The sequence below is a fragment of the Sphingomonas sediminicola genome (genome assembly GCF_049991885.1).
Taxonomy (GTDB): Bacteria; Pseudomonadota; Alphaproteobacteria; order Sphingomonadales; family Sphingomonadaceae; genus Sphingomicrobium; species Sphingomicrobium sediminicola.
In genome coordinates this window covers 1,943,338-1,996,668 of the sequence record NZ_CP178916.1, presented here as the reverse complement: position 1 = coordinate 1,996,668, position 53,331 = coordinate 1,943,338, and the positions used below count along the sequence as shown (strand labels likewise).

The 53,331-nt window shown below is 63.8% G+C and carries 63 protein-coding genes (2 of these 63 cut by a window edge); 49 read left to right on the top strand and 14 right to left on the bottom strand.

Annotated elements, in window-relative coordinates; all coding sequences use genetic code 11:
• Positions 1–690: the start of a PAS domain-containing protein gene (locus ACMC5O_RS10415; RefSeq protein ID WP_187708844.1), read on the bottom strand. Its footprint begins 1,671 nt before the window's first position; 690 of the gene's 2,361 nt are visible here — the first part of the coding sequence; the start codon lies at positions 688–690; its stop codon lies beyond the left edge, outside the window.
• A 158-nt stretch (positions 691–848) separates the two neighbouring features.
• Between ACMC5O_RS10415 and ACMC5O_RS10410 the strand changes: the two genes are divergently transcribed.
• The 16 genes from ACMC5O_RS10410 to ACMC5O_RS10335 all read left to right on the top strand — a co-directional run bounded on the left by ACMC5O_RS10410 (position 849) and on the right by ACMC5O_RS10335 (position 13,222).
• Positions 849–1,991 (top strand): acyl-CoA dehydrogenase family protein, encoded by a 1,143-nt coding sequence (locus ACMC5O_RS10410; RefSeq protein WP_187708845.1) that lies wholly within the window; start codon positions 849–851, stop codon positions 1,989–1,991.
• On the top strand, positions 1,988–3,046 hold the full coding sequence (locus ACMC5O_RS10405) for an enoyl-CoA hydratase/isomerase family protein (protein WP_426692815.1): 1,059 nt from the start codon (positions 1,988–1,990) through the stop codon (positions 3,044–3,046). Before ACMC5O_RS10410 ends, ACMC5O_RS10405 begins: the two co-directional genes overlap by 4 nt.
• Positions 3,043–3,819: an enoyl-CoA hydratase gene (locus ACMC5O_RS10400; RefSeq protein ID WP_187708846.1), complete on the top strand. Its 777-nt coding sequence runs from the start codon at positions 3,043–3,045 to the stop codon at positions 3,817–3,819. Before ACMC5O_RS10405 ends, ACMC5O_RS10400 begins: the two co-directional genes overlap by 4 nt.
• Positions 3,820–3,821: 2 nt before the next feature.
• Positions 3,822–4,724: a 3-hydroxyisobutyrate dehydrogenase gene (mmsB, locus tag ACMC5O_RS10395; RefSeq protein ID WP_187708847.1), complete on the top strand. Its 903-nt coding sequence runs from the start codon at positions 3,822–3,824 to the stop codon at positions 4,722–4,724.
• Between the two features lie 8 nt (positions 4,725–4,732).
• Positions 4,733–5,281, top strand: a complete 549-nt coding sequence (locus ACMC5O_RS10390) for a c-type cytochrome (RefSeq protein WP_187708848.1) — start codon at positions 4,733–4,735, stop codon at positions 5,279–5,281.
• Between the two features lie 14 nt (positions 5,282–5,295).
• A complete protein-coding gene (locus ACMC5O_RS10385) occupies positions 5,296–5,943 on the top strand; it encodes a cytochrome b/b6 domain-containing protein (RefSeq protein ID WP_426692814.1) in 648 nt (215 codons plus the stop codon).
• 31 nt (positions 5,944–5,974) lie between these two features.
• Positions 5,975–6,547, top strand: coding sequence for a NifU family protein (locus tag ACMC5O_RS10380; RefSeq protein WP_187708851.1), 573 nt, complete (start codon positions 5,975–5,977; stop codon positions 6,545–6,547).
• A gap of 55 nt (positions 6,548–6,602) precedes the next feature.
• A complete protein-coding gene (gene tsaB / locus ACMC5O_RS10375; RefSeq protein ID WP_426692813.1) occupies positions 6,603–7,229 on the top strand; it encodes a tRNA (adenosine(37)-N6)-threonylcarbamoyltransferase complex dimerization subunit type 1 TsaB in 627 nt (208 codons plus the stop codon).
• On the top strand, positions 7,226–7,711 hold the full coding sequence (locus tag ACMC5O_RS10370; protein WP_187708852.1) for a GNAT family N-acetyltransferase: 486 nt from the start codon (positions 7,226–7,228) through the stop codon (positions 7,709–7,711). The genes tsaB and ACMC5O_RS10370 overlap by 4 nt, the downstream gene beginning before the upstream one ends.
• Positions 7,712–7,831: 120 nt before the next feature.
• Positions 7,832–8,263 (top strand): MucR family transcriptional regulator, encoded by a 432-nt coding sequence (locus tag ACMC5O_RS10365; RefSeq protein ID WP_187708853.1) that lies wholly within the window; start codon positions 7,832–7,834, stop codon positions 8,261–8,263.
• A 70-nt stretch (positions 8,264–8,333) separates the two neighbouring features.
• Entirely contained in the window at positions 8,334–8,756 is a 423-nt protein-coding gene (locus ACMC5O_RS10360) for a Fur family transcriptional regulator (RefSeq protein ID WP_187708854.1), read from the top strand.
• Complete coding sequence (locus ACMC5O_RS10355) at positions 8,650–9,516, top strand: lysophospholipid acyltransferase family protein (protein WP_426692812.1); 867 nt, start codon at positions 8,650–8,652, stop codon at positions 9,514–9,516. Before ACMC5O_RS10360 ends, ACMC5O_RS10355 begins: the two co-directional genes overlap by 107 nt.
• Complete coding sequence (gene miaB, locus ACMC5O_RS10350) at positions 9,513–10,826, top strand: tRNA (N6-isopentenyl adenosine(37)-C2)-methylthiotransferase MiaB (protein WP_187708856.1); 1,314 nt, start codon at positions 9,513–9,515, stop codon at positions 10,824–10,826. Before ACMC5O_RS10355 ends, miaB begins: the two co-directional genes overlap by 4 nt.
• A complete protein-coding gene (locus ACMC5O_RS10345; RefSeq protein ID WP_426692811.1) occupies positions 10,826–11,827 on the top strand; it encodes a PhoH family protein in 1,002 nt (333 codons plus the stop codon). The genes miaB and ACMC5O_RS10345 overlap by 1 nt, the downstream gene beginning before the upstream one ends.
• Before the next feature lie 7 nt (positions 11,828–11,834).
• A complete protein-coding gene (ybeY, locus tag ACMC5O_RS10340; RefSeq protein ID WP_187708857.1) occupies positions 11,835–12,341 on the top strand; it encodes an rRNA maturation RNase YbeY in 507 nt (168 codons plus the stop codon).
• Positions 12,341–13,222, top strand: a complete 882-nt coding sequence (locus ACMC5O_RS10335; RefSeq protein ID WP_426692810.1) for a hemolysin family protein — start codon at positions 12,341–12,343, stop codon at positions 13,220–13,222. Before ybeY ends, ACMC5O_RS10335 begins: the two co-directional genes overlap by 1 nt.
• Here ACMC5O_RS10335 and ACMC5O_RS10330 read toward each other — a convergent pair.
• Positions 13,219–13,641 (bottom strand): VOC family protein, encoded by a 423-nt coding sequence (locus ACMC5O_RS10330; protein ID WP_187708859.1) that lies wholly within the window; start codon positions 13,639–13,641, stop codon positions 13,219–13,221. The genes ACMC5O_RS10335 and ACMC5O_RS10330 overlap by 4 nt on opposite strands.
• A gap of 74 nt (positions 13,642–13,715) precedes the next feature.
• Between ACMC5O_RS10330 and lnt the strand changes: the two genes are divergently transcribed.
• Together lnt and metK are read left to right on the top strand one after the other, a co-directional pair.
• A complete protein-coding gene (gene lnt / locus ACMC5O_RS10325; protein ID WP_426692809.1) occupies positions 13,716–15,242 on the top strand; it encodes an apolipoprotein N-acyltransferase in 1,527 nt (508 codons plus the stop codon).
• A gap of 62 nt (positions 15,243–15,304) precedes the next feature.
• Positions 15,305–16,534: a methionine adenosyltransferase gene (gene metK / locus ACMC5O_RS10320; RefSeq protein ID WP_187708860.1), complete on the top strand. Its 1,230-nt coding sequence runs from the start codon at positions 15,305–15,307 to the stop codon at positions 16,532–16,534.
• Here metK and ACMC5O_RS10315 read toward each other — a convergent pair.
• Positions 16,531–16,881 (bottom strand): hypothetical protein, encoded by a 351-nt coding sequence (locus ACMC5O_RS10315; RefSeq protein ID WP_187708861.1) that lies wholly within the window; start codon positions 16,879–16,881, stop codon positions 16,531–16,533. The genes metK and ACMC5O_RS10315 overlap by 4 nt on opposite strands.
• A gap of 57 nt (positions 16,882–16,938) precedes the next feature.
• Between ACMC5O_RS10315 and trmB the strand changes: the two genes are divergently transcribed.
• From trmB to ACMC5O_RS10300, 3 genes are read left to right on the top strand one after another with little or no spacing between them, the layout of a single operon-like run.
• Positions 16,939–17,646 (top strand): tRNA (guanosine(46)-N7)-methyltransferase TrmB, encoded by a 708-nt coding sequence (gene trmB, locus ACMC5O_RS10310; RefSeq protein ID WP_187708862.1) that lies wholly within the window; start codon positions 16,939–16,941, stop codon positions 17,644–17,646.
• 18 nt (positions 17,647–17,664) lie between these two features.
• Positions 17,665–18,696 (top strand): cysteine synthase A, encoded by a 1,032-nt coding sequence (locus tag ACMC5O_RS10305; RefSeq protein ID WP_426692808.1) that lies wholly within the window; start codon positions 17,665–17,667, stop codon positions 18,694–18,696.
• A gap of 40 nt (positions 18,697–18,736) precedes the next feature.
• Positions 18,737–19,441, top strand: a complete 705-nt coding sequence (locus tag ACMC5O_RS10300) for a peroxiredoxin (protein WP_187708863.1) — start codon at positions 18,737–18,739, stop codon at positions 19,439–19,441.
• A 4-nt stretch (positions 19,442–19,445) separates the two neighbouring features.
• Here ACMC5O_RS10300 and ACMC5O_RS10295 read toward each other — a convergent pair whose 3' ends face one another.
• Positions 19,446–20,549, bottom strand: a complete 1,104-nt coding sequence (locus ACMC5O_RS10295; RefSeq protein WP_426693526.1) for a PQQ-dependent sugar dehydrogenase — start codon at positions 20,547–20,549, stop codon at positions 19,446–19,448.
• A 136-nt stretch (positions 20,550–20,685) separates the two neighbouring features.
• Between ACMC5O_RS10295 and ACMC5O_RS10290 the strand changes: the two genes are divergently transcribed.
• From ACMC5O_RS10290 to pnp, 18 genes are all read left to right on the top strand, one after another.
• Entirely contained in the window at positions 20,686–21,282 is a 597-nt protein-coding gene (locus ACMC5O_RS10290; protein WP_426692807.1) for an RNA polymerase sigma factor, read from the top strand.
• A 10-nt stretch (positions 21,283–21,292) separates the two neighbouring features.
• Positions 21,293–21,925, top strand: a complete 633-nt coding sequence (locus tag ACMC5O_RS10285) for a zf-HC2 domain-containing protein (protein ID WP_187708864.1) — start codon at positions 21,293–21,295, stop codon at positions 21,923–21,925.
• Complete coding sequence (locus ACMC5O_RS10280) at positions 21,922–23,172, top strand: S8 family peptidase (RefSeq protein WP_187708865.1); 1,251 nt, start codon at positions 21,922–21,924, stop codon at positions 23,170–23,172. Before ACMC5O_RS10285 ends, ACMC5O_RS10280 begins: the two co-directional genes overlap by 4 nt.
• Positions 23,069–23,881 (top strand): TorF family putative porin, encoded by an 813-nt coding sequence (locus tag ACMC5O_RS10275; protein ID WP_426692806.1) that lies wholly within the window; start codon positions 23,069–23,071, stop codon positions 23,879–23,881. The genes ACMC5O_RS10280 and ACMC5O_RS10275 overlap by 104 nt, the downstream gene beginning before the upstream one ends.
• Before the next feature lie 125 nt (positions 23,882–24,006).
• On the top strand, positions 24,007–24,324 hold the full coding sequence (locus ACMC5O_RS10270) for a hypothetical protein (RefSeq protein ID WP_187708867.1): 318 nt from the start codon (positions 24,007–24,009) through the stop codon (positions 24,322–24,324).
• A gap of 105 nt (positions 24,325–24,429) precedes the next feature.
• On the top strand, positions 24,430–25,476 hold the full coding sequence (locus tag ACMC5O_RS10265; RefSeq protein WP_187708868.1) for a type III polyketide synthase: 1,047 nt from the start codon (positions 24,430–24,432) through the stop codon (positions 25,474–25,476).
• A complete protein-coding gene (locus tag ACMC5O_RS10260) occupies positions 25,476–25,979 on the top strand; it encodes an isoprenylcysteine carboxyl methyltransferase family protein (RefSeq protein ID WP_187708869.1) in 504 nt (167 codons plus the stop codon). The genes ACMC5O_RS10265 and ACMC5O_RS10260 overlap by 1 nt, the downstream gene beginning before the upstream one ends.
• A gap of 101 nt (positions 25,980–26,080) precedes the next feature.
• Positions 26,081–26,626, top strand: a complete 546-nt coding sequence (rimP, locus tag ACMC5O_RS10255) for a ribosome maturation protein RimP (protein WP_426692805.1) — start codon at positions 26,081–26,083, stop codon at positions 26,624–26,626.
• A 3-nt stretch (positions 26,627–26,629) separates the two neighbouring features.
• Entirely contained in the window at positions 26,630–28,255 is a 1,626-nt protein-coding gene (gene nusA / locus ACMC5O_RS10250; protein ID WP_426692804.1) for a transcription termination factor NusA, read from the top strand.
• Positions 28,236–28,952, top strand: a complete 717-nt coding sequence (locus ACMC5O_RS10245; protein WP_187708870.1) for a DUF448 domain-containing protein — start codon at positions 28,236–28,238, stop codon at positions 28,950–28,952. The genes nusA and ACMC5O_RS10245 overlap by 20 nt, the downstream gene beginning before the upstream one ends.
• Before the next feature lies 1 nt (position 28,953).
• Positions 28,954–31,470 (top strand): translation initiation factor IF-2, encoded by a 2,517-nt coding sequence (gene infB, locus ACMC5O_RS10240; RefSeq protein WP_426692803.1) that lies wholly within the window; start codon positions 28,954–28,956, stop codon positions 31,468–31,470.
• A 3-nt stretch (positions 31,471–31,473) separates the two neighbouring features.
• Positions 31,474–31,866: a 30S ribosome-binding factor RbfA gene (gene rbfA / locus ACMC5O_RS10235; RefSeq protein ID WP_187708871.1), complete on the top strand. Its 393-nt coding sequence runs from the start codon at positions 31,474–31,476 to the stop codon at positions 31,864–31,866.
• A complete protein-coding gene (locus ACMC5O_RS10230; RefSeq protein WP_187708872.1) occupies positions 31,863–32,399 on the top strand; it encodes a GNAT family N-acetyltransferase in 537 nt (178 codons plus the stop codon). Before rbfA ends, ACMC5O_RS10230 begins: the two co-directional genes overlap by 4 nt.
• On the top strand, positions 32,396–32,782 hold the full coding sequence (locus ACMC5O_RS10225; protein ID WP_426692802.1) for a hypothetical protein: 387 nt from the start codon (positions 32,396–32,398) through the stop codon (positions 32,780–32,782). Before ACMC5O_RS10230 ends, ACMC5O_RS10225 begins: the two co-directional genes overlap by 4 nt.
• A 3-nt stretch (positions 32,783–32,785) precedes the next feature.
• A complete protein-coding gene (locus tag ACMC5O_RS10220) occupies positions 32,786–33,406 on the top strand; it encodes a thymidine kinase (RefSeq protein ID WP_187708874.1) in 621 nt (206 codons plus the stop codon).
• Positions 33,406–34,287 carry a tRNA pseudouridine(55) synthase TruB gene (gene truB / locus ACMC5O_RS10215; protein ID WP_187709814.1) on the top strand — a complete coding sequence of 294 codons (882 nt, stop codon included), beginning with the start codon at positions 33,406–33,408 and terminating at the stop codon, positions 34,285–34,287. Before ACMC5O_RS10220 ends, truB begins: the two co-directional genes overlap by 1 nt.
• A 17-nt stretch (positions 34,288–34,304) precedes the next feature.
• The gene (rpsO, locus tag ACMC5O_RS10210; protein ID WP_187708875.1) at positions 34,305–34,574 is read left to right on the top strand and encodes a 30S ribosomal protein S15; all 270 of its coding nucleotides are present in this window, start codon (positions 34,305–34,307) and stop codon (positions 34,572–34,574) included.
• Between the two features lie 164 nt (positions 34,575–34,738).
• Entirely contained in the window at positions 34,739–37,123 is a 2,385-nt protein-coding gene (pnp, locus tag ACMC5O_RS10205; protein WP_187708876.1) for a polyribonucleotide nucleotidyltransferase, read from the top strand.
• Positions 37,124–37,272: 149 nt separating this feature from the next.
• On the opposite strand, the gene ACMC5O_RS10200 is transcribed toward pnp, so the two are convergent.
• The 5 genes from ACMC5O_RS10200 to ACMC5O_RS10180 form a co-directional block, all read right to left on the bottom strand.
• Positions 37,273–38,034 carry an isocitrate lyase/PEP mutase family protein gene (locus ACMC5O_RS10200; RefSeq protein WP_187708877.1) on the bottom strand — a complete coding sequence of 254 codons (762 nt, stop codon included), beginning with the start codon at positions 38,032–38,034 and terminating at the stop codon, positions 37,273–37,275.
• A 21-nt stretch (positions 38,035–38,055) separates the two neighbouring features.
• On the bottom strand, positions 38,056–38,436 hold the full coding sequence (locus tag ACMC5O_RS10195; protein WP_246444666.1) for a DoxX family protein: 381 nt from the start codon (positions 38,434–38,436) through the stop codon (positions 38,056–38,058).
• Positions 38,437–38,516: 80 nt separating this feature from the next.
• Positions 38,517–39,236 carry a DNA-binding domain-containing protein gene (locus tag ACMC5O_RS10190; protein ID WP_187708879.1) on the bottom strand — a complete coding sequence of 240 codons (720 nt, stop codon included), beginning with the start codon at positions 39,234–39,236 and terminating at the stop codon, positions 38,517–38,519.
• Positions 39,226–40,053, bottom strand: a complete 828-nt coding sequence (locus tag ACMC5O_RS10185) for a DUF692 domain-containing protein (RefSeq protein ID WP_426692801.1) — start codon at positions 40,051–40,053, stop codon at positions 39,226–39,228. The genes ACMC5O_RS10190 and ACMC5O_RS10185 overlap by 11 nt, the downstream gene beginning before the upstream one ends.
• Positions 40,054–40,057: 4 nt before the next feature.
• A complete protein-coding gene (locus tag ACMC5O_RS10180) occupies positions 40,058–40,336 on the bottom strand; it encodes a BufA1 family periplasmic bufferin-type metallophore (RefSeq protein WP_187709815.1) in 279 nt (92 codons plus the stop codon).
• On the opposite strand from ACMC5O_RS10180, the gene ACMC5O_RS10175 reads away from it, so the two are divergent.
• The 4 genes from ACMC5O_RS10175 (at position 40,335) to ACMC5O_RS10160 (ending at position 42,807) form a co-directional block, all read left to right on the top strand.
• Positions 40,335–40,544 carry a hypothetical protein gene (locus ACMC5O_RS10175; protein WP_222949878.1) on the top strand — a complete coding sequence of 70 codons (210 nt, stop codon included), beginning with the start codon at positions 40,335–40,337 and terminating at the stop codon, positions 40,542–40,544. The two genes, ACMC5O_RS10180 and ACMC5O_RS10175, sit on opposite strands and share 2 nt — an antisense overlap.
• Positions 40,545–40,565: 21 nt before the next feature.
• Positions 40,566–41,135, top strand: a complete 570-nt coding sequence (locus ACMC5O_RS10170) for a sigma-70 family RNA polymerase sigma factor (protein ID WP_246444318.1) — start codon at positions 40,566–40,568, stop codon at positions 41,133–41,135.
• Complete coding sequence (locus ACMC5O_RS10165) at positions 41,125–41,760, top strand: NrsF family protein (RefSeq protein ID WP_187708880.1); 636 nt, start codon at positions 41,125–41,127, stop codon at positions 41,758–41,760. The genes ACMC5O_RS10170 and ACMC5O_RS10165 overlap by 11 nt, the downstream gene beginning before the upstream one ends.
• 105 nt (positions 41,761–41,865) lie before the next feature.
• Complete coding sequence (locus ACMC5O_RS10160) at positions 41,866–42,807, top strand: LysR family transcriptional regulator (RefSeq protein WP_426692800.1); 942 nt, start codon at positions 41,866–41,868, stop codon at positions 42,805–42,807.
• On the opposite strand, the gene ACMC5O_RS10155 is transcribed toward ACMC5O_RS10160, so the two are convergent.
• The 3 genes from ACMC5O_RS10155 to ACMC5O_RS10145 form a co-directional block, all read right to left on the bottom strand.
• A complete protein-coding gene (locus ACMC5O_RS10155) occupies positions 42,742–43,143 on the bottom strand; it encodes a carboxymuconolactone decarboxylase family protein (RefSeq protein ID WP_187708882.1) in 402 nt (133 codons plus the stop codon). The genes ACMC5O_RS10160 and ACMC5O_RS10155 overlap by 66 nt on opposite strands.
• On the bottom strand, positions 43,143–44,336 hold the full coding sequence (locus ACMC5O_RS10150; RefSeq protein WP_426692799.1) for an MFS transporter: 1,194 nt from the start codon (positions 44,334–44,336) through the stop codon (positions 43,143–43,145). Before ACMC5O_RS10150 ends, ACMC5O_RS10155 begins: the two co-directional genes overlap by 1 nt.
• A gap of 88 nt (positions 44,337–44,424) precedes the next feature.
• Positions 44,425–44,874, bottom strand: coding sequence for a cupin domain-containing protein (locus tag ACMC5O_RS10145; protein ID WP_187708883.1), 450 nt, complete (start codon positions 44,872–44,874; stop codon positions 44,425–44,427).
• 244 nt (positions 44,875–45,118) lie between these two features.
• Between ACMC5O_RS10145 and ACMC5O_RS10140 the strand changes: the two genes are divergently transcribed.
• The 6 genes from ACMC5O_RS10140 to ACMC5O_RS10115 all read left to right on the top strand — a co-directional run bounded on the left by ACMC5O_RS10140 (position 45,119) and on the right by ACMC5O_RS10115 (position 50,604).
• Entirely contained in the window at positions 45,119–45,943 is an 825-nt protein-coding gene (locus ACMC5O_RS10140; RefSeq protein WP_187708884.1) for a 3-hydroxybutyrate dehydrogenase, read from the top strand.
• Between the two features lie 7 nt (positions 45,944–45,950).
• Positions 45,951–47,249: an NAD(P)/FAD-dependent oxidoreductase gene (locus tag ACMC5O_RS10135; protein WP_187708885.1), complete on the top strand. Its 1,299-nt coding sequence runs from the start codon at positions 45,951–45,953 to the stop codon at positions 47,247–47,249.
• On the top strand, positions 47,246–48,385 hold the full coding sequence (locus ACMC5O_RS10130; protein WP_426692798.1) for a patatin-like phospholipase family protein: 1,140 nt from the start codon (positions 47,246–47,248) through the stop codon (positions 48,383–48,385). Before ACMC5O_RS10135 ends, ACMC5O_RS10130 begins: the two co-directional genes overlap by 4 nt.
• Positions 48,386–48,488: 103 nt before the next feature.
• Entirely contained in the window at positions 48,489–49,004 is a 516-nt protein-coding gene (locus ACMC5O_RS10125; RefSeq protein WP_187708886.1) for a DUF302 domain-containing protein, read from the top strand.
• 2 nt (positions 49,005–49,006) lie between these two features.
• Positions 49,007–49,180, top strand: coding sequence for a hypothetical protein (locus tag ACMC5O_RS10120; RefSeq protein ID WP_426692797.1), 174 nt, complete (start codon positions 49,007–49,009; stop codon positions 49,178–49,180).
• Positions 49,177–50,604, top strand: a complete 1,428-nt coding sequence (locus tag ACMC5O_RS10115) for a hypothetical protein (RefSeq protein ID WP_187708888.1) — start codon at positions 49,177–49,179, stop codon at positions 50,602–50,604. The genes ACMC5O_RS10120 and ACMC5O_RS10115 overlap by 4 nt, the downstream gene beginning before the upstream one ends.
• A gap of 24 nt (positions 50,605–50,628) precedes the next feature.
• Here ACMC5O_RS10115 and ACMC5O_RS10110 read toward each other — a convergent pair whose 3' ends face one another.
• Together ACMC5O_RS10110 and ACMC5O_RS10105 are read right to left on the bottom strand one after the other, a co-directional pair.
• Positions 50,629–52,518 carry a glycoside hydrolase family 15 protein gene (locus ACMC5O_RS10110; protein ID WP_426692796.1) on the bottom strand — a complete coding sequence of 630 codons (1,890 nt, stop codon included), beginning with the start codon at positions 52,516–52,518 and terminating at the stop codon, positions 50,629–50,631.
• Positions 52,515–53,331: the 3' portion of a hypothetical protein gene (locus ACMC5O_RS10105; RefSeq protein WP_426692795.1), read on the bottom strand. 38 nt of this gene lie beyond the right edge of the window; 817 of the gene's 855 nt are visible here — the last part of the coding sequence; its start codon lies off the right edge, out of view — the gene reads right to left on this strand; it ends in the stop codon at positions 52,515–52,517. The genes ACMC5O_RS10110 and ACMC5O_RS10105 overlap by 4 nt, the downstream gene beginning before the upstream one ends.

Sequence of the window (53,331 nt, the reverse complement as noted above, 5' to 3'; positions counted from 1 at the left end):
GCCCTCCAGCGTGAACGTTTCGAGGGATGCTTCCCCGGCAATCGATTCTGCGACGATCCGGTCATGGTCATCTGGATGAATCTTTGTCCGCCAGTCGAGCGTGCAGGCCTCCTCACGGCTTCCGCCGACGAATGCCATGTAAGCATCGTTGACGAAGTCGCGCGTCCGGTCGAGCCGTGTTACCCACATCAAAACCGGGGCCTGGTTGGCGATCCGGCGAAAACGCTCCTCGCTTTCCCGAAGCGCTCGCTCGGCAGTTCGGTGCTCGGTGACGTCGAGCACCAGCGCGACGATCGAGCGTGCGCGTCCATCGGGCCCGATCTGCGGCACGTATTCGGCCTGGACCGCCAGCGGTCCACGCGTTGGGTGCGGAAAGTCGGCGGCGAACCATTGCCGCTCGCCCGCATAGGCCGCGTCGAACAGCGGCTTGCGGATTGCGTAAACCTCGTCCCCCAAGAGCTCCTTCGCCGTCAGGCCGAGAATGCTCGAGCGAGGGCGCTCGAAGAATTCCGCAAAGGCCTTGTTGATGAATCGATAGCGCTGCTCTTCATCGAGGTAGGCGATCGGCATCGGCAATGCATCGGCCACGGCAAGGATGGACGCGAAATCGAAGCCACCGGTCGCGGCATTCGCGCGCTCCTGCACAGGCTGCGCAGCGCCACTTTTCAATGCCTTGGCACCGTCGCTCATGACCGGCTCATGCTGAAACGATTTCCCCCAAGAGTCACGCGCGAAGCGTCGCGGATCGGAACTCCGACGGATTCAACCGCGCGAAGGGTGCGCGGTTCCTTGGTGTCCCATGGCTGGCGTCTTGCTGACCGCTGTGCCTCAGCTTACAGGCCGCCGCCATGCATCAATTCGAGCTTACTGAGGACCAGCTCCAGATTCAGGAGATGGCGCGCAAGTTCACTGCGGACGCGATCACTCCGAACGCGGCCGAGTGGGACGAGAAGCACATCTTCCCGCGCGATACGATCCGCGAGGCGGCCGAGCTCGGCTTCGGCGCCATCTATGTCAGTGAGGAGAGCGGCGGCATCGGCCTTGGCCGGCTCGAAGCCGCGCTGATCATGGAGGCGATGGCTTACGGCTGCCCGTCGACCAGTGCCTTCATCTCCATCCACAACATGGCGTCGTGGATGATCGACCGCTTCGGTTCGCCCGAAGTGAAGCAGAAATATCTGCCTTCGATGATCACGATGGAGAAAATCGGCAGCTACTGCCTGACCGAGCCCTCGTCCGGCTCCGACGCGGCGGCGCTCAGGACAAAGGCCGTGCTCGACGGCGACCATTATGTGGTCAGCGGCTCCAAGGCGTTTATCTCGGGCGGTGGCGAGAACGAGGTTTACGTGACCATGGTGCGAACGGGCGACGATGGCCCAAAGGGCATTACCGCACTGGTCATCGACAAGGACATGAAGGGCGTCAGCTTCGGCGCTCAGGAAAAGAAGCTTGGCTGGCATTCTCAGCCGACCGCGCAGGTCAATTTCGACGAGGTCCGTGTCCCCGTAGCCAACCGCGTGGGCGGCGAAGGCGAGGGCTTCCGCATCGCCATGATGGGACTCGACGGCGGGCGGCTGAACATCGGCGCCTGTTCATTGGGCGGTGCGCAGCGCTGCCTTGACGAGGCCGTCGCCTATACGAAGGATCGCAAGCAGTTCGGGCAGGCGATTGCCGATTTCCAGGCGACGCAGTTCACGCTCGCCGACATGGAGACCGAGTTGCAGGCGGCTCGCTACCTGCTTTACGTAGCGGCCGCCAAGGTCACCGCGAACGCTGCGGACAAGACGCGCTTTGCGGCCATGGCCAAGCGCCTTGCAACCGACACTGGCTCTTCCGTTGTCGACCGCGCACTGCAACTCCATGGCGGCTACGGCTATTTGATGGACTATCCGATCGAGCGCTTCTGGCGCGACCTTCGCGTCCACTCGATCCTCGAGGGCACGAATCAGGTCATGCGGGTCATCGTCAGCCGGGACATGCTCCGCCAGTGACCGACGACGTCCTGTTCTCAACCGATCGCAATGTTGGCCGGATTCGACTGAACCGTCCAAAGGCGATTCACGCGCTGACGCGCGAAATGTGCGACGCCATGAGCGAAGTCCTGCTCGCGTGGCGCGAGGACCCGTCGATCCAGGTCGTCGTCATCGATCATGCCGAGGGCCGCGGCTTCTGCGCCGGTGGCGATGTGGTCATGCTGGCGCGGAGCGGCGCGAGCGATGCGAGCGACGCCAAGCACTTCTTCTTCAGCGAGTATCGCCTCAACCACCTGCTGTTCACTTTCCCGAAGCCGACCGTTGCGATCATGGACGGCATCACCATGGGGGGCGGCGTCGGGATTTCTCTGCCGTGCGAATATCGTATCGCGACCGAGGCGACGCGTCTCGCAATGCCCGAAACCGGCATTGGCCTTTTCCCGGACGTCGGTGGCGGCTGGTATCTGTCGCGGCTGCCCGGACGCGTCGGCCAGTTCATGGCGCTGACCGGTGCCCGGCTCGATGCTAGCGAGTGCCTCTACCTTGGCCTTGCCACCAATTACGTCGAGCAGTCGTCGCTGGAGGAATTGCACGATCGCATCCTGAAAGCCCCCACTCGTTTGAAGGGCACGCTGGGCTCCGTTTCCGCCACCCCGCCCGAAGCAAAGATCGAGGCAAACCTTGCGGCGATCACTCGCTTGTTCGCCTCGGACAAGCTGGAAGATGTGCTCGCCGCTCTGGACGCCGACGAAAGTGACTGGGCGAAAACCGAACTTGCAACCCTGCAGTCCAAGAGCCCGCTGTCGTGCAAGGTCTCGATGCGGCTTCTTGCCGAGGGCGCGGTCCGCTCGAGCTTCGCGGAGGAGATGCGCGCCGAATATGCGCTAGCGGGCCGGATCGTCCGCACTCATGACTTCCGCGAGGGCGTCCGCGCATTGCTGATCGACAAGGACAACAGCCCCCAGTGGGACCCGCCGACGCCGGAACAGGTCGACGGCGAGATGCTCGACGTCCTGTTCGCGCCGCTTCCCGACCGCGAAGCGTGGATCCCATTTCCGGAGACCGGAGAATGACCGACTACAACACCATCCTCGTCGATAAGCGCGGCGCTGTGACGCTCGTCACGCTGAACCGGCCGCAGGCCCTCAACGCTCTCAACAGCGAAGTGCTCAAGGAGCTGATCGAGGTCTTCGCGGCCTATGACGCCGACAACAGCCAGCATTGCCTGGTACTGACGGGTTCTGAGAAAGCCTTCGCCGCCGGCGCCGACATCAAGGAAATGCAGTCGCAGGGCTTTGCCGACATGTATTCGGCCAACTTCTTCGGCGGCTGGGAGCAGGTCACCTCCACCCGCAAGCCGTGGATCGCGGCGGTCGCGGGCTATGCGCTCGGCGGTGGCTGCGAAGTCGCGATGATGGCCGACTTCATCATCGCTGCCGACACCGCGAAGTTCGGCCAGCCAGAGATAAAGCTCGGCGTGACGCCGGGTATGGGCGGGTCGCAGCGGCTGGCGCATGCAGTCGGCAAGGCCAAGGCAATGGAGATGTGCTTGACTGGCCGGATGATGGACGCCGCCGAAGCGGAGCGCTCAGGCCTCGTCGCCCGCGTGGTTCCTGCCGCCGATTTCCTCGCCGAAGTCATGAAAACCGCCGACGCGATCGCCGGAATGGCGCCGCTCGCGGCAATCGCGAACAAGGAAATGGTCAACGCCGCGTTCGAGATGCCGCTGAACCAGGGCATCCGCTTCGAGCGCCGCCTTTTCCACGGCCTGTTCGGAACCGAGGACCAGAAGGAAGGCATGACCGCCTTCGTCGAGAAGCGGCCCGGTAATTGGAAAGGGCGCTGAGCATGGCGAAGATCGCATTCATCGGGCTCGGCCACATGGGCGGCGGAATGGCGCCGAACCTTGCGAAGGCGGGACATGAGGTTCGCGCGTTCGACCTTAGCGAGGAAGCGCTCGCGCGGGCGGTCGAACAGGGCTGCAGTCGTGCCGGTTCGACCGAGGAAGCTGTCGCCGACGCGGATGTCGTCGTCACCATGCTACCCGCTGCGAAGCACGTGCTCGATGTCTACCGCAGCCAGGTTCTTGGGAAGGCGCCAACGAGCGCTCTCCTGATCGATTGCTCGACCATCGACGTCGCCTCTGCACGTTCGATCGAAGAAGAAGCTGCCGCGCAGGGCTATACGATGGTCGATGCACCGGTCTCGGGTGGCATTGCGGCCGCTGCATCTGGCAATCTCGCCTTCATGGTCGGCGGTTCGGACGAAGCCTTTGCGAAAGCGCAGCCGATCATCGAGCCGATGGCCAAGGCCGTGATCCACGCTGGCGGGCCGGGCGCAGGGCAGGCGGCGAAGATCTGCAACAACATGATCCTCGGCGCGACGATGATCGTCACCTGCGAGGCGTTCGTCATGGCGCAGAAGCTCGGGCTCGACCCGGCAGTCTTCTTCGACATCGCCTCCAAGGCTTCGGGGCAGAGCTGGTCAATGACCACCTACACGCCTGTCCCGGGCGTCGGTCCCGATACGCCGGCTGACCACGACTACGAAGGCGGCTTCGCGGCCGCCCTCATGCTCAAGGACCTCAAGCTCGCGATGGACGCCGCCCAGCACGCGGGTGCCTACACGCCGATCGGCTCGGAAGCTGAGGAACTGTATCAGCGCTTCGTGACTCTAGGCGGGGGGTCGAAAGACTTCTCCGGGATCATCAAGATGCTGGACGACAGCTGGAAGGCGCCAGAACAGAAATAGGAGATCGCATGCGCATTGCCGTGTTGACTGCCCTTGCAAGTGTTTCGCTCGTTGCGTGCGGGCAGAATGCGACTTCGACGAATAATGAGGTTGCCGAAAACAGTGCCAATTCGGTCGAGGCGACTGAAAGCGCCGCCACGCCTGCGCCTGCCCCCGCGACCAAGGAAGAGGCGATGAAAGTCATGCACGAGCGGCATGAGGGAATGGAGCAGATCGGCAAGTCCACCAAGACGATCAAACGAGCACTCGACTCCTCCTCGCCGGATATGGCCGAGATCCAAAAGGCCGCCGCCACGATAGCTGAGCTTGCGGCGAAGTCGCCCAACTGGTTCCCGCAAGGCACTGGTCCGGAACTCGGCAAGACCGGGGCGAAGCCGGAGATCTGGCAGAACTATCCAGACTTCGTCGCTAAGGATCGCGAATTCGGAAGGGCGGCCCAGACGTTCGACGCTGTGGCCCGAAGTGGCGACTTGAGCCAGATCAAGGCGGGCTTCGCTGACCTCGGCAAGACCTGCAAGGCATGTCACGACAAATATCGTTCGGACATGCACCACTAAAAGGCGGGGGATCGATGAAGCTGCCGATCTGGGATCTCCCGACCCGCCTTTTCCACTGGTTACTGGTCGGGCTGATCGCATTCAGCTGGTGGTCGGCGGAATATCATTACGACGACCTTCACATCTGGTCGGGAATGGCGGTCCTGAGCCTGCTGATCTTCCGCTTGCTCTGGGGCTTTTTCGGAAGCTCAACCGCGCGGTTCGCCAACTTCGTCCGCGGTCCGCGCGCCGTATTCGGCTACCTGCGCGGCCAATGGCGCGGGCTCGGCCACAACCCGTTGGGCGCGCTTAGCGTCATCGCTTTGCTTGGGCTCGTGTCGGGGCAGACCGTGCTGGGGCTGATTGCGAGCGACGAGGACGGGTTGATGCAGGGCCCGCTTGTGAACCTTGTCAGCGTGGGCACTTCCGACGCTGCGACCGAGCTGCACGAAGAGCTGTTCAATGTGCTGTTGGCCCTCATCGGGCTGCATGTCGCGGCGATCCTCTATTATCGACTTCGGGGGAAGCGCCTGATCGGGCCAATGCTTACGGGACGAGGAGAGGTTGAGCCGGGCGTCGAACCGATGCGTCCGGGCAAATGGTGGGCCGCGCTGCTCTGTCTTGCGGCCGCGATCGGCATTACTCGGTGGATCATCGCCGGAGCACCGCCGTTCGGGGGTTGATCGGGCAGGGCCTGAAGACCACATGGCGCGCATGCTGATCCGCACCGAGCAAACTCCGAACCCAGCGTCGCGCAAGTTCCTTCCTGGCCAGACGGTCATGGAAGGCGGGACGCGGGATTTCCCCGACGTCGAAAGCGCGGAGGCCTCGCCGCTGGCGTCGGGCCTGTTCGCGAACGGAATGGTCGAGGGCGTATTCTTCGGCCGCGACTTCATTTCCGTGACCGCAGCACCAGGTATTTCGTGGGGCGACCTGGAGCCGGTCGTGCTCGAAACCTTGCTCGACCATTTCGTGAGCGGCGCTCCGCTGTTCGCCCAAGGCACTGCCGCCGGCATCCTCGTCGAGGAGGTTCCGACGGTTGAGGAAGATCCTGCGGACGCGGACATCATCGATCAGATCAAGGAGCTGATCGAGACGCGGGTCCGCCCGGCGGTAGCCCAGGATGGCGGCGATATCGTCTATCGCGGCTACAGGGACGGCCGGCTTTACCTGGGGATGCAGGGTGCCTGCTCCGGCTGCCCTTCGTCGACGATCACGCTGAAGCGCGGCATCGAGAACCTCATCCGCCACTACGTTCCCGAAGTGGAATCCGTCGAAGCGGTCTGACTTGGGGATTTATCCACTTGCCCCCTTCGGGTTCATGTGAACACATTCCCGACAGGTGAGTTGGGAATCGGACGTGATCTTGGCCATCGATACATCGACTGCAGCATGCAGCGCCGCGCTGTTCGACAGCGACGGCCAGTGCATTGCACATCGAGACGAAGTGATTGGCCGCGGCCATAGCGAGCGGCTGGTGCCGATGCTCGACGAGCTGCTCGACGGCCGCCAGGCGGACGGGATCCTCGTTGGCGTCGGGCCGGGAAGCTTCACCGGAATTCGCGTCGGGATCGCCGCTGCGCAGGGCCTCGCCATCGCCTGGAATTGCGAGTTGAGCGGAATGTCGTCGCTGGCGCTTCTTGCCGCCGGTGACAGTGGAGACGGCGACGTCGCAGCGGCTGTCGATGGTGGGCATGGCGAATTGTTCGTCCAGCAGTTCGACGCAAGGCTCCGGCCGACGACCGATATGTTCAACCTGCCGCCCGACGAGGCCGCCGATTGCATCGGTGCGGAGCTGGTGATCGGTCCCGGCGCAGGGGCCTTGGTCGATGCGCGCGGAAGTGGTCGCGCCGTTGAGGCGCTGCCTTCGGCGCGCAATGCGCTCCGCCTGCCAGAAGAGCTCCGGTCGTTTCCGCCAAGACCGGTTTACGCGCGTGCTCCGGACGCCCGCGCGAGAAGCGCGGCATGAACGCCACAGCCGCCTCGAGCGCAGAACTCCAGCTGGCCGCCGGCGGTTCGTCCGATCTCGATTCCGTCATCGAGATCATGAATGCTGCCTTCGACGATCGCTTCGGCGAAGCGTGGACGAGGTCGCAATGCGCGGGAATCCTGCCGATGCCGGGTGTCAGCCTGATGATCGCGCGATTCGGTGACGGAAGGGTCGCGGGCTTCTCGCTCCAGAGGGGTATCAGCGACGAAGCTGAATTGCTCTTGCTCGCGGTCTCTCCGGAATTTCGCCGCAGGGGCATTGGGAAGATGCTTCTCGACCATTTCCTCAGCCAAGCCCGCGATAATGGTGCGAGCCGGGTTCATTTGGAAGTTCGTGAAGGAAATCCGGCAGTTATCATGTATCGGTCAGCCGGTTTTGCGTTGGTTGGGCGTCGCCGCAAATATTACAGGGGACGATTTGGCGGCGAGTTCGACGCGCTGACATTATCCCGTCAAATATAACTACGATTAACCTGAAGCATTAGCCCGCTGCTATTGCGGCGCTACGGGACATCCCTTAGTTTTGAACAAGTACGCGCCTGTTACGTTTTCGTGCGAACTCTTGCTCGGGGAATTCTTCAAATGAACGGAAATGAAGACGCGGAAGACACGCTGCTTACTCTGACTGCGGACATCGTCGCGGCGCATGTCAGCAACAACAGCGTCGCTGTGAACGATCTTCCTCAACTGATCCAGAATGTACATTCCGCACTTACCGGAATTTCGGGAAGCCGCGCTGCGCCGGAAGCAAGGCCGGAGCCGAAAGTCTCGATCCGCGCTTCGATAAAACCGGATTACATCGTTTGTCTTGAAGACGGTAAGAAGCAGAAGATGCTGAAACGGCATCTCATGACCAACCACGGAATGACTCCCGACGAATACAGGCAGAAGTGGGGACTTGCAGCCGACTACCCGATGGTTGCTCCGAATTACGCCGAACAGCGCCGGACGCTCGCCAAGTCGATTGGGCTCGGCACCAAGCGTCGCAAGCCGCGTGGCCGGAAAGCGGGTTGAATTACGAAGGGAGCGGGGCGACCGCTCCCTTTCCTTTGACGCTGCGGCATGCGCGCCTTAACTGAATAACATGACCCGGAAGATCGATATCGAGGCCCTCTGTGCCGACAAGGGCCTGCGGATCACCGAGCAGCGCCGCGTCATTGCTCAGATCCTGTCGGAAGCCGAAGACCATCCCGACGTCGAGACGCTGCACGAGCGCGCCGCGGCGGTCGATCCGAAAATCTCGATCGCGACCGTGTACCGGACGGTTCGGCTGTTCGAAGAAGCGGGCATCCTGGAGCGCCACGAATTCGGCGACGGACGTTCGCGCTACGAAGCCGCTTCGGATGCGCACCACGACCATTTGATCGACGTCGAGACCGGGAACGTCATTGAGTTCGTCGATGAAGAGCTCGAAGCGCTTCAGAGACGGATCGCGGAGAAGCTCGGCTTCCGCCTCGTCGACCATCGCATGGAGCTTTACGGCGTCGCACTCGACCGCAACCGCTAAGAGCGAGACCGAAAGCTCACAGCTCCGGGCCGCAATCCGCAGCCTTCTGCTTCTGCTGCTTTTTGCAGTCATCTGCCCGATCCATGTCGCGACCAAGCATCTCCTTGGCAAGTCGGCTTGGCCGAAGCGGTTCCTTGGGATCGCCGCGCGCATCGTGGGTGCCCGGCCAATTGTCATCGGCGATGCACTCGATCCGCACACTTTGCTGATCAGCAATCACGTCAGCTGGCTCGACATATTGATTCTTGGCGGAACGACCGGGACGGCGTTCGTCTCGAAGGACAATCTCGGGCATGGCGTGATCCACTGGCTCGCCGATCAGAACCACACGCTTTACGTGCGCCGCGAGGACCGCAAGGGCTCGAGGGACCAGGCCATGGCCATTGCCCGCGCCGCCGAGCGAGCCCAGCCGATCGCCCTGTTTCCGGAGGGGACAACCGGCCCGGGAGATCATCTGCTTCCGTTTCGCTCGTCGCTCCTGGAAGCGACGTCCTACGCATCGGCGAACGTGCAGATCAGGCCGGTGGTCCTGGATTACGGACCTGCTGCGACCGAGGTGGGCTGGCATGGCGAGAGTGGCAAGGAGAACGTGCTTCGTATCCTCGGGAGGAAGGGCACCTTGCCGGTGATCGTCCATTTGCTTCCGCCGCTCGATCGGACTAGCGACCGCAAGGCGTTGGCGCAGAAGGCGCGCGACGCGATAGCCGAAACCCTCGCTTCAAGTCGCGGCTCGGCTCCCCTATACCCGGACCACAGATGAATTCCGTTCCAAAAACCTTTCGAGTCAAATCCTTCGGCTGCCAGATGAACGTCTACGACGGCGAGCGCATGGCCGAGCTGCTTGGCGCCGACGGCCTGACCGCGGCCGCCGATGGCGAGGACGCCGACCTGGTCGTGCTCAACACCTGTCACATCCGCGAAAAGGCCGCCGAGAAGGCCTATTCGGACGTCGGCCGCTTGCGGCGCGAAGATGGCTCGAAGCCGCTGATCGCGCTGGCCGGCTGCGTTGCCCAGGCCGAGGGTGCCGAGGCCAGGAAGCGCTCGCCGATGATCGACATGGTGGTCGGTCCGCAAGCCTATCACCGCCTTCCGGAGATGGTCGCCGACGCGGTTCGCGGGGCTCGTCCGGTAGACACGGAGATGCCGGCGATTTCGAAGTTCGACGCCTTCCCGAAGCGGCGGCGCGCGAATCCCAGCTCGTTCCTCACCGTGCAGGAAGGCTGCGACAAGTTCTGTACCTATTGCGTCGTGCCCTACACGCGTGGTGCGGAGATCTCTCGCCCGTGGACGGATATTGTCAACGAGGCGTGTGAACTGGTGGAGTCCGGCGCCCGCGAGATCGTGCTGCTCGGGCAGAACGTGAATGCCTGGACTGAAGGGGATCGCGGGCTGGCCGAGTTGATCCGGGAGCTGGACCGTATCGATGGGCTGGAGCGCATCCGCTACACGACCAGCCACCCGGCCGACATGACCGACTCTCTGATCGAGGCGCATGGTGAGGTAGAAAAGCTGATGCCCTACCTGCACCTCCCCGTGCAGTCGGGAAGCAATCGCATCCTCAAGGCGATGAACCGCAGCCACACGGCTGAAACATATCTCGCGATACTGGCAAAGGTGCGCGAGGCCCGGCCCGACATCGCCTTGTCCGGCGACTTCATCGTCGGCTTCCCGGGCGAAACGGAAGAAGATTTCACCGCCACGCTGAATCTCGTTGACGAGGTGGGCTACGCATCCGCTTATTCGTTCAAGTATAGCCCGCGGCCGGGCACGCCCGCCGCCACGATGGAGGACCAGATCGCGCCCGAGCTGATGGATGAGCGGCTTCAACGGCTGCATGATCGGATCAACACGCACCAGACCGCGTTCAACCGGGCGAGCATCGGAAAAGAGACAGAGGTCCTGATCGAACGTCGCGGCAGATATGCGGGCCAGATGATTGGCCGCTCTCCCTGGCTTCAGTCGGTCCACGTCGAGACGGACGCGGTGCCGGGTGACGTGGTTCGCGTCACGCTAGCGGCCGCCGGTCCGAACAGCATGACTGGTTCGCTCATCACGAAGGTGGCCGCCTGATGGCCCGCCGCGAACCGGCCGCCGTCGCCAACGACGCCGGCCGCGCCCGCCTCGAACTGGAGTTTGAGCAGCCCTACCTGCTCGGTCCGCTCTTCGGCGACTACGACCGCCACCTGATCACCATCGAGCAGCGCCTCGGCGTGCACATTTCGGCGCGCGGAAACCGGGTCCAGATCGAGGGCGATGCTGATGCCGCGGCGCGCGCTCGCGAAGTGCTCATGGGCCTCTATAACCGGCTCGACCAAGGCCATGATGTCGATGCTGAGGCGGTCGAAGCCGTGCTTGGCATGGCCGTCCAGCCGAACCTCGACGGCATCATCAACGAGGAAGTCGCCTCTCCACCCCGGGTGATGATCCGCACGCGCAAGAAGACGATCGTCCCGCGCTCCACGACCCAGACGACCTACATGGAAGCGCTGGCGCGCGACGAGATGATCTTCGCGCTTGGCCCGGCGGGTACCGGCAAGACCTATCTCGCCGTCGCCCAGGCTGTTTCGCAGCTCATCACCGGTTCGGTCGATCGGCTCATCCTGTCGCGTCCGGCCGTAGAGGCTGGCGAGCGGCTCGGTTTCCTTCCCGGCGACATGAAGGAGAAGGTCGATCCCTATCTCCGCCCGCTCTACGACGCCCTCTACGACATGCTCCCGACCGAGCAGGTCGAGCGCCGCATCGCGTCGGGCGAGATCGAGATTGCGCCGATCGCCTTCATGCGCGGCCGTACCCTGAACGATGCCTTCATCATCCTCGACGAGGCGCAGAACACCACGCCTCAGCAGATGAAGATGTTCCTGACCCGCTTTGGCATGCGCAGCCGGATGGTGATCTGCGGCGACCCGCACCAGACCGACCTTCCGAACGGTGTGACTTCCGGCCTCAATGACGGCGTCGGAAAGCTCGAAGGCATCAAGGGGATCGAGGTCGTCCGCTTCTCCGCCGCCGACGTGGTGCGCCATCCGCTGGTCGGACGCATCGTCGAGGCTTATGAAGGCCCAAGGGCCTGATGCGCGGATGATGCTCGACATCGACATAGAAGCCGACGCGGAGTGGGACAGTAGCATCGACTGGACGCTGCTCGTCCGCCGTGCCGCCGAATCCGCCGTTGCCGAAAGCGCATTCCCGCAGCTTGCCGCCGGTGCCCGACCGGTCGAGCTCTCCGTCCGGCTGACCAGCGACGAGCAGGTTCGCGCGCTCAATGCCGAGTGGCGCGGCAAGGACAAGCCGACAAACGTGCTGTCGTTTCCGCTCGCGGAAGCCGACGATCTAGGAAGCTCCGAAGGCGAAGGCCCCGAACTGATGCTCGGCGACATCGTCCTCGCCCGCGGCGTCTGCGAGCGTGAGGCGGCTGAGAAGGCTATCCCGGTCGAAACCCACGCGGCGCACCTTCTCGTGCACGGGACGCTGCATCTGCTCGGCTATGATCATCACGACTATGACGAGGCAGCCGACATGGAAGGCCGCGAGGTACGGGCGCTTGCCCGCCTCGGCATCGCCGACCCTTATGAGGGCGGCCACTGATGGCGACTCGTCACGATGAAGGCGGCTCCCGATTATGGCGAGGCATGCGCTCGCTGATCTTCGGCGAGGGCAGCGAACAGACGCTTCGCGACGAGATCGAGGAAGCGATCGACGAAGCGGAGGAGGGCGGCGCCTCGCGCTCCATCGCAGGCGACCTCAGCCCGACCGAGCGCCAGATGCTCCGCAACCTGCTTCACTTCGGGGAGCGGACTGCGGGCGACATCTGCGTAACCCGCGGCGACATGATCGCCGTGCCCTCGACGATTGGTTTCGATGACCTGGTCCGCGCGTTCGCGGACGCGGAGCACAGCCGGCTGCCCGTCTATGGGGAGAGCCTCGACGAGGTGGTCGGCATGATTTACATCAAGGACGTCTTCAAGGTTTCCGTCGATCTTGAACGCGACCGCTCAGTGCGCGCTCTCATGCGCGAGCCGCTCTTCATCCCGGAATCGATGGGCGTGCTCGATCTGCTCGCCCGGATGCGAGCCCAGCGCATGCACCTCGCAATCGTCGTCGACGAGTTCGGCGGAACCGAAGGCCTGGTCACAATCGAGGACGTGGTCGAGGAGATCGTCGGGGACATCGAGGACGAGCACGACATCGAGCAAGCGGGCATGCTGACCATGCTCGACGACGGTGTTTGGGAAGCCGACGCCCGGATCGAGCTGGACGAACTTGCGAAGGCGGTCGATCCGCGTCTCACATGGGAAGAGGATGAGGTCGATACTTTGGGCGGACTGATGTTCCTGCTTGCGGGTCACATCATCCCGCCGGGCGAATCCGTCTGCCATCCAAGCGGCTGGCGCCTCGAATCCATTGCGGCGGACCCGAAGCGCATCGTCCGCGCGCGCCTTCATGCGCCCGAAGGCGAAGAGCGCTAGTTCTTCGCGAACAGCTTGGCCGGGTCGGCCATCGCCTTGAATTCGAGAGCATTGCCCGCAGGATCGAGCAGGAACATGGTCGCCTGCTCGCCGGGCTGGCCTTCGAAGCGAACCGTCGGTTCGATCACGAATTTCGTGCCCGCCGAGCGAAGCCGGTCGGCCAGCGCCTTCCAGTCGGCCATCGCCAGGACGAGCCCGAAGTGGGGCACGGGAACGTCCTCGCCGTCGACCGGATTGCTTGCACGGGCACGAACCGCATCGGGCGCAAGATGCGCGACGATCTGATGGCCGTGCAGGTCGAAGTCGACCCAATGATCGGCGCTCCGCCCTTCAGCGCAGCCGAGAAGGCCGCCATAGAATCGGCGCGCCGCCGCCAGATCGTCTACCGGGAATGCGAGATGAAAGGGTGGAAGCGTCATTGCTCTCTCGTGCGCGCCCGGCTCAATGCTGTCCAGACTTTCGGCGAACGAGAGTAGCGGCTAGCGAGCAGCGGATGCTTTTCCTCGTCGCGTTCGTTGCCGGTGCGGTTTCCGCATTCGCCTTTCAGCCGGTTGGTCTCTGGCCGCTGATGCCCATCGCGATTGCGCTGCTTTGCGAATTGCTTTCGCGCGACGCCAAGTTGAAGCGCGCTCTTCTCATCGGCTGGCTGTTCGGCCTCGGCCAATTCGTGATCGGCCTGAACTGGATCGCGACGGCCTTCACCTACCAGGCGGCCATGCCCGCATGGCTCGGCTGGATCGCCGTAGTGCTCCTGTCACTCTACCTCGCGGTCTATCCTATGCTCGCCGTCGGCATTGCCTGGACGTTTGGCCGCAGCCGGCCGATTGCGCTCGTGCTCTGCCTCGCCGGAGCTTGGGCGATCACCGAATGGCTGCGCGGTGGCATTTTCACTGGTTTCCCCTGGAATCCGGTCGCCGCCACCTTCGATGACACACATCTGCTCAATGCGACCGCGACGATCGGGACCTACGGTCTGTCCCTGCTGGTCGTCCTCGCGGGCGGCCTGGTCTGGCTGCTGGTTCGCCGGGAATGGCGCGTTGCCGGTGGTATCGCAGCGGTCCTGCTGGCACTGCATTTCCTGCCGAGGCCCGACGTTCCGGATCATCCGCAAAACATTCGACCGATCCGGGTCGTGCAGCCGAACATCGGTCAGCAGGACAAATGGCGGCCGGGCTTTTCCGAAATCGCCAACCAGCGTCTCGCGCAGCTTTCGCTGAAGCCCGGCGGCGCTCACCCGCGCCTGCTTTTCTGGCCTGAAGCGGCAGTCACCAATCCACTGCAGGATGCGCGCGGGGGTCCCTATCAGGCCTACGCCGCCTTCGAGCAGGCGCGCGCTGCGTCGGTTGTCGGGCCGGGCGAATATCTGCTGACAGGCGGCATTGCGCTGTTTTCGAAGGATGGGATCAATGTCACCGGAGCGGCGAACAGCGTGTTCGTCTTCGGGCAGGGTGCCAGATTGGCGGCGCGCTACGACAAGGCACACCTCGTTCCCTACGGCGAGTATCTGCCGATGCGGCCTTTGCTCTCGTCGATCGGCCTCTCGCGGCTCGCTCCGGGCGACGTCGATTTCGCGTCGGGGCCCGGCCCGCGAACAGTTGCATTGCCGGGCTGGGGCAAGGTCGGCTTCCAGCTTTGCTACGAGATCATCTTCTCGGGCGAGGTCGTTGACCGCCGCAACCGGCCGGACTTCATCTTCAATCCGTCTAACGATGCCTGGTTCGGTTCCTGGGGACCACCCCAGCACCTTGCCCAGGCGCGTTTGCGGGCGGCCGAAGAGGGAATCCCGGTCATCCGCTCGACCCCGACCGGGATCAGCGCCTTGGTCGATGCTCACGGGCAGGTCGTAAAATCGCTTCCTTGGCGAGAGGCGGCCTTCTTCGACGCCGCTTTGCCGCTGCCTGCCGCAAACCCGACTTTCTTCGCCCGATACGGCAATGTCATACCCTTGCTTCTCGGGTTCGCGCTCGTCATCGCGGGCATTGCCCTCGGACGGGCGGGGCGCTATCGGCGGAACACATAAAGCATTCTTTATATGAGGTTCCGGCCCAGCCGGCCCAGACTCGCAAGGACTTCAACCAAACCATGCGCAACTCCTACCTCTTCACCTCCGAATCCGTTTCCGAGGGCCATCCCGACAAGGTCGCAGATCAGATCAGCGACGCTTTGGTGGACTATTTCATCGGCCATGACCCCGAATCGCGCGTCGCCTGCGAGACGCTGGTCACAACTCAGCGGATCGTGATTGGCGGCGAGATCCGTTGCCCACCAGTCTATGACGAGGAACGGTTCAAGGACACGCACGGCTGGGCGCCCGGCGCGCGTGATGAGATCGAACAGATCGTCCGCAACACCGTGAAGCGGATCGGCTATGAACAGGCGGGCTTCCACTGGCAGACCGCCAGCTTCGAGAATCACCTTCATGGCCAGTCGGCGCATATCGCCCAGGGCGTCGACGCGGCGGAGGACAAGGATGAGGGCGCGGGCGACCAGGGAATCATGTTCGGCTTCGCGGTCGACGAGACGCCGGAGCTGATGCCGGCGACCCTTTACTACAGCCATCATATTCTCGAGCGGATGGCCGCTGACCGCCATTCTGGCGCGGCTCCCTTTCTCGAGCCCGACGCGAAGAGCCAGGTTACCTTGCGCTTCGAGGATGGAAAGCCTGCGAAGGCGACGGCCATCGTCGTCTCGACCCAGCACAAACCTGGTTACGACAAAGGCGAAAAGCAGGCCGAGTTGCACGCCTACGTCAAGGCAGTCGTGGCCGATGTTATCCCGGCGGAGCTTCTCGGCAACGAGACCGTCTATCACATCAACCCGACCGGCAGTTTCGAGATCGGCGGGCCTGACGGGGACGCCGGCCTAACCGGACGCAAGATCATCGTCGACACCTATGGCGGTGCGGCTCCGCACGGCGGTGGCGCTTTCTCGGGCAAGGATCCGACCAAGGTCGACCGCTCGGCTGCCTATGCCGCGCGCTACCTCGCCAAGAACATCGTCGCGGCCGGCTTTGCCAAGCGCTGCACGATCCAGCTCGCCTACGCGATCGGCGTGTCCAAGCCGCTGTCGCTCTATGTCGACACGCACGGCACCGGCACGGTCGGTGACGAGCAGTTGGAGCAGGCAATCGGCAAGATCGAGAAGCTCGGCGGGCTGACGCCTCGCGGCATCCGTACGCACCTCGCGCTCAACAAGCCGATCTACCAGGCGACGGCAGCTTATGGCCACTTCGGCCGCAAGCCCGAAGGCGACTTCTTCCCGTGGGAGAAGACGGACCTGGTCGACGACCTCAAGGCGGCCGTCGCCGCCTAGGCTTCGCGGCAGCGCACCCAGCGGCGCTGCCCGCCTCGCCAGATCGATCCATCGTAGAAGCGCCCGTTCTTCTTCGCCAGCAGGCGCGCCTCGCGGCGCATCGCATTCGGGTCCACCAGATCGATGCGCAGTTCCGATGGATCGAGCCATGATTGGGCGATCACCACGCGCACGTCGCGGTCATTGTCGCGAAGGCGGGCAGAAACCATCGATTGGACGGCGGAATGGCCGATGACCAGCGAGACCTCAATTGGACGCGCTCCGGAAGTTCGGCAGGCGAGACCGCCGGTTGCCTGCGCAGGAGCGGCCGTCGCAACGAGCGAGAGGAAAAGGAGCGACTTGTTCATTCCGCGAATCTCCGCCGCCCTTGCTGAACCAAAGATTGCGCGTTTAGGCGGAACGGCATGACTGCGCACAAGGCGGGCGACCCGACGACCCTGAACCGTCTCTACGGGCGAGTGAGCGGGCATAAGCTGCGAAAGGGCCAGCAGGACCTTGTCGACCGGCTACTGCCGCAGATCGAGGTTCCGGCCGAGGGCGAGGTCACATCGGCCCGCCTGTTCGGCGAGGATCGTCCGCTTCACTTCGAGATCGGCTTCGGGTCGGGCGAACATCTCGTCTACCGCGCCGATCTGTTGCCCAATCACGCGTTCATTGGCTGCGAGCCGTTCCTCAACGGTGTCGCGACCGCGCTCGGCCACGTCCGCGACCAGCATCTGACCAATGTTCGCCTTTGGAAGGGCGATGCGCTCGAAGTCCTCCGGCGCGTGCCCGACAGAGCGCTGAGCTTCATCTATTTGCTGCACCCCGATCCCTGGCCGAAGGCGCGTCACGCCAAGCGACGGATGGTCAACGACGGGCCGGTCGACCTATTCGCGGCGAAGTTGAAGCCGGGCGGCGAGTTCCGGTTGGCGACCGACGACCCGACTTATCTCAACTGGGCGCTGATGGTGATGCAGCGGCATGGGCATCAGCAGCAGTTCGAATGGCTGGCGAGGACGCCCAAGGATTTCCTCGAACCGTCCGGCGGCTGGATCGAGACACGCTACGGCGCCAAGTCCCGGCGCGAGGGTCGGCGGCCCTATTATCTGCGCTACCGCCGCATCGGCTGAATCTGTACAGCGCGCCGCATGGACATTCGCGAAACCGTCCTCGCCGCGATCGGCAACACGCCGTTGATCAAGCTCCGCCGCGCTTCCGAAGAGACGGGCTGCACGATCCTCGGGAAGGCGGAGTTCATGAATCCCGGCCACTCGGTGAAGGACCGGGCGGCACTGGGCATCGTCACCGACGCCATCGATAAAGGCCAGCTTCGTCCAGGCGGCATGATCGTCGAGGGAACCGCGGGCAATACGGGTATTGGCCTGACCGTCGTCGGCAATGCGCTCGGAATGAAGACGGTCATCGTCATTCCCGAGACGCAGAGCCAGGAAAAGAAGGACACGCTGCGATCGCTTGGGGCGACCTTGGTCGAAGTGCCGGCCGTGCCGTACCGAAACGACAATAATTACGTGAAGGTCGCCGCCCGCATGGCAGAGCGCCTTGCGAAGGCGCACGCGCAGGGAGCGATCTTCGCCAACCAGTTCGACAATGTCGCCAACCGCAACGTGCACGTCCGGACGACAGGGCCGGAGATCTGGGCCCAGACCGACGGCAAGGTCGACGGATTCGTCAGCGCGGTCGGCACCGGCGGAACGCTCGCCGGCACCGCGATCGCGCTTCGGGAGCGCAAGCCGCACGTTGCGATCGCTATCGCGGACATCCCCGGCGCAGCGCTCTACAGCTATTACACGACGGGCGAACTCAAGGCTGAGGGAAGCTCGATCACCGAAGGGATCGGGCAGGGCCGGGTGACCGCAAATCTCGAGGGCCTCAGCGTCGACGACGCTTTCCTCATTCAGGACCAGGAGAGCCTCGAGACCACCTTGCGCCTCATTCGGGACGAAGGGCTCAATGTCGGCCTTTCGACGGGCGTGAACGTCTCCGGAGCAGTCCGCCTCGCCCGCAAGCTCGGGCCCGGCAAGACCATCGTCACCGTTCTTTGCGACCCCGCGACCCGCTACCAGTCGCGGCTGTTCAACCCGGAATTCCTTCGTTCCAAGGGACTGACGCCGCCTGACTGGCTCGAGCATCCTGAGAGTCTCGAACCCGACTTGCTATGAGAGTATGGGACTTGCCGTCACGACTCATCGGGAGGCATCAATGACCCTATCCATTGGCAGCGTCGCGCCGGATTTCACGGCAGAAACGACGCAGGGCCCCATCCGATTCCATGACTGGATCGGCGACAGCTATGCCATCCTGTTCTCCCATCCGAAGGACTACACGCCGGTCTGCACGACCGAGCTGGGCTACATGGCCGGGCTGGCCGACGAGTTCGCCAAGCGCAACACCAAGGTCATCGGCCTTTCGGTCGACAAGGTCGGCGATCACGAAGGCTGGGCGCGCGACATCAAGGACGTCACCGGCAACGACGTGAACTTCCCGATGATCGGCGACCACGACCTCAAGGTCGCCAAGCTTTACAACATGCTTCCCGCCGACGCCGGCGAGACGTCGGAGGGCCGGACCGCGGCAACCAATGCGACCGTCCGCACGGTCTACATCGTCGGGCCCGACAAGCTCATCAAGGCGATGCTCATCTATCCGATGAGCTCCGGGCGTAACTTCGACGAGGTTCTTCGACTGCTCGATTCCATCCAGATCACGGCAAAGCATTCGGTCGCGACGCCGGTGAACTGGAAGCAGGGCGAGGACTGCATCATCGTGCCGTCGTTGTCCGACGAGGCGGCTCGCGAGAAATTCCCGGGCGGTTGGAAGACGCTGAAGCCGTACCTCCGCACCGTGCCGCAACCGAAGGATGAGCCGGCCGTCGAGCAGAAGCTCGAGGTTCCGGTCGCCCAGTAAGCAGTTACCGCCGGGTGGGCGTCAGCTTCAGCAGGCGTCCGCCCGGTCCATCTTCCAGAAGATAAACCTCACCGCCCGCTCCCTGGTCGACCGCGCGGATTCGCTCACCCATGTCCCATTGATCCGCCTTGCGCGCCCGGTCGCCGTCGATGTCGACCCGAATGAACGCCTGGCCCGAAAGCGCACCGATCAAGGCGTCGCCCTTCCACTGCGGGAACAGGTCACCAGTGTAGATCATCAAGGCGCCCGGTGAGACCGATGGGTTCCACCAGACCTTAGGCTCTTCGAAGCCCCGGCTCTTGTGATTGTTGGGTATATCAGCCCCGCCGTAGTGCGAGCCATAGGAAACGCGCGGCCAGCCGTAATTCCTGCCGGGGAGGATGAGGTTCACCTCGTCCCCGCCCTGCGGTCCCATCTCGGACGCCCACAGTCGCCCGTCGGGTGCAAACGAGAGGCCGAGCACGTTGCGATGGCCCATCGTGTAATGATGGCCGCCGATGCGCTGGCCTTCGTCGGTCATGTGGATGATCTTGCCCAGGTCGCTGTTCTGGTCCTGCGCCGGATCGAACTTCTGCCGTTCGCCGGACGAGATGAACATGGTCCCATCGGGGGCGAAGGTGATGCGATGCGAGAAATGGCCGTTTCCGGCCACTTTCGGCGACTGGCGCCAGATGATTTTGAACTCTTCGATCCGCGGCTCGCCCTGACCGAGAATCAGTCGCCCGTAGCCGATTACGGCGCCGCTGGTCCCGTTCGGACCCGGTTCGACATAGCTCAGATAAATGCGCTGGTTTCCCGCAAAACCGGGATGCGCGACCACATCGCCGAGCCCACCCTGGCCCGCGACATGCACCGACGGAACCCCAGAGACCTGCTGCTTCCGCCCCGTGGCCGTGTCGAGAAGCCAGAGCCTGCCGCCCTTTTCGGTGACCAGGGCGAGATTGGTCGTGCGAACGCCGCTGCCCGGCAAAAAGTCCATGGCCCAGGGAGAATCGAAGCGCGTCACCTCCGAAACTGTGAACGGCCTGTCAGAGGAAGCCTGTTGCCCGGAAGACTGTCCCGGAGAGGTCCCGCATGCCGCAAGAGCAAGGAACGCCAAGGATTGCATTAAGCGGAAACGCATTCGGCGCTCTTTCACTGGATTGATCGCAATTGCGATTGAAAGCCGATAGTTCCATTCATCGCGATGAAAGTGAACCTTTCTCCCGCACGGAGGCACCCATGACAGCCGGGAGGGTGCGCAGGTGAGTGTAGACAGGGCGACCAGTCGCCCGCGGACCGTATCCCGACCAGGCGCGCCGGACGAACGGGAGCTGATCAGTCGCGTCAGCAACCGGGACTTGGCTGCGTTCGAGAAGCTGTACCGGATTTATCAGCCGCGGCTGACGCGATTCCTGAGCAATCTCGTCCAGCGCCCGCAGCTCGTGGAAGAGGTGCTCGACGATACGATGATGGTGGTTTGGGAAACGGCTCAAAGCTTCAGGGGGACAAGTAGATTGTCCACCTGGATCTTCTCGATTGCCTATCGCAAGGCGATCAAGGCGAGGGCGCGCTGGCCCGACCCGGTCGAGGAAGAGCCGGACCTCGGCCAGGCGAGCCACGATCCCAATCCCCACCAGTCACTCCAGCACAGCCGGCTCCGCGAAGCCTTGGCCGCTGCAATGCGATCCTTGTCGGCGGATCATCGCGCAGTGGTCGATCTCACCTACTTTCATGGCTTGGGCTATCGCGAGATCGCCGAGGTCATGGACTGCCCGGTCGATACGGTGAAAACCCGGATGTTCCATGCCCGGCGCCGCCTGAGGCAGGCGATGCCAGGCTCAGTCTCGGACTGGGTTTAGGGAGGACGGCATGAACTCTGAACATCCCGTCAGCGATCCCCACGAGCAGGCGGAAGAGTTGCTGCCGTGGTACGCGACCGGCCAACTTGACGCAGTCGACCGGTCGATGGTCGAGGCCCATCTTTCGACATGCGCGCGATGCCAGAGACAGTTGACCGTCGAACGCAAGCTCATCGACGGATTCCAGACCGTTTCGCCCGAGGTCGACTCCGGTTGGGCCCGGCTTCGCGGGCGAATCGAAGCACCGGTCTCAAGGCCCCGTACATCAGTCGGGGATTTCGCGACTGACCTTTGGCGCCTCCTCACCCGACCTGCAGTGGCGGCGCTTGCGACAGCGCAACTGGCGCTTCTTGCGGTGGCCGCGGCAATCGTTCCGTACTTCACTACTCCCGCCTACGAAGCGCTCGGTTCATCTCAAGCGCCGCCATCAGCGAACGTCATCATCCTGTTCCGCCCTGAAGCGACTGTAGGCGATATGCGCGACACGCTGAAGGCAAGCGGCGCATCTCTAGTAGGCGGCCCGACCGCCGCGGATGCCTATCTGCTGCACGTGCCGGCCGGGAAGCGCCCCGCTGCGCTGGAGAAGCTCCAGGCCGACGATGATGTGATGATGGCGGAGCCGATCGACGAGGCCACGCGATGACGCTTCGTCTGGCCCTTCGCGGCCTGCTCGCGCTCTGCGCGGCACTCGTCTTCGTGTTCTTAGCCGTGCCGGCGATGGCTAGAGGCAGCGCGGCCGCCGGTCCCGAGCGCCAGATCCTGGTCATGGTCCGGCATGCTCCCGATCATTATCGTCCAAACGGCGTCTACGGCGGCGGATATGGCGATGAGCTCGCTCGCAGTGCGCGCCAGCGGCTCGCCCGGCGGATCGCGCGCAATTACGGTCTTACCCTCGTCGATGACTGGCCGATGCCGATGATGGGCCTCGACTGCTTCGTCATGGAGGTTCCTGAAGACCGGACGCCTGCTTCGGCCGTCGAGCAGGTCTCAAAGGATTCCGCGGTCTCCTGGGCGCAGCCCGTCGGGCTCTATCGGACCGAGGCAGAGCCGGCCACGCACAACGACCCGCTTTATCCGGTGCAGCCGGCAGCACGTGCGTGGCATCTCGCCGACCTGCACGAGCTTGCGACCGGCCGGGGCATGCGCGTGGCCGTCATCGACAGCGGGATCGACTCCGGTCACCCGGATCTCACCGGACAGTTGCTGGTCAACCGAAACTTCGTAGCGGGCAGGCAGTCGGTGGCAGAGATGCACGGCACTGGCGTCGCGGGCATTATCGCCGCCAAGGCCGACAATGGGCTTGGCATCGCGGGGGTAGCACCTCAGGCGCACATCCTTGGTCTTCGCGCGTGCTGGCAGTCCGGCCGATCATTCGAAAGTCCTACGGTCTGCGACAGCTTCAGCCTCGTGAAAGCGCTCTATTTCGCGATCGACCAGAAGGCCGACGTGATCAACCTCAGCCTCAGCGGACCCGAGGACCGGCTCATTCACGAGCTTATCGATGTCGGGCTTTCGCGCGGTCTCGCAATCGTTGCCGCCGTCGACAAGGACCGGCCGAACGGTGGATTTCCCGCGTCCGTGCGCGGGGTGATCGCTGTCTCAAACACGCTAATGGCGCGTTCGCAGGGCGCGGTTTACACTGCGCCCGGGCAGGACGTGCCAACGACCGAGCCGGGAGGACGATGGTTTCTCGTCAATGGAAGCTCGTACGCCGCAGCGCACGTCAGCGGTTTGGTCGCCCTGATGAGACAGCGGCATCCGTCTTCCGCATTGGCACTTATCTCGAATGGAGGCGCAATCGATGCCTGCGCCTCGGTCCTTCGTGCAGCGAGCGGCTGTGAGTGCAGCTGCGCGCCTTCCCGCGTCGCGACCGCGCAGCTCGATCGTTAGAGCCAGTCGGACCGGAACCTATCTTCTCGCCTCAGTAATTGGCCTCTGTCTCTCTATGCCTGCAGCGGCAGAGATCGGGGCTACAGTGTCAGTCTTCAGCGAGGCCAGATTCCGCGGCTATTCGCTGAGTGCCGGTCGCCCGGTCGCGAGCCTCGACTTGTCTTATGATTATCCTGGAGGGCTTTACGGAGGCCTGTCGGCGGCTGTGGTCATGGGAGGGGAGGACTCGGTCCGGCCGTTGGGATTGGTATTGAACGGCGGTTACGCGAAGCGGCTTTCGTCCGGCTTGGTCCTGGATGCCGGCGTTGTGCATGCCGCCTACGCGAAATACGCGGCCAGAGCGTCGGGGAGTTCCTACACCGAACTCTACGCCGGCGTGACCCACAAGTTCCTGTCGTCTCGTATCACCTTTGCGCCGCATTACTTCGAGCATGGCGCAAGCACGCTTTACGGAGAGGTGGACGCTAACGTTACGCCCTTTCGGAAGCTCCACCTGAACGGGCATTTCGGTGCGCTGTTTCCGATCAGCTACAACGACGAAAGCGAAAGTCCGGATGTGCAATATGACTGGCGCGTCGGCGCCGCCCGCGAGTTCGGTGGCGTCTCCCTCCATCTGATCTGGTCAGGCGGCGGACCGGGAAAGGATTTTTACCGGGGCCGATACCACGACCGGAATGCGCTCATCGTGGGTCTCAGCTGTCCTCTTTGACAGCCGATTGAACCCTTTGGTCGCCTGGGCGCACTAACGCACTGCTGTGACGGCGATCCGCTCATCCGAGCATCGCTGTCGGCGTGTGTCGTTCCTGAGCGGGGGCAGAACAAGGAGCTTCGATCATGAGACGAACATTCTGTCTCTTTGCCGCGACGGCAATCGCGCTGCCGTCCGCTGCGGTTCCGGCCCCACCGGCCCCCGGCAGCATTTCACCGAACCATGAAACGGGTCAGCAAGTGGGAGGCGAGAACGGCCTCGAATGCGACGAGGGCGGCACACCTCCTAGCCAGTCGGGCCGGGAGCCTGGTCCTGGGTCCCCCTTCCAGGAGGACAGCGTTTCCGGTTCGCACTATGCTGGCAATCAGGACGGCATCAACAACAAGAACACCGCGTCCGTTTCGCAATACGACATTGCCTGCTTCAAGGGGCCTGGTCAGTAGTGACCGGCCAAGGCTGGCCCGCCTCGCCCTCGGGCGGGCCAGTTGCCTCTTAAGCATTCGGCTTGTGCGGCGTGACTGATGATATAAGCCGGAAGGCCCAAGCCGATGCAACAATGCAGCTTACTCTCTCTCGCGACTGCGGTCCCACCGCACGTAATCGAGCAACAAGACGCGAAGGCGTGTGCCCGCGAAGCCTTCGGTGGGAAGAAGGCCTTGTTTGACCGCCTCGCGGGGGTCTTCGACAATGCCGGCATTGCCCGGCGCCACATCGTTGCTCCGCAGGAATGGTACATGTCCGCCCACGGCTGGCATGATCGCAATGCCGTCTATCTGGAAGCCGCCGAGAGCTTGTTCGTCGAGGCAGCGAGCGATGCGATAGAGAAAGCAGGGCTGGCGCCCGAACAGATCGACGGCGTCGTCACCGTTTCCACCACCGGAATCGCGACTCCGAGCCTTGAGGCGCGCGTGGGACCGCTCATGGGGTTTCGGGATGACGTCCGCCGGGTCCCGATGTTCGGCCTCGGCTGCGCGGGCGGGGTGAACGGCCTAGCGACGACCTCGCGGCTTGCCGCCTCGGAGCCGGGGACGAACTGGCTGTTCGTGACCGTCGAGACCTGCTCCATCTCCATTCGCCTCGACAGCGACGACCCCGCTGCGGTGGTCGCGACTGCCCTGTTCGGTGACGGAGCGGCCGCAGCCGTCGTCACCAGCGGCGAGCACAGCATCGCCCGGATCATGGGGGGCGCCGAGAAGCTCTTTCCCGATACGCTCAGGATCATGGGCTGGGATGTCGAAGACCCGGGTCTGGCCGTTGTGTTCGATCGCGCGATCCCGCCGTTTATCGAAAAGAATCTCGCAAGCACCGTCGACGAGATGTGCGCCAAGCTTGGCATCGACCGCAGCGACATTGACCGCCTGTGCTGCCATCCCGGCGGAGTGAAGGTGATCGACGCGATCGAGACGGCTCTGCATCTCAATCAGGGCGAGCTCAACATCGAGCGCGAGGTGCTTCGCGATTTCGGCAATATGAGTGCGCCGACCGTGATGTTCGTGCTCGATCGTCTGCTGAAGCAGGGACTTCCGGACCGAGTGCTAATGACAGCCTTCGGGCCAGGTTTCACCTGCGCCGGACTCCTGTTGGAAGCCGCCTGATGAGCCCGCTCTGGCTGGCGGTAGTCATTCTCGGATTCGTAACCCTGCAAAGGCTCATCGAACTCCGGCTCGCCGACAGCAACAGCAGGAAGCTGCTCTCCGAGGGTGCTGTCGAATTCGGCCGCGACCACTATGCGTTCATCGTCGGTCTGCACATGATCTGGATCGCGGCACTCTGGTGGTGGGCGCCAGGGCAGCCGATCGACTTTGCACTGCTCGTCCTGTTCGCACTGCTCCAGCTCGGACGCGTGTGGGTGATCGCCACTTTGGGGGGTCGATGGACGACGCGTATCATCGTGATGCCCGGCGCGCCACTTGTCCGGACCGGCCCCTATCGTTTCCTCAGGCACCCGAACTATCTCATCGTGACCCTGGAAATCGCCGTCCTGCCCATGGTCTTCGGCCTCTGGCGAATTGCACTCGTTTTCAGCCTGTTGAACGCGATCATTCTCGCGGTCCGAATACGGGCGGAAAACCGCGCCCTGGCCAGCTTGCGAAGCTAATTGTTCAAGCCTATATCGCACTCCTCTCCTCGACATCGTTAGATGCCTGAGGCTGGGGCCCCACGGCTCCGGTCCGAGAGATTTTTGGATTTGAAGGTCGCATGACGGACATCGCCGAATTGAACGCTTTGCTGGAGCCCGAGGTGGAGAGCCTCGGCTATCGGCTCGTGCGCGTCGCGCTCGTGGGCGGGCGTTCCGACCCGACTCTTCAGATCATGGCCGAGAATCCGAGCACTCGTCAGCTCGACCTCAGTGACTGCGAGAAGATTTCGCGGCGGCTGTCCGAAAAGCTCGACGCGATGGAAGCGGAAGGCCGCGATCTCATCGAAGGGGGCTACCGGCTCGAGGTCAGCTCGCCCGGCATAGACCGTCCGCTGACCCGGCTCGCCGATTACGACGACTGGAAGGGACACGAGGCACGCGTATCGCTCGCGGAACCGCTCAACGGTCGCAAGCAATTCTCCGGTACTCTCGCGGGGACGGGCGAAGGCGGAACAGTCCATGTCACCGGCAAGGACGGAAACGACTATATAGTTCCCTTCGCATCAATTCACTCGGCCAAGCTCCTGCTGACCGACAAGCTCATCAACGCAACCGCGCCGCTCAGCACCGAGGGCGCCGACACCATCCAGACTGTAGAGGACTAACACATGGCCACTGCCGCCCCGCCCGTCGCATCAGCGAACAAGGCCGAGCTGCTCGCAATTGCCGACGCGGTTGCCCGTGAGAAGCTGATCGATCGCGGCATCGTCATCGAGGCGATGGAAGACGCGATCCAGCGCGCCGCCCGTGCCCGCTACGGCGCCGAGAACGATATTCGCGCAAAGCTCGACGGCGAGACCGGCGACCTTCGTCTGTGGCGCGTCCTCGAAGTCGTCGAAGAAGTCGAGGATCATTTCAAGCAGATCGACCCGAAGGGCGCCCAGAAGCTGCAAAAGGATGCAGCCATTGGCGACTTCATCGTCGATCCGCTGCCGCCGATAGAGTTCGGCCGCATCGCTGCCCAGGCCGCCAAGCAGGTGATCTTCCAGAAGGTCCGCGACGCCGAGCGCGAGCGCCAGCATGAAGAGTTCAAGGACCGCGTCGGCGAGGTCATCACCGGCGTCGTCAAGCGCGTCGAGTTCGGCCACGTTGTCGTTGATCTCGGCCGCGCCGAAGGCGTTATCCGCCGCGACCAGCAGATCCCGCGCGAAATGGTTCGCGTCGGCGACCGCATCCGTTCGCTGATCCTTCGTGTCAGCCGCGAAGCCCGCGGCCCGCAAATCTTCCTGTCGCGCGCTCACCCGGACTTCATGAAGAAGCTGTTCGCACAGGAAGTGCCGGAGATTTACGACAGCATCATCGAGATCAAGGCCGCCGCCCGCGACCCGGGCAGCCGAGCCAAGATCGGCGTTATCAGCCACGACAGCTCGATCGACCCGGTCGGCGCCTGTGTCGGCATGAAGGGCAGCCGCGTTCAGGCGGTCGTCCAGGAACTCCAGGGCGAGAAGATCGACATCATTCCATGGTCGGACGACCTCGCGACCTTCGTCGTCAACGCGCTACAACCGGCGACGGTCAGCCGCGTCGTCATCGACGAGGAAGAGAGCCGTATCGAGGTCGTGGTTCCCGACGACCAGCTCAGCCTGGCGATCGGTCGCCGCGGCCAGAACGTTCGCCTAGCCAGCCAGCTGACATCTTCGCAGATCGACATCCTCACCGAGGCTGATGCGAGCGAGAAGCGACAGCGCGAGTTCATGGAACGCACCGAGATGTTCCAGAGCGAGCTCGACGTCGACGAGACGCTTTCGCAGCTGCTGGTCGCCGAAGGCTTCACCAGCCTCGAGGAAGTCGCCTACGTCACGCTCGACGAGATTGCGTCGATCGAGGGCCTCGACGACGAAATCGCCGGCGAGCTTCAGAGCCGCGCTGCCGAAGCGCTCGAGCGCCGCGAAGCCGCTTCGCGCGAGGAGCGCCGTGCCCTTGGCGTCGAGGATGCTCTGGCCGAGCTTCCGCACCTCACCGAGCAGATGCTGGTGACGCTGGGCAAGGCGGGCATCAAGACGCTCGATGATCTCGCCGATCTCGCGACCGACGAGCTGATCCAGAAGAAGCGGCAGGAGCCGCGCCGCCGCGCCGAGAACGCGCCGAAGCGCGCCGAGGACAAGGGCGGACTCCTGGCCGACTATTCGCTGACCGAAGAGCAGGGCAACGAGATCATCATGGCCGCTCGCGCCCACTGGTTCGAGGACGAGCCGAAGACCGAGGAGGCCGCCGATGCGGAATCCTCGCAATGATCCGCTAGAAGCGCACGTTCCGGAGCGCACCTGCATCCTCTCGCGGCGAACCGCGTCGCGGGAGGAGCTGATTCGGCTTGCGCTCGGTCCTGACGGCACGGTTGCACCGGACGTCCGCGCCCGAGCTCCGGGTCGTGGCGCATGGATTGGAGTGTCGCGCTCCGAGCTCGATGAGGCCATTGCCAAGGGGAGACTGAAGGGCGCACTCCAGCGCGCGTTCAAGACGAACGACGTGAAAGTGCCCGACGACCTTGGCGAACTTATCGCCCAGGCCCTGCGCCAGGCAACGCTCGACCGGCTAGGTATGGAGGCTCGTTCGGGCAATCTGATCAACGGCGCCGATCGCGTTGAGACCGCTGCCCGCAACGGTAGCGTCCATCTGTTGATCCATGCGTCGGACGCGGGCGAGGACGGGCGCAGGAAGCTCGACCAGGCCTGGCGAGTTGGCTCAGACCCGGAAACCGTTGCCAACAGCGGTGGCCAAGGTCTTCTATTTCCCGAGGAACGCACCATCTTGTCGATGGCCTTGGGGCGCGAGAATGTGGTACATATCGCGCTGACCGATCGTGCCGCCGCAGCGCGTGTTCTCCACGCGCTTTCCCGGTGGCGCGCTTTCATTGATCCCCGTGCGGGTCTAGAGGGCGGCGACCCCGCTTCTGGCCCCGGCTCGGCTGACGCAGATTTGACGAAGGAATAGGATGACAGACCAGACCGACAAGCCGAAGCTTGGAACCCGGCCGCCGCTGGGCCTCAAGCGCACGGTCGAGACCGGCAAGGTCAAGCAGAGCTTCAGCCACGGCCGCTCGAACACCGTCGTGGTGGAGGTCAAGAAGCGCCGGATCCTCGGACGTCCGGGCGAGGCTCCCCCCGCCGAGGCTCCGAAGCCGGAACCCGTCGCCGAAGCGCCCAAGCCGGCGCCGAAGCCCGCTGCCCCGGCTCCGCAGCCGAAGCGCACCGCACCCATCGACGACATTACGGCGCGCAAGGAGATGCAGACCCGCCTCCTTCGCGAGGCCGAGGAAGCGCGCCTCGCGTCGCTGGAGGAAGCTCGCCGTCGCGATGATCGCAAGCGCACCGAGCAAAGCGAAGACGAAAAGCGCCGCGCCGAAGACAATCGCAAGGCCGAAGAGGCTGCGATCGAGCAGGCGCGCGTCCAGGCCGAGGAAGAAGCTCGCGCTGCTGCTGAGGCGGCCGCCGCTCCGGAGCCCGAGCCTGTCATCGAGGAAGAAAGCGAAGATCGTGGCGCTCGCCGTCCGGCCGGCGGTCATGCCCCGGCGCCGCGCCGTCCCGAGCCCGCTCGTCCGAGCCGCGGCCGCGGCGACGACCGCCGTCACCATGGCAAGCTGACCGTCACTCGCGCCCTTTCGGGTGAGGATGACAGCCGCGCCCGTTCGCTGGCTGCGCTGCGTCGTGCCCGCGAGAAGGAAAAGCGTGCCCATCAACAGTCCGGTCCCGCCGCAAAGCAGTATCGCGACGTGGACGTTCCCGAGGCGATTACCGTCCAGGAACTCGCCAAGCGCATGGGTGAGCGCGGCGCCGATTTGGTCAAGGCCCTCTTCAAGATGGGCACGCCCGTCACGATCACCGAGACGATCGACCAGGATACGGCCGAGCTGCTGATCGAGGAGTTCGGTCACCGCATCAACCGTGTCAGCGACGCCGATGTCGATATCGACACGACGGTCGACGTTGATCCGGAGGATACGCTCAAGCCGCGTCCCCCGGTCGTCACGATCATGGGTCACGTCGATCACGGAAAGACGTCTTTGCTCGACGCCATCCGCGGCGCCTCCGTCCAGTCGGGCGAGGCCGGCGGCATCACGCAGCACATCGGCGCCTATCAGGTGCAGTTGCCCGACAAGTCAAAGGTCACCTTCCTCGACACCCCGGGCCACGAAGCCTTTTCGGAAATGCGCGCTCGCGGTGCGAACGTCACCGATATCGTCATTCTGGTGGTTGCGGCCGACGACGGCCTTCGCCCGCAGACGATCGAGGCGATCAATCACACCAAGGCCGCAGGCGTCCCGATGATCGTCGCGATCAACAAGATCGATAAGCCCGAAGCCAAGCCGCAGAAGGTCCGCGAGGAGCTTCTGCAGCACGAGATCATCGTCGAGGACATGGGCGGCGAGGTTCAGGATGTGGAAGTCTCCGCGACGAAGAAGACCAACCTCGACAAATTACTCGAGGCCATCCAGCTGCAGGCGGAGATCCTGGAGCTGAAGGCCAACCCGGACCGTGCAGCCGAAGGCACCGTAATCGAAGCGAAGCTCGACAAGGGCCGCGGCCCGCTCGCGACCGTCCTTGTCCAGCGCGGCACGCTGCGTGTCGGTGACGTGTTCGTCGCCGGTGCATCGAGCGGCAAGGTGCGCGCGCTCGTCGACGATCACGGACGGCAGGTTAAGGAAGCTGGTCCGTCATTCCCGGTCGAAGTTCTCGGCCTGTCGGCGGTTCCCGCGGCCGGCGATCCGTTCACCGTCGTCGAGAACGAGGCTCGCGCCCGCGAAGTCGCGGACTACCGCAAGAGCGTCCTCGACAAGAAGCGGACGACCGCTGCACCGGTCAGCATCGAGAACATGTTCTCGGCGCACGCTTCGACGATTGCGGAAGTACCGTTGGTCATCAAGGCGGACGTGCAGGGATCGGTCGAAGCGATCGTCAATGCGCTCAACCGCCTGTCGACCGACGAGGTACGCGTGCGCATCCTCAACTCGGGCGTCGGCGCGATCACCGAAAGCGACGTGACATTGGCCAGCGCGAGCGGCGCGCCGATCATCGGCTTCAACGTCCGTCCGAACGCCAAGGCTCGCGAAGTCGCGAACCGCACCAAGGTCGAGTTCCGCTACTACGACGTCATCTATCACCTGACCGACTGGGTTAAGGGTGCGATGGCCGGCGAGCTTGGTCCGGAGATCATCGAAACGGTCGTCGGCCGCGCGAAGGTCCAGGAAGTCTTCCCAGCAGGCAAGCGGGACAAGGCTGCCGGCCTGCTCGTCCTCGAAGGCGTTATCCGCAAGGGCCTCAACGCACGCCTCACGCGCGAGGACGTCATCGTGTCGAAGACGACGATCAGCTCGCTTCGGCGTTTCAAGGACGACGTTGCGGAAGTCACTTCGGGCCTCGAGTGCGGCGTGCTTCTGGCGGATACGAATGACATCAAGCCGGGTGACGCGCTCGAAGTCTTCGAGGTCGAGGAGCGCGCACGGACGCTATAACGAATGCGCCGTCAGGAAACTGCAGAGGGCCGCTCCGTACGCCTGCTTCGCGTTGGCGAGCAGGTGCGCCACATTTTGAGCGAATTGCTCCAGCGCGGTGACGTGCATGACGATGTGCTTCAGTCGCACCTCGTCAGCGTCACCGAGGTGCGCATGTCGCCGGACCTTCGGCATGCGACCGTGTTCGTGAAGCCGCTGCTCGGTCAAGACGAAGAAGCGGTGCTGAAGGCGCTTCGCCAGAACACCGCCTTCCTCCAGCGCGAGGTCGCCCATCGCGTCCGGAAGAAATATGCGGCGAAGCTCAAGTTCAAAGCCGACGAGAGCTTCGACGAAGGCACGCACATCGACCGCATCCTCCGGTCGGGGCACGTCGCGCAGGACCTCAACGAAGAATGATCGACGGCCTCGATGCGCCCATGACCGGCGACGGCTGCCGGGCCGAGCTGGTCACCGACGAACGCCTTGAAACGCTCAAAGCCGCCTGCGCGGAGGACCGCGAAATCTGGGCGATCTACGCCAACAATTTCGGGCCGGACGGTTTCGACGAGAGCATCGCGCTCTACCGGTCCAGCCCGCGCAACCGGACCTTCGTTCTTTTCGAAGGCGACGAACTTGCCGGAATGTCGAGCTTCCTCGGTATCGATGATAACCGCCAATGCCTCGAGATCGGCGGCACCTATTATCGGCCGCACCTGCGCGGCAGCGGTTTCAACCGCCGCGTGAAGGACATGATGCTCAAACGCGCGTTCGACAGTGGGATGCGCCGCGTCGAGTTTCGCGTCGACGCTCGCAACGAGCGCAGTCTGGCGGCGATGAAGAAGCTCGGTGCTGTCCGGGAAGGAGTGCTCCGCGCTGACCGCATCACCTGGACTGGCCACGTCCGCGACACCGTCCTGTTCGCGATTCTCAAGGAAGAGTGGCCGTTATGAAGCTTGTCGCCGCACTTCTCCTCCTCGCCGCCGTTCCCGTTCAGGCGGCCGGCCTGACGGTCCGTACCGGTGAGACCTGGATCTTCACGGTCAAGAAGGGAGAACCGGCGCACGCTCGCCGCGTCGCCCCGTCCGCGAGGATTCCGAAGGGCCAGATCAAGGTTTCGGTGCGGCCCATGCTCGGTACGGCCATGACTGTCACCAACAACAGCGCGATTGCCTACACCTACCGCGCGGAGCTTCTGTCGGGCGGCAAGGCTTCGGTCGCGCGATCCTGCACCCTGCCGCCGAACGCCCGCCCGTCGTTCGAGCAATGGCAACAGAACGCCGATGCCGTCCGCATCGGCGGTTTCAAAGTCGCCAGCGCGGACGGGACCTGCTGACCGATGGCCAAGCTCTATTTCTATTATGCGGCAATGAATGCGGGGAAATCGACGACGCTGCTTCAGGCCGACTTCAATTACCGCGAGCGCGGGATGGAAACGATGCTGTGGACCGCGGCGGTCGACGACCGGCTGGGTGTCGGCGCGATCGGCTCCCGCATCGCCCTGTCGGCCGCAGCACACACCTTTGACGAAAGTAGCGATCTCTTCGTCGCGATCAGCAATGAATTGAGAAAGCGCAAGCTCGACTGCATCCTGATCGACGAAGCGCAATTCCTGTCGCAACCGCACGTGCTGCAACTCTGCGAAGTCGCCGACCAGCTGAACATCCCAGTGCTCTGCTACGGGCTGCGTACCGACTTCCAGGCCAAGCTTTTTCCCGGATCGGCGGCGCTGCTTGCTCTGGCGGATACACTCGTCGAACTGAAGGCCGTTTGCGAATGCGGGCGCAAGGCGACGATGAATCTGCGGGTCGACGAGGAGGGCCACGCGATCGTCCGCGGCCAACAGACAGAGATCGGCGGAAACGACCGCTACATCGCCCTTTGCCGCAAGCATTTCTTCGAGCGGCTGAACGAGAGCCGGGCGCGCCAGCTCAGCCTCGGCCTTCCTCGCTCCCAGTGATCAACGGCTGGATCGTGCTCGACAAGCCGGTCGGGCTTGGCTCGACGCAGGCCGTGTCGAAGGTAAAGCGCGCGCTTCGCGATGCGGGAGAACCCAAGCACAAGGTCGGTCACGGCGGCACGCTCGATCCGCTCGCCAGCGGCGTGCTCCCGATAGCTATCGGCGAAGCCACCAAGCTGTGCGGACGAATGCTGGACGCGAGCAAGGCGTATGAGTTCACGGTCAAGTTCGGCGAGGAGACCGACACGCTCGACAGGGAAGGGCAAATTGTCGAGACGAGCGCCGTCCGTCCGTCCCGCGACCAGATCGAGACCGTCATCGGAGCCTTCACCGGCGAGATCGACCAGATTCCACCGGCCTACTCCGCGCTGAAAGTGGAAGGGAAGGCGGCTTACGCCCGCGCCCGCGCTGGCGAACAGGTCGAACTCAAGCCGCGCAAGGTCACCATTTTCGAGCTCAGGCTCCAAGAAACCACGCCCGACAGCGCGACCTTCCACGCGCACGTATCGAAAGGCACCTACATCCGCTCCCTCGCCCGGGACTTCGCCCACGCATTGAACACGGTCGGCCACGTCACCATGTTAAGGAGGACGCGGGCCGGCCCGTTCGGGCTCGAAAAGGCCATTTCACTGGACTTTCTTGCCGAAGCCGCTAAGGCGCGGCGGCTGATTGGGGCGGTACTTCCGCTGGAAGCGGCGCTGGACGACATCCCGGCCCTCCCCATCACTCCCGACCAGGCACAACTGCTCCGCTTCGGACAGCGCCTGATCGGTTTCCCCGAAAAGCCGGGGCTTCAACTGGCGACAGAGGGCGGACGCCCGGTCGCTCTCGTTGAAGCAACGGCCGACGGCCTGAAGGTCGTCCGGGGGTTCAACATCTAGAGACAGGAGTAAAGACGATGTCGATTACCGCAGAGCGCAAGGAAGCGCTGATCAAGGAACATGCCCGCGGTTCGGGCGACACCGGTTCTCCCGAAGTCCAGGTCGCGATCCTCACGGAACGCATCAACAATTTGACCCAGCACTTCAAGGGCCACGCCAAGGACAACCATTCGCGCCGCGGCCTACTCATGATGGTCAACCAGCGCCGCTCGCTCCTCGATTATCTCCGTGGCAAGGACGCACAGCGTTACACGGACCTGATCGCGAAGCTCGGCCTCCGCAAGTAACTCACTCAGCGGCCCCATTCCGGGGCCGCTTACGTTTTGAAAGTCCCGCATTTCGGTGGGGCGTTCATGGGGCAGGAACGAACGCCCCGACCGACCGTGAACCGGCTAGTTCGCGAAAATGATGACCCCGGCAGGCATCCGGCCGCCGGGTGAAGGGACGATAAATGTTCAAAATTCATACTGTTGAAACCGAGATCGGCGGCAAGACGCTGAAGCTCGAAACGGGCCATGTTGCCCGCCAGGCCGACGGCGCGGTCATCGCGACCCTCGGCGAAACCGTGGTGCTTTGCGCGGTCACCGCCGCAAAGTCGGTCAAGCCGGGGCAGGACTTCTTCCCGCTGACCGTCCACTACCAGGAGAAGTTTTCCGCCGCCGGCCGTATCCCGGGCGGCTTCTTCAAGCGTGAGCGTGGAGCGACCGAAAAGGAAACGCTGACCAGCCGCCTGATCGACCGCCCGATCCGCCCGCTCTTCCCCGAAGGCTTCTACAACGAAGTCCTCGTGATCGCGCAGGTCCTTTCCTACGACGGCGAGAACGAGCCCGACGTCCTCGCGATGATCGCCGCTTCGACCGCGCTGACGATTTCCGGCGTGCCCTTCATGGGCCCGATCGGCGCCGCCCGCGTCGGCTTCGTTGACGGGGAGTACATCCTCAACCCGACCCAGGCGCAGATCGCCGAAGGTCAGCTCGATCTCGTCATGGCCGGCACTCCGAACGCCGTGATGATGGTGGAGTCCGAGGCCAAGGAACTAAGCGAAGAGCAGATGCTCGGCGCCGTCATGTTCGGCCACGCCGCCAGCCAGAAGATCTGCAACCTCATCATCGATCTGGCCGAGAAGGCCGCGAAGGATCCGTGGGAGCTCGCGCAGAGCGACGACAAGGCCGCGGTTAAGGACAAGCTCAAGAAGCTCGTCGGAGCCGACATCGACGCCGCCTACCGCCTGACCAACAAGTCGGAGCGCTCGGCTGCACTCAACGCCGCCCGCGAAAAGGCCAAGGAAGCCTTCGCCGAAGCGGACCCGCAGGAGCAGCTGATTGCCGGCAAGGCAGTCAAGGGCCTCGAGGCCGACATCGTCCGCACGGCGATCCTCAAGGAAGGCCGCCGCATCGACGGCCGCGACACCAAGACGGTCCGCCCGATCGAGGCGATGGTCCATTTCCTTCCGCGCACGCACGGCTCCGCCCTGTTCACGCGCGGCGAGACCCAGGCGATCGTGACCACAACGCTGGGCACCAAGGAAGCCGAGCAGATGATCGATGGCCTGGAAGGTCTCTCCTACCAGCGCTTCATGCTGCACTATAACTTCCCGCCCTATTCGGTCGGCGAGGTCGGACGTTTCGGCGCTCCGGGCCGTCGCGAAGTCGGCCACGGCAAGCTCGCATGGCGGGCAATCCACCCGATGCTGCCGAGCGTTGAGGAGTTCCCGTACACCATCCGCGTCCTGTCCGACATCACGGAGAGCAACGGCTCCTCGTCGATGGCGACGGTCTGCGGCGCCTCGCTTGCCCTGATGGACGCGGGCGTTCCGCTCAAGCGTCCGGTCGCGGGCATCGCCATGGGCCTGATCCTTGAAGGCAAGGACTTCGCGGTGATCAGCGACATCCTAGGTGACGAAGACCACCTCGGCGACATGGACTTCAAGGTCGCGGGCACGTCGGAAGGCGTCACCTCGCTCCAGATGGACATCAAGGTCGCCGGCATCACCGAGGAGATTATGAAGACCGCTCTCGCCCAGGCGAAGGACGGCCGTGCTCACATTCTCGGCGAAATGGCGAAGGCCCTCGATCACACGCGCGAAGAGCTGTCGGCTCACGCGCCGCGCATCGAGACCATGTCTATCCCGAAGGACAAGATCCGCGAAGTCATCGGCACCGGCGGCAAGGTCATCCGCGAAATCGTCGCGGAGACCGGCGCCAAGGTCGACATCGACGACGACGGCACGATCAAGATCGCGTCTTCGGACCCGGCCAAGATCGAGGCCGCCCGCAACTGGATCCGCGGCATCGTCGCGGAGCCGGAGCCGGGCACGATCTACACCGGCAAGGTCGCGAGCCTCGTCGACTTCGGCGCGTTCGTCACCTTCATGCCGGGCAAGGACGGCCTCGTGCACGTCTCGGAAATCAAGAACGAGCGTGTCGAGAACGTCCGCGACGTCCTGACCGAAGGCCAGGAAGTGAAGGTCAAGCTGCTCGAGGTCGACCAGCGCGGCAAGGTTCGCCTGTCGATGCGCCTCGTTGACCAGGAGACTGGCGAAGAGCTTCCGGACACCCGCCCGCCGAGGGAGCCGCGCGAAGGCGGCGACCGTGGCCCGCGCGGTGACCGTGGCGATCGTCATCGTGGCGGCGGACGTGATCGCGGCGGACGCGACGACCGTGGTCCCCGTGGCCCGCGCGGCGACCGTGACCGGGGCCCGCGCGACGACCGCGGACCGCGGGGCGAAGGCCGTGGCGACCGCGGCCCGCGCCGGGAGCGCGAAGGCGGCGAGAACGAAGGCAATGCACCCGAGTTCGCACCCGCGTTCCTGACCGGCGGAAACGACGAGGACTAAGCGTCTAGCCAGTCAGACTAACTGAAATCGAAAAGGCCTCGTGAGCAATCGCGGGGCCTTTTTGCTTCCCCGCTAATGCCCATCTCAACTCCTTTCGGACACAAGACCAACAAGGTGCCTCCCGAGATAAGGAAGCCGGCGTCAAGGGATCAGGCCAGTTCTCGCGCGGCGGTTTCCAGCGCTCCCATCGCGACCAGATAGGGATAGGGTCCGTGACTGATCCGGGCGACGCCCACGTCGGTCAGATCGGCGATCGACGGCGTGGTCGACATGCGCATCACGTTGAGCGGCAACGGCGAACCGGCCGCCAGCTCGCGGATCAGGTCGAGGTTGGTGACAAACGGGACGAAAAGGCCGTCGGCTCCGGCAGCAGCATAAGCGCGGCCGCGCTCGAGCGCCTCCTCGACCATCGCCATGGAGTGCTCCTCCGAGGGCTTCTGGAAGAAGACGTCGGTGCGCGCATTGACGAAGAAGCCGGGACAGGCCTGATCGGCCGAGCGGCGCGCTGCTTCGTACCGGGCCGCGGCTTCATCGGCCGGCCTCAGACTCGCGTCGGCGGGATTGCTGTCCTCCAAGTTGCAGCCGATGGCGCCCGCTTCGATCGCAAGGCGAACCGTCGCGCCTACGCCGGCCGCATCCGCGCTGAATCCGCTCTCGAGGTCGGCAGTCAGCGGCAGATCGACTGCCTGCGCAATCCGTCGGATCGTGTCGAGATGGAGGTTTCGATCCACCTTCTCGCCATCGGGGAACCCGTTCGCGGCGGCGATCGACCAGCTTCCTGTCGCGATCGCGGCGGCTCCGGCCTTCGCGACGGCCTGCGCACTTCCCGCATCCCAGGCATTGAACAGGATCAGGGGCGAACCGTGCTTATGCAGCGCCCTGAAGGCGGAGGTCTTGTCTTGCTGGGTCATGCAAGGCGTCCCTAACGCCGTTCAGGGCAGTTTCAAAAGACGATCCAGCGACAATTTGCCGCCACCGAGCGCAATGAGCGGAAGGAGAAGCCCCGCCCAGCTGAGATGCGTCGGCCACGCGTCGGGATAGACGAAAATCTCGATGACCAAGGTCATGACGAGAAGTGCAGTCGCGCTGAACCGGGTGAACAGGCCAAGCGTAAGCAGAATGGGGAAAAGATGCTCGGAATAGGTCGCGGCGTAGGCGGCAGCTTCCGGCGGGATTAGCGGCAGGGCATAATCGGTTCGAAAGAGCTCGAATGCGGTGTCGTTCACCGTCAGCAGCCCGTCCACCTTGGTTCGGCCCGACATGAAGAAGACTGCGGCTATGCCCAGCCTCTGGACAAGCAAGAGCAGCGACATCGGGAGGAGTTGCTCCGAAGTGCTGGCGAAGAAATCGTAGGGTCTGCGCCACACCGGTGCGGAAGCTTGCGTTGCCATTCTTAATTCCTTCCAGGTAAGGGTTGGGCGAACACGCCCAGGTTGAGGAGCGAGACGAAGATCGCCTCGCCGTTTTCGTCGGGGTAGAGCCGGGCGGCGGCGGCAAGGCTTTGGCCGACGTGCTCGCCGAGCCGGATCCCGAACAGAATCCGGTGAGCCGCCGCGCCGATTCGAGGCGTGTGCATTTCGAATGGCGAGGGCCGCGCGAACAATGCGCCCTCAGGCTTCCATTCGGGCTCGATGGTCGACGGCAGCGGGCGCTGGTGGGCGAGCCAGATGCTCATCGCGGGCGTTTGCAGCCAGTTGAACCTGACCGCGGGATGGAGGTTCAGCCGAAGGCAGGAAAGTTCGAGATTGCCGGCGGCAACAAGCGGCTCTTCGTCCGCCGCCATCAGCGATTCGACGTGCAGGCGTTCGACTCGGGCGACGTCGGTCAAATAGGAAAGATCGGCGATCCAGGGCTGCTCGGAAATCCAATCGGCGAACTCGTCTCCATAGAGGGCGAGCACGGGTGATTTCGGCGGGTGGGCAGTCGAATATTCGACGGCGATTGCTTCGAACATTTCCTCGCCGACGATCTGTTCGACGACCGGGTAATTGGATCGCAGGGCCTCGACCGCACCGTGGATCACAGTATTACGGTAGACGGCGAGCGGCCCGGTTGCCGGACGGTCGATCGCTGCCACGAACTGGCGCTGGAAGGCGATCAGGTCAGGCAGCAAGGCGGAGCCCTCCGTCGAGGACGGCCTGAGCGCGGTCGCGCTCGCGAAGCAGCTCGTCGAAGGATGGGACATTGCCGTCCCGCTCGATCAGCGTAGGGCGGGCCCCGATGCGACCGATGAAGTCTTCGTAAAGGGACCAGACAAGCTCGCTGACCGGCTCGTCATGACTGTCGATGAGCAAGGTGCCGCCTGCGTCGTGGCTGTGACCGGCAAGGTGTATCTCGCCGACGAGCTTGGCGGGTATGTCGAGCAACCAGCTCGCGGCATCGAAACCGATATTGTTCGCGCCGACTGCGACGTTGTTCACGTCGATGAGCAACTTGCAGCCGCTGCGACGGGCGAGCTCGCGAAGGAAGCTGGTCTCGCTCCAGCGATGCTGGCTTAGCGGCAGATAATGGGTGGGATTCTCGATCAGGATCTCGCGCCCGAGCGCGTCCTGTACCTGGCCGATGTTGGCGCTGAGGCGGGCAAGCACCTCGTTCGTCCGCGGCAGAGGCAGGAGGTCGGGGAAGCTCCGGCCCTCGAAGCGCGACCAGGCAAGGTGTTCCGAGACCAGCGCCGGCTCGAACCGATCGACCAAGCGCTTCAAGGCCGCGAGATGATCGCGATCCGGTTCGGCAGCGTTCCCGAGTGAAAGGCCTACGCCGTGAAGTGACAGGGGACGGTCGCGGCGAAGCTCTTCGAGCATGGCCAGGCGCGGCCCGCCATCGACCATGTAGTTCTCGGCATGAACCTCGAACCAAAGTCCCACCGCCGGCGATGCCATCGCATCGCTGAAGTGCTGCGGCTTGAATCCAAGGCCGGCGGTGGGAGTCATGGCGTTACCGTGCGATCGGCTTCAGCGAGCCGACGCCCTTTGGAGTCTTAATTGACGCGCAGGTGCCCTTGGCGACATATTTCCAGGCGTTGCCCTGGTAGTCCTTCTTGGACGTGCCGGCGCAGGTCGTGCCGGCGCCCGCGGCGCAGTCGTTCTTGCCGGCAAGCGAAATGCCGAAGCACTTGTCCTTGGTCGGCTGCGGCTTGACCGGCGAGGCGACCGCTGCGGTGGCCGCGAACGCGCTGAGCGCCGTGGCGGTGACGATCGTAGCGAACTTCTTCATGTCCTTTTCCTTCCAGTTCAGTGGCGGTTTCCCGGGCGTCATGATCGCGGTTGGAGCGTCGGAGATGAAATGCCCCTTCGGCATAATCTCGATGCATTCAGCCCATGACCGCGTCGAATGCGGCCATGTCCCGCTCATTCGGCAGGGGAGCGTGATGCGTTACGGACCGGAGAAAAAATCTTTCATGGTTGTCCGGCTGGTGCTGTAACCGCGAGCTCGGAGCGGTCGAATGAAGCAGCATGACGAGGCGGATCTGCTCGAAGCCAAGCTGCGCGCGCTGATGATCGCGAGCATGAGCGGCCAATCCGAGGCGTATCAGACATTGCTCCGCCTCTGCTCCGTCCGGCTACGTTCCTATTTTGGGCGTCGCCTTGCCGGTCGCGAGCATGACGTGGAGGATCTCGTGCAGGAAACGCTGATTGCGATTCATCGCAAGCGGGCAACCTACGACCAGTCGCTTCCATTCACCGCGTGGCTGCACGGGATCGCGCGCTATCGGCTGATCGACTTTCTGCGTCGCGACAGGCGCAAATTCGAAGTCCCGGTGGACGATGACGCTTTCGAGTTGGAGGGCGGGGACGCTTTCGCCGCGATACTCGCCGAGATCGACCTGGAGAGCCTGCTCGCCAGACTGACTCCCAACCAGGTCGCCGCAATTCGATTGACGCGCATTGAGGGGTATTCGGTGCGCGAGACCTCCGAACTGACCGGCCAGAGCGAGCCTTCGGTCAAGGTCAATGTACACCGCGGCCTCGGACGGCTCATGGCGACCATCAAGGGCGGCGGACATGCGAACTGACGATCTCATCGCCGGATTGGCCGAAAGCCCCTGGCCCCGCGAGCGGCCTCCGATGCGCCTTGCAGCCGCGCTCCTCACCGGCTGGGCCATTGCGCTGGTCGGCCTTGTGCTGGCGCTCGGCCCGCCATTTGCTGCCGTGCGTGAAACCGGCCTCCTTCCGTTCGCGGTAAAGTTTGGTTTCACGCTGACATTCACCGTCTTCTCGGTGCTCGCCTCGATCGCGGCGGGCAGGCCAGGCAAACGGATTGCCTTCCGGCTGTCCCTGATTGCGGCGCCGTTCTTGGTCCTCGCCATTCTTGCGGCGCTGGAAATTAGCTCGACGCCACGGGATGCCTGGGGTGAGTTATTTTTCGGAACGACATTCATCACCTGTCTGACGGCTATCGTGCTCGGAAGCATTCCGGTCCTCGTCGCCGGCTTTTGGGCTTATCGCGAAATGGCGCCGACGCGGCCCGCCGTCGCAGGTCTGCTCGTCGGCCTGAGCGCTGGAGCGGCCGCCGCCTTCGCCTATGCGCTTTATTGCCCGGAAACGACTGCCTGCTTCCTACTCGCGGCGTATACGCCTGGTGCTCTCCTGGCGTCTTTGGCGGGGATGGCAGCCGGGCAGCAGCTTTTGCGCTGGTAGGCCAGCGTATCGGATCAATGCCTACCGGGCATGCCCGATCTGCTGGCGCCTGTCGTTGCGGGCGTGTAAGTAATCCACGCCTCGAACCCCGAGGGGAACGCGCTCATGGAAATGCAGCAGGTTCGGTATTTCGTCGCCCTCGCGGGTACGCTGAACTTCACGCGCGCTGCCGAGCAGTGCAACGTCAGCCAGCCCGCGCTCACTCGGGCAATCCAGCAGCTGGAGCACGAGCTGGGCGGCCCGCTATTCCATCGCGAACGCGGGAACACACACCTGTCCGAGCTCGGACGGATGATGCTGCCCTACCTGAAGACGGTCGAGGAAAGCTGCCGGGCAGCGCGCGACCAGGCCAAGGCAGTAAAAAAGCTCGAGCAGGCGACACTCACGATTGGCACCATGTGCACGATCGGTCCCCAATTGGTCTCCGATTTGCTCGTTCGATTCCAGGCACAGCATCCGGGCGTGGAAGTGCGGATCATCGATACCGGCGCCCCCCAGATGATCGAATTGCTGGAGAAAGGCGACCTCGAGGTTGCCATTGTCGGCGTCCCGGACGAGCTGCCGCCGACCCTGCATCAGCTTCCGATCTTCGAGGAACGGTTTGTAATCGTTCTTCCGCCGAACCATCGGCTGGTTGCGCACAACCCGGTCCGCGCCGCCGAGCTGGACAAAGAGCCATATGTCAGCCGCTCCAATTGCGAGGTGTTCGAGCCGGTTCGGAAGGAGCTGTTCGCTCGCAACATCTATCTGCAACAGGTCTTCAGCTCGCCCCGCGACGATTGGGTGCAGGGGATGATCAAGGCCGGCCTCGGACTCGGTTTCTTCCCGGAATTCAGCGTGACCGATCCCGATCTCGTGGTCCGGCCTTTGGTCGAGCCGAGCTTCACCCGGACGATCTATCTCACGACAGTGCGAGGCCGTCCCTATTCGCCGGCGGTCGGAGCGTTCGTGCAGGAGGCTCGGCGATATCCTTGGCCGGCGTCACGAATGGCAGCCGCCGGGGCAGACGCGATCTCCCTCCAGCAGCAGATCATGGCAGTCGGCTAAGGCATTCAGCGCCGCCGGGAATCCGCCGTAGACGGCGGATTGCATCAGGATCTCCACGATTTCCGCCTTGGAGATGCCAAGCTTGGTCGCTGCTGCGACATGGTGTCGCAGCTGCGGGCCGCCGTGCCCGAGCGTTGCGAGCGCAGCGATCGCGACGATCTCGCGGTCACGCATGCCGAGGTCGGCTCGCGAGTAGAGGTCGCCGAAAGGGAATTCGATCGCCATCCGCGCAAAATCGGGCGCCACTTCCGCAACCCGGCTCGTCAGGAACTGCTCGAGCGAGCCTGACGACAATTGCTGCATAATCTCCACGCCACGACGGTAACGCTCACTCATTACGCACCTTCCGGTCTGACAAGCTTGGACCCCAGCAACGCGGCCAGGGCCAACGCCGCGAACACGCCCGCAACTGCCGCGGTCCATCCGAGGCGGTCGAACAACTGGCCAATCACCGCTGCGCCGGCGAGGCCGCCGCAATAATAGGAAGAGAGGTAAAGACCGCTGGCGGCCGCCTTGTCTCCTCGGGCGATGCGTCCGACATGCCCGGTCGCGACAGCCTGTGCAAAGAACGTCCCTACGCCGACGAGAGTCAGTCCCGCGATGACCGAATAGAGGCTTGGCAGGAGCACCAGCGCGAGGCCGACGAGCGCGACGGCGAGGCTGCCCGCCGCTGCGGGGCCGGGGCCGATCCGGCGCACCGTGGATCCGGCCATTGGCGTTGTGATCATCGAGGGCAGGAAGACGAGGAAGACCAAGCCCAGCGCGGCCATCGACAGCGCATGCGGCGGGCGCATCAGAACGAAGCCGACGTAGGTGAAGATTCCGATGAAGCCGAACAGGATCAGGAATCCGATCGCGAACGTGCGGCGCAGCGCGGGGTCGGACAGATGCTCGAGCCATGCGTTCCAGAAACGGCCCTTGCGATCCATCGGCTCGGGTGCGTTCCGATGCAGGGCCACGGTGACCAGAGACGCGCCCGCGATGTTCAGCAGCGCGAAGAAAAGGAAGCTGTGCTCGGCGCCGACCAGGCTCGCGACGAAGGCGGCGGTCAGGCGTCCGATGAGGTTGCTCGCGACGACCCCCGTTACATAGGCGGCAAGCGCGTGCGCAGTCCGGACTTCGCAACGTTCCGCAAGGTGCGTCAGCGTCAATGTAAAGGCCGCGGCCATGAATAGGCCCTGCACCACTCGCAGGATCGCGAAGACAGTAAGGTTGGGAGCGAAGGCGAGCATCGCCGTCGGCAAGGATAGTACGAGCAGGCTGAGCGCGATCGCGCGCTTGCGCTCGATATTCGCGCTGAACACGCCGACGAGAAGCCCGGAGATCGCCATGCCGAGCGTGCTGGCGTTGGCTGCCAGGCCGATCTGGGCCGGTGTGACCCCGTAGGATTGCGCCAAGCTGGGCAGGATTGCCTGGGTGGCGAAAAGGTCGACCAGAGTCAGGAAGCCGATCACCGCGATGAGCAGCGATCGGTTAGCCGAAAGTCCGGCCGGCTCATGTGCGATCGCAGCGCGGGCAATGTCGGTCATGGCGCAGTCCTGAAAGGGATGGCGTCCCGCCCGGGGGCAGAGGCGGGACGCCGATTTGCCGGCGAGGGAGCGGTTGCCGGCGCGGGGATTACTGGCCGTGGAAGACGTCCGACGAGAGCAGGACGGCCGGCACGTTGCCGTGGTTTTCCCAATAGTGGCTGAGGCCATCGGCTTCGCGGCTGATGTCGCCGGCCTTGTGGTCGATCGGAGCGCCGCAAGCGGAGCTATGCTCGGTGATCGAACCGCTGATCACGTAGATCAGCGCGGGACGATCCTTGTGGCTGTGAAGTGGGACGATCCCGCCCGGCTGAACGACCAGGCGGCGAGTGCGCAACTGGCGGCCGTCGACACCGATCTCGGAACCGAGATTGATCGATCCGATCACGTCGTCGGTGACGCCCTTCGGCATCGTCGGCGCATTGGCGAGATCGCTTGCACCGGCGGTCGAGCACTGGCCAGCAACTGCCGGGGTGGCGAAGCTGCCCATGGCCGCAACGGCAATGGCAGCCGTCGCGAGCTTGGTCTTGAGATTGAACATTGCCGTCTCCTTGAAATCTTCGAATGGGACGGTCGCGAAAGCCGGACTGCAGGATGCCAGAGAGTGTCTTCAGTCCCGTGCGTCATCGGCTGAGTTGCCGGCTTTCACGACGCTTCATCAAATTACGGAGCGCGGGCTTCTCGCGGAAATCGCAAGGCCGCATGGACTTCATGCACGAAGCGCATTTCCATCATTCGCGTGTGTGGCCGATCCTAAGCGCTCAACCAGATTGGAGTGCTCGAAGATGGACATGCAGGTCCAGGAAATGACGGACATGAATCGTCCGCTTGCAGGTAAGGTCGCGGTTGTCACCGGATCCACCAGCGGTATCGGGCTCGGGATCGCCCGCGCCTTCGCCGAAGCCGGTGCAAACGTGGTCATCAACGGCCTGGCAGAGCAGCGCGAGATCGACTTCGTTTGTGAAGAGCTCGACGGGATCTGCCCGGTCAGCCGCATCGTCTACAATGGCGCGAACTTGATGAAGCCCGATGAGGCGACCGGCCTCGTCGAAGAGACAATCGCCGAGTTCGGCGGGATCGACGTCCTCGTGAACAATGCGGGCATTCAGCACGTGAGCCCGATCGAAACCTTTCCGCCGGAGAAGTACGAGGCGATCATCGCCCTCAACCTCTCGGCCGCCTGGTACACGTCCCGCGCCGCTTTCAGTCAGATGAAGCAGGCCGGTTTCGGCCGCATCATCAACGTCGCGTCTGCACACGGCCTCGTCGCATCGCCGTTCAAGAGCGCCTACGTCGCCGCCAAGCACGGCGTGATCGGCCTCACCAAGACGCTCGCGCTCGAGGGCGCCGAGCACAACATCACCTGCAACGCGATCTGCCCGGGCTACGTCTGGACCCCGCTGGTCGAGAACCAGATTGACGACACCGCCAAAGCGCGGGGTATTTCCCGCGAAGAGGTGATCCGGGACGTCCTGCTCGCAGCTCAGCCGAACAAGCGTTTTGCGGAAGTCGAGGAGCTGGGTGCGCTCGCGGTCTTTCTGAGCGGACCCGGCGGCCGATCGATCACCGGGACCGCGCTTCCGGTCGACGGCGGCTGGACGGCGCACTGAGACTGAAATGCAGGAGGTGAGCACTCGACCGCGCGTCGTCATCGTCGGAGCCGGCTTTGGCGGACTGGCCGCAGCCAAAAGGCTGGCCGGCCGGGCCGTCGATGTGACTGTGGTCGACCGGCGCAATCATCACCTGTTCCAGCCATTGCTGTATCAAGTTGCGACCGCAGCTTTGTCGCCCGCCGACATTGCGGCGCCAATTCGCTCGATCCTAGCGAATGCGCGGAACGTCCGCGTGCTTCTCGACGAAGTGCACGACGTAGACGCAGACTCAAACCGCGTCGCCCTCGCGAGCGGACGGAGCCTGGAATATGACTGGCTGATCCTCGCGACGGGCGCTCGCCACAGCTATTTCGGCCGCGACGAATGGGCCGCGCATGCCCCGGGCCTCAAGAGCATAGAGGATGCGCTCGCAATTCGCCGCAAGGTGCTGCTCGCGCTCGAACAAGCGGAAAACGAGACCGATCCCGAGCGCCGCAAGGCTTTGCTTACGTTCGTCGTTATCGGCGCCGGCCCGACCGGCGTCGAGATGGCCGGAGCGATTGCCGAACTGGCGCGCCGCGCGGTCTCCAGCGACTTTAGAAGCATCACTCCGCATTGCTCACGCGTCGTCCTGGTCGAGGCAGGAAAGCGGGTACTTTCCGCTTTTCCCGGCAAGCTGTCGGACGATGCGGCACGGTCCCTGGTCGATCTCGGCGTCGAGGTGCGGCTCGGTTCCCCGGTTTTCGACGTCGGCTCGGGCTACGTTCAGCTCGGCGACGAGTTGATCCTGGCTCGCACGATTGTCTGGGCAGCAGGCGTGCAGGCCTCGCCCGCCGCGGAATGGCTCGACGCCGAGCAGGACATGAACGGCCGGATCTTCGTCGAGCCCAACCTTCGGGTTCCATCTCGCGAACGCATCTTCGCGATCGGCGACACGGCCAACGCAGCCGATAGGAGTGGCAAGCCTTTGCCCGCCGTCGCACCCGTCGCCAAGCAACAGGGGCAATATGTCGCCGACGTCATTCTCGGCCGGCGCAAGGCTGCCTTTGCCTACCGTGACTTCGGCAATCTGGCGACGATCGGCCGCAGCAAAGCGGTCATCGACTGGGGCGCGCTGCAGCTCAGCGGCTTGACCGCCTGGCTGATCTGGTCGGTCGCCCACATCTGGTTCCTCGTGGGCTTCCGAAGCCGCATCGCCGTCGCGATCAGCTGGCTGTGGAGCTACGCGACCTACCAGCGAAACGCCCGCCTCATCACCGGCGAGCACCCAAGCACACCAACTCAACTGAAGCGTCTTCCGACGCTCGAAAGGAAATGCGCATGACAACTCTCGCCAACGAAGTGGCCGCGCTTGGCCAGACCGTGCTCGTCCTTCAGGGCGGTGGTGCGCTCGGTGCTTACCAGGTCGGCGTTTACGAGGCGCTCGACGAAGCCGGGATCGCTCCGCAATGGGTGATCGGCACGTCCATCGGAGCGATCAACGCCGCTCTGATTGCCGGGAGCAAGCCCGGCGAGCGCGTCGAGAAGCTGTGCGAGTTCTGGTCGCGGGTTCAGAACGATCATCTCATTCCGCAGGGCATGCCGAACTGGATGGCCACCGCCGCGCGCAACTTCCGCGCGATCACCGCGGGCGTGCCGTCCTTCTTCACTCCCAATCCGATGGCGTTCCTGAGCCCCCACAACCGGCTCGGGGCAGAAAAGGCCGGCTATTACACGGTCGATCCGCTGCGCCGCACGCTCGAGGAACTGGTCGACCTCGACCAGCTGAACAAGGGTGGGACTCGCATCACAGTTGGCGCCTCGAGCGTGCGCACGGCCGAGATGCGCTACTTCGATTCCCGGGACATGCCGCTGACGCTGGACCACGTTCTGGCCTCAGGCGCGCTTCCCCCGGGTTTTCCGCCAGTGCGGATCGACGGCGAGCTCTATTGGGACGGCGGCATCCTCTCGAACACGCCGGTCGAGGTCGTGTTCGACGACAATCCGCGAAAGGACAGTCTCGTTTTCGCGGTGCATATCTGGAACCCGCACGGGCCAGAGCCGGAGACCATCTGGGAAGTGATGAACCGACAGAAGGACGTGCAATATTCGTCGCGGGCCGCAGCGCACATCAAGCGCCAGCGGCAGCTGCACAAGATGCGGCACATCATTGCCGAGCTGAGCAGAATGCTTCCCGAGGACAAGCGCCGCGACAATCGGCTGGCGGACATGGCGTCCTACGGCTGCCTGACGCGGATGCACGTCGTCCGATTACTGGCGCCGGCGCTCGATCATGAAGATCACAGCAAGGACATCGACTTCAGCGCGAACGGCATCCGCCGGCGGCGCGAGGCTGGGTACCGCGACACGATGGAGACACTGGAGAAAGCGCCGTGGCGCGCTCCGGTTGACGACATCGAGGGTTTCATACTTCACGAAGCGAGCGGTGGGCGGATGGTCCAGACTGCTGCGGCGAGGTGATGCGCGAAGCGCATGCGTCCGGCGCATCGAAACCATGAGCAATCGCGATTTCTCCTGAGCCTCCAAAACGGCGAAAATCCCGGACAGGACAAGGAGAGATCAGATGTTCAGAAGCACGAAGCTCCACAAGAAATTCCTGGCGGTCCTGCTTCTCGCAGGTCCCGCGACGGTGGTTACGCCACTGGTGGCCACGGCCGCGAAGGCTGCAACTCCGGTCGCCACGGCACCGGCCGAGGGCGTGATCAGGCAGAAGAGCGACTTCGCCTTCGATGAGACGGTTACCCGCATCAAGGCGGACATCGCCGGCAAGGGCATCCGCTTTTTCGACGAGATCGACCACACGGCTCTCGGCGCCAGCGCAGACCTTCCGATCAATCGCTCGAAGCTGCTGCTGTTCGGCAATCCGCCGCTCGGCGTGCAGTTCCTGCAGTCCAATCCGCTTGCCGGCCTCGACTGGCCCGTGCGCATGCTCGTTACCCAGGACGACGCCGGACAAGTCTGGGTCAGCTGGAGCGACTTCCGCTTCGTAGCCAACCGCTACCAGCTCACCGATCGTGACGCGCAGATCGCCATGGCGAGCGAAGTCGCGGCCTCCATCGCATCTTCGACGAGGAAGTGATCATGCCCTATTTCACCTCCCCCAACGAACGCATCGTCGGCCCGCTGCCACGCCGCGACATCCTCGCCGTTTGCGCATTCCTGAATCGCCAACCGGCGAACAGAAGGGCCGAGACGAACGGCGACGCCGCTGAGAGATTCCTGGACCGACTGGCCGCCGCCGCCCGGATGCAATGACCGCCGAATTGGCGATCGACGCAATTCAAAGGGGTCTTCCGCCGCTGAGGGGAAGGCTCCTTTGGACGTACAGGCTGGCCTGGGTTTTGCTTGCAGCGGCGACGCTCGCCACCCTTGCTTTGGCGCTTTTCGATCCAGCCGTTCAGCCGCTGGTCCTCGGTCTAAGACTTCTCAAGTCCGCAATTGTTGGCGCGGTAGCGACGGTCCTCTTCTGGCGCCGGCAGCGCGACCCAGTTGCCGCGATCCTCTCGCTGGCCTTCCTTTGCTGGACGATCACCAGCAGCTTCGATTTCACGTCGGCGGCGGCTTTGCCGATGCTACTCGACCGCCTGCGCTTTCTGTTCTTCGCCTTTGCGCTGCTGCTGTTCCCTGACGGCAAGTGGCGCCCGCGATGGACGCGGGGTGTTGCCGTTCTCAGCATCGCAGTCTTCCTGCTGGGGGTTCTGGAAGCCGTCGGGCTGCTTCCAACGTCGCTCTTCCTACCTCTTGCGATCGTCTGCGTCCTCGCTGCAATCGTTGGCCTGATCCAGCGCTTCCGGGCCAGCTCGAGCGAGATGCAACAGCAACAGCTGAAATGGGTTGCTCTCGGGCTGGTGAGCGGCGTCGGGCTGATTTTGGTGGCGCGGACCGGAGCTGCGCTTTCCATGCCCGCCGTGGCATTCGAAGCGATGTTCCAGCTTGGTATCGTGCTGGTGGCGCTCGGCTTCCTCGTTCCCCTGTTGCGGTATCGGCTCTACGACGCCGAGGCCGTCATCAGCAGGTCGGCCGCTTACGCGGTCCTGACAGTAACGTTGGTCGCGACCTTCGCCGGCAGTGAATCCCTGATCGAATTGCTCGGCCAGCAGTACCTCGGCTCGGGCATCGGCCAGGTATCAGGAGCAATCGGAGCAGCAATCGCCGCGGTTCTCCTGACTCCACTGAACGATCGCATCAGCGCGTGGGCAGAGCAGAGATTCCAACGAGACCTGGTACAGCTGAAGGCTGAGTTGCCTGCCTTCCTTTCGGAGGCGCCCTCTGGCTGGTCCCCTCGCCAGGTCGGGAATGCGGTCCTACCGCGCATCGCCGACGCGATCCATGCGACGAAGCTGGCGATTGTAATCAAAGGCAAGGTGATCGCGGCCGACGGAATTGAGATCGGTAAGGTGTCGCGGTCCGCAGATGATTTTCTGCTGCGCCTTCCGTTTCGATGTCCCTTCGGCGGAGTGCAAGGCAGGTTGCTGGTCGGCCCGCGCCCGGACGGCAGTTCCTACGGAAAGGATGAGATCGAGGCGCTCGAGGAAGTTCTCCCAGCGCTGCGCCGATCGCTCTTGGCCGCCCTCGAACGTGAGACGGCTTATCGCTCACAGGCCAGGATGCAGCGCTCGCTCCGAGCGCAGATCGCTGAGATATCCATCCGGATTCGAAGCTTGGAATTGAAGGCCTAGCCGGCAGGGGAGCTTTGCGCTGTCCTACAGGCGCTCCCGCTCGAGCAGGTGCAGGACGTACGCCCCGGGGCCATAGCCCACCATCGGGATCGCGCCCGTAGGATCACCGATTTCACCGGGGAAAAGCTCGCACGGCACCGCAACGTACATTTCCGGGATGATGTTGTGGTCGGCGGCGGACTTGTCGACGATGCGGCTGAGCATCGCGTCGGCTTCCGCGTTCCGGCCAAGCCTCCGGTAGAGTTCCGCCAGAGTGAAATCGACGAACAGGAACTCCTGCCGCTCGTACCAATATTCGAAGATCTTGGGGTCCGTGTAAGTGCTGCGAACGCGGCGGTATCCGCCCGATGCAACCTTCAGCAGTTCCATCCTCTTCACCGTATCACGGATCACTTCCGGGTTACGGACGAGGCCGAAATTGATGACCGGAACCAACGCTCCGTCGATGTCGTTCTTGACGCCGTCCTCGAGCGTGCCGCGCAGCCTTCCATCGCGAATGAAGGCTTCATTGAAGCCCTTCTCCAGAAGAGCGCCGTCATGGATCGCTTGTTTGCGTGACGCCTCATCGCCGGCACGCCGCGCAACTTCCGCAAACTCGCGCAGCCCGACGATCGCCAAAGCGGTCGAGAAGGCGAAGTGCTTCTTGTCCTTCTGCCGCTCCTCCCAGATCGAGGTGTCGGCGGCGACGATCAGCCCGTCGCCATGCTTCTCCGTATTGGCCATGAGCGGCTTCACGATGAGATCGCGGGCGCTTTCATACAGTGGTCCGCGATGGGTTGCGGCCTTCGGCAGCTCCGGATCGTCGTACTTGCGCAGATACTCGCCCACCACCCAGAGCACTTCGCCCCAATTGTCGAACTCGATGTTGGTGCTGCCCTCCTGGGTAAAGAAGGGCTCCTCCTCGCCGTTCCCCCAATAGCGCACGACCGAGACCTGATAGTCCGCGCCGTTCACTTCACTCCGCATTTTGCCGGTCGGCCGGGCATTGAAATAGGCAAGCAGGGCCGCGCGCGCTTCAGCCCGGTGCCCCATGCGAATGAGCGCTGCAGTCGCCCAGGCCATGTCGCGGACCCAGGGCGTGGAATAAACGTCCGGCAGGGCAGCAACGATCAGCCCGTTGCCGTATCGGCCGGGCCGGTTCGGCTCGCGGCTCTGGGCGATGCGCAGCATGGTTTCGCTTTGACGCCAGAGGTGACGCTCTTTCTCGGACTTGAAGTGCACGGCCGGCTTGGCGCGCCATTGCTCGAACCGGGCGAGTTCGCGGGTGAGCAGTTTCCCGGAAGAAAGGCCCGCTCGCCAGCGCACGAATTCCTCGATGGCCGTTTCGGCCTCGCTCTCCTTCTCAATGGAGATCAACGCCCAGGCCGAACTCCCCACCAGGGTCTGGTCCATCCGCGCCGCTCCACCTCGCGGCCCGTCCAAGGGTATCACCAGCAAGTGCTCTTCAATCCCGTTGAAGCGCATCATCCGGGCATTGGTCCCGGCGGCGCTGACAAGTTTTTGGGATGCGAGCGGCCGGTTCCATTCGACACGCCACGTCGCCGTGCTCGAGCCGATAATCAGTGCCGGGCGATTGAATCCGAATGGCATGTAGAGCGTGCCGATGCCGTCGGCCCTGCGCATTCGGATGACGTGCGTGTCATTGACGTATTCTGCCATGCTCGCCCGGCCCGGTTCGCCCCAGCCGAGCGACTTGATGAAGGTGGGCGTCTCGATCCCTTCGCCCAACGAACTGGCCGGATCAGGCCGCGTGTAGCTGTGGGGATGGGGGTAGAATTTCGTCGCAGTCCCGCTCTCCGGCGCGATGACCGCGAACCCAAAGCCATTGCCCGTGACCAGATGGGAAGCCGCCGCCGGCACGGTGAACGAAAACCACAAGCAGATGAATGCAAGAACGCGCATCGCAGCCTTCACAGGACGCCGAAGGTCCAGCCTTCGGCCAGCGCAATCTCCCGCGTCAATCCCTCGGGCTCGAACGCGCCCGTCTCTTGTGTCGCAAGCGCGCGCATTCCGGCGGCGGTGACGAGGGCATCGGTCTGGTGATCGTTGGGCTCGAAGCTCAGCCGAGCCGGCTTGCTGCCGAGGCCGGCCAATGCGCGGTTGAGCTCGGCACGGGTGCGAAGCTTGGCGCCTGTCATACCGGCGCGGCGCAAGTAAATTCGCGTGTAGATTTCGGCGACCGCACTGCCGTGCTCCGGGAGTGGGTCCATCGGAAAGATCGCTACCTTGCCGTCGAGCCGATGGAGCAGCCGCATCCCCGAGAAGCTGGCCTTCGCCACCTGCGCTGCGCCGATCGCGTCAAACGCGCTTGCTGTCTTGCGTCCGCCTTGCGCGTTCAGCCGAGCGTCGCACTGGCGGAAATGCATGAAGTCTGCCTTCACGCCGTCGGCGATGCCGAAATAGAAGTGTCGCCGGTGAGCCATCTCGAGAAAGCTCGCCGCTCCGAGATCCTCGTCGTCGCACTTCGCGTCGACATAAGCCCAAAACTCGCGCGCGGTCTTTGGAACGCCGGGCTCGCCAAGCAGATATTCGCCGCGCTCGATGATCGGCGGGGCGAAGCTGAAGTCGAACCCGAACAGGGTCGGCTCCTTAGAGGCGCGCTTCAGCAACCAGTGAAGGACTTCCTCTCGCGACCAGATATGCCCCGGCCGGATCAGGCGGGGCGGAGCATCGTGCCGGGCCTCGGCAATCGCGATGCCCTTGTGCCGCCGCCCTTTCGCGCCGGAC

Bases quoted from the DNA above. Each gene is read 5' to 3' on its own strand.
- ACMC5O_RS10410 (WP_187708845.1), top strand. From the start codon at position 849: ATGCATCAATTCGAGCTTACTGAGGACCAGCTCCAGATTCAGGAGATG.
- ACMC5O_RS10400 (WP_187708846.1), top strand. From the start codon at position 3,043: ATGACCGACTACAACACCATCCTCGTCGATAAGCGCGGCGCTGTGACG.
- mmsB (WP_187708847.1), top strand. From the start codon at position 3,822: ATGGCGAAGATCGCATTCATCGGGCTCGGCCACATGGGCGGCGGAATG.
- ACMC5O_RS10390 (WP_187708848.1), top strand. From the start codon at position 4,733: ATGCGCATTGCCGTGTTGACTGCCCTTGCAAGTGTTTCGCTCGTTGCG.
- ACMC5O_RS10385 (WP_426692814.1), top strand. From the start codon at position 5,296: ATGAAGCTGCCGATCTGGGATCTCCCGACCCGCCTTTTCCACTGGTTA.
- ACMC5O_RS10380 (WP_187708851.1), top strand. From the start codon at position 5,975: ATGCTGATCCGCACCGAGCAAACTCCGAACCCAGCGTCGCGCAAGTTC.
- ACMC5O_RS10370 (WP_187708852.1), top strand. From the start codon at position 7,226: ATGAACGCCACAGCCGCCTCGAGCGCAGAACTCCAGCTGGCCGCCGGC.
- ACMC5O_RS10365 (WP_187708853.1), top strand. From the start codon at position 7,832: ATGAACGGAAATGAAGACGCGGAAGACACGCTGCTTACTCTGACTGCG.
- ACMC5O_RS10360 (WP_187708854.1), top strand. From the start codon at position 8,334: ATGACCCGGAAGATCGATATCGAGGCCCTCTGTGCCGACAAGGGCCTG.
- ACMC5O_RS10355 (WP_426692812.1), top strand. From the start codon at position 8,650: ATGAAGAGCTCGAAGCGCTTCAGAGACGGATCGCGGAGAAGCTCGGCT.
- miaB (WP_187708856.1), top strand. From the start codon at position 9,513: ATGAATTCCGTTCCAAAAACCTTTCGAGTCAAATCCTTCGGCTGCCAG.
- ACMC5O_RS10345 (WP_426692811.1), top strand. From the start codon at position 10,826: ATGGCCCGCCGCGAACCGGCCGCCGTCGCCAACGACGCCGGCCGCGCC.
- ybeY (WP_187708857.1), top strand. From the start codon at position 11,835: ATGATGCTCGACATCGACATAGAAGCCGACGCGGAGTGGGACAGTAGC.
- ACMC5O_RS10335 (WP_426692810.1), top strand. From the start codon at position 12,341: ATGGCGACTCGTCACGATGAAGGCGGCTCCCGATTATGGCGAGGCATG.
- ACMC5O_RS10330 (WP_187708859.1), bottom strand. From the start codon at position 13,641: ATGACGCTTCCACCCTTTCATCTCGCATTCCCGGTAGACGATCTGGCG.
- lnt (WP_426692809.1), top strand. From the start codon at position 13,716: ATGCTTTTCCTCGTCGCGTTCGTTGCCGGTGCGGTTTCCGCATTCGCC.
- metK (WP_187708860.1), top strand. From the start codon at position 15,305: ATGCGCAACTCCTACCTCTTCACCTCCGAATCCGTTTCCGAGGGCCAT.
- ACMC5O_RS10315 (WP_187708861.1), bottom strand. From the start codon at position 16,881: ATGAACAAGTCGCTCCTTTTCCTCTCGCTCGTTGCGACGGCCGCTCCT.
- trmB (WP_187708862.1), top strand. From the start codon at position 16,939: ATGACTGCGCACAAGGCGGGCGACCCGACGACCCTGAACCGTCTCTAC.
- ACMC5O_RS10305 (WP_426692808.1), top strand. From the start codon at position 17,665: ATGGACATTCGCGAAACCGTCCTCGCCGCGATCGGCAACACGCCGTTG.
- ACMC5O_RS10300 (WP_187708863.1), top strand. From the start codon at position 18,737: ATGACCCTATCCATTGGCAGCGTCGCGCCGGATTTCACGGCAGAAACG.
- ACMC5O_RS10295 (WP_426693526.1), bottom strand. From the start codon at position 20,549: ATGCAATCCTTGGCGTTCCTTGCTCTTGCGGCATGCGGGACCTCTCCG.
- ACMC5O_RS10285 (WP_187708864.1), top strand. From the start codon at position 21,293: ATGAACTCTGAACATCCCGTCAGCGATCCCCACGAGCAGGCGGAAGAG.
- ACMC5O_RS10280 (WP_187708865.1), top strand. From the start codon at position 21,922: ATGACGCTTCGTCTGGCCCTTCGCGGCCTGCTCGCGCTCTGCGCGGCA.
- ACMC5O_RS10275 (WP_426692806.1), top strand. From the start codon at position 23,069: ATGGAGGCGCAATCGATGCCTGCGCCTCGGTCCTTCGTGCAGCGAGCG.
- ACMC5O_RS10270 (WP_187708867.1), top strand. From the start codon at position 24,007: ATGAGACGAACATTCTGTCTCTTTGCCGCGACGGCAATCGCGCTGCCG.
- ACMC5O_RS10265 (WP_187708868.1), top strand. From the start codon at position 24,430: ATGCAACAATGCAGCTTACTCTCTCTCGCGACTGCGGTCCCACCGCAC.
- ACMC5O_RS10260 (WP_187708869.1), top strand. From the start codon at position 25,476: ATGAGCCCGCTCTGGCTGGCGGTAGTCATTCTCGGATTCGTAACCCTG.
- rimP (WP_426692805.1), top strand. From the start codon at position 26,081: ATGACGGACATCGCCGAATTGAACGCTTTGCTGGAGCCCGAGGTGGAG.
- nusA (WP_426692804.1), top strand. From the start codon at position 26,630: ATGGCCACTGCCGCCCCGCCCGTCGCATCAGCGAACAAGGCCGAGCTG.
- ACMC5O_RS10245 (WP_187708870.1), top strand. From the start codon at position 28,236: ATGCGGAATCCTCGCAATGATCCGCTAGAAGCGCACGTTCCGGAGCGC.
- infB (WP_426692803.1), top strand. From the start codon at position 28,954: ATGACAGACCAGACCGACAAGCCGAAGCTTGGAACCCGGCCGCCGCTG.
- rbfA (WP_187708871.1), top strand. From the start codon at position 31,474: ATGCGCCGTCAGGAAACTGCAGAGGGCCGCTCCGTACGCCTGCTTCGC.
- ACMC5O_RS10230 (WP_187708872.1), top strand. From the start codon at position 31,863: ATGATCGACGGCCTCGATGCGCCCATGACCGGCGACGGCTGCCGGGCC.
- ACMC5O_RS10225 (WP_426692802.1), top strand. From the start codon at position 32,396: ATGAAGCTTGTCGCCGCACTTCTCCTCCTCGCCGCCGTTCCCGTTCAG.
- ACMC5O_RS10220 (WP_187708874.1), top strand. From the start codon at position 32,786: ATGGCCAAGCTCTATTTCTATTATGCGGCAATGAATGCGGGGAAATCG.
- rpsO (WP_187708875.1), top strand. From the start codon at position 34,305: ATGTCGATTACCGCAGAGCGCAAGGAAGCGCTGATCAAGGAACATGCC.
- pnp (WP_187708876.1), top strand. From the start codon at position 34,739: ATGTTCAAAATTCATACTGTTGAAACCGAGATCGGCGGCAAGACGCTG.
- ACMC5O_RS10200 (WP_187708877.1), bottom strand. From the start codon at position 38,034: ATGACCCAGCAAGACAAGACCTCCGCCTTCAGGGCGCTGCATAAGCAC.
- ACMC5O_RS10195 (WP_246444666.1), bottom strand. From the start codon at position 38,436: ATGTCGCTGCTCTTGCTTGTCCAGAGGCTGGGCATAGCCGCAGTCTTC.
- ACMC5O_RS10185 (WP_426692801.1), bottom strand. From the start codon at position 40,053: ATGACTCCCACCGCCGGCCTTGGATTCAAGCCGCAGCACTTCAGCGAT.
- ACMC5O_RS10175 (WP_222949878.1), top strand. From the start codon at position 40,335: ATGTCCTTTTCCTTCCAGTTCAGTGGCGGTTTCCCGGGCGTCATGATC.
- ACMC5O_RS10180 (WP_187709815.1), bottom strand. From the start codon at position 40,336: ATGAAGAAGTTCGCTACGATCGTCACCGCCACGGCGCTCAGCGCGTTC.
- ACMC5O_RS10170 (WP_246444318.1), top strand. From the start codon at position 40,566: ATGAAGCAGCATGACGAGGCGGATCTGCTCGAAGCCAAGCTGCGCGCG.
- ACMC5O_RS10165 (WP_187708880.1), top strand. From the start codon at position 41,125: ATGCGAACTGACGATCTCATCGCCGGATTGGCCGAAAGCCCCTGGCCC.
- ACMC5O_RS10160 (WP_426692800.1), top strand. From the start codon at position 41,866: ATGGAAATGCAGCAGGTTCGGTATTTCGTCGCCCTCGCGGGTACGCTG.
- ACMC5O_RS10155 (WP_187708882.1), bottom strand. From the start codon at position 43,143: ATGAGTGAGCGTTACCGTCGTGGCGTGGAGATTATGCAGCAATTGTCG.
- ACMC5O_RS10150 (WP_426692799.1), bottom strand. From the start codon at position 44,336: ATGACCGACATTGCCCGCGCTGCGATCGCACATGAGCCGGCCGGACTT.
- ACMC5O_RS10145 (WP_187708883.1), bottom strand. From the start codon at position 44,874: ATGTTCAATCTCAAGACCAAGCTCGCGACGGCTGCCATTGCCGTTGCG.
- ACMC5O_RS10140 (WP_187708884.1), top strand. From the start codon at position 45,119: ATGGACATGCAGGTCCAGGAAATGACGGACATGAATCGTCCGCTTGCA.
- ACMC5O_RS10135 (WP_187708885.1), top strand. From the start codon at position 45,951: ATGCAGGAGGTGAGCACTCGACCGCGCGTCGTCATCGTCGGAGCCGGC.
- ACMC5O_RS10130 (WP_426692798.1), top strand. From the start codon at position 47,246: ATGACAACTCTCGCCAACGAAGTGGCCGCGCTTGGCCAGACCGTGCTC.
- ACMC5O_RS10125 (WP_187708886.1), top strand. From the start codon at position 48,489: ATGTTCAGAAGCACGAAGCTCCACAAGAAATTCCTGGCGGTCCTGCTT.
- ACMC5O_RS10120 (WP_426692797.1), top strand. From the start codon at position 49,007: ATGCCCTATTTCACCTCCCCCAACGAACGCATCGTCGGCCCGCTGCCA.
- ACMC5O_RS10115 (WP_187708888.1), top strand. From the start codon at position 49,177: ATGACCGCCGAATTGGCGATCGACGCAATTCAAAGGGGTCTTCCGCCG.